The organism is Puerhibacterium puerhi (assembly GCF_009846865.1).
Taxonomy (GTDB): domain Bacteria; phylum Actinomycetota; class Actinomycetes; order Actinomycetales; family Cellulomonadaceae; genus Puerhibacterium; species Puerhibacterium puerhi.
Genome location: NZ_WUWN01000005.1, coordinates 55,529 through 112,342, shown reverse-complemented (window position 1 = coordinate 112,342; position 56,814 = coordinate 55,529). Strand labels below are relative to the sequence as shown.

48 protein-coding genes and 1 pseudogene (2 of these 49 only partly in view) are annotated in these 56,814 nt (G+C 75.9%); 28 read left to right on the top strand and 21 right to left on the bottom strand.

Features of this window, described 5'->3' with window-relative positions; all coding sequences use genetic code 11:
- Window positions 1-151, top strand: the 3' end of a protein-coding gene (dapF, locus tag GSF02_RS04955; RefSeq protein WP_159793309.1) for a diaminopimelate epimerase. It extends 809 nt beyond the left edge of the window; the window shows 151 of its 960 coding nt (coding positions 810-960); the start codon falls outside the window, past its left edge; its stop codon occupies window positions 149-151.
- A 29-nt stretch (window positions 152-180) separates the two neighbouring features.
- On the opposite strand, the gene GSF02_RS04950 is transcribed toward dapF, so the two are convergent.
- Window positions 181-828 carry a class I SAM-dependent methyltransferase gene (locus GSF02_RS04950; RefSeq protein WP_159793307.1) on the bottom strand — a complete coding sequence of 216 codons (648 nt, stop codon included), beginning with the start codon at window positions 826-828 and terminating at the stop codon, window positions 181-183.
- A gap of 129 nt (window positions 829-957) precedes the next feature.
- On the opposite strand from GSF02_RS04950, the gene hflX reads away from it, so the two are divergent.
- The 3 genes from hflX (at window position 958) to GSF02_RS04935 (ending at window position 5,796) form a co-directional block, all read left to right on the top strand.
- Window positions 958-2,502, top strand: a complete 1,545-nt coding sequence (hflX, locus tag GSF02_RS04945; protein WP_159793305.1) for a GTPase HflX — start codon at window positions 958-960, stop codon at window positions 2,500-2,502.
- A 169-nt stretch (window positions 2,503-2,671) separates the two neighbouring features.
- Window positions 2,672-4,750, top strand: a complete 2,079-nt coding sequence (locus GSF02_RS04940; RefSeq protein ID WP_159793303.1) for an ATP-dependent DNA helicase — start codon at window positions 2,672-2,674, stop codon at window positions 4,748-4,750.
- Between the two features lie 50 nt (window positions 4,751-4,800).
- On the top strand, window positions 4,801-5,796 hold the full coding sequence (locus GSF02_RS04935; protein WP_235915379.1) for an L-lactate dehydrogenase: 996 nt from the start codon (window positions 4,801-4,803) through the stop codon (window positions 5,794-5,796).
- Window positions 5,797-5,874: 78 nt separating this feature from the next.
- Here GSF02_RS04935 and lexA read toward each other — a convergent pair whose 3' ends face one another.
- A complete protein-coding gene (lexA, locus tag GSF02_RS04930) occupies window positions 5,875-6,660 on the bottom strand; it encodes a transcriptional repressor LexA (RefSeq protein ID WP_159793301.1) in 786 nt (261 codons plus the stop codon).
- Window positions 6,661-6,952: 292 nt separating this feature from the next.
- Between lexA and GSF02_RS04925 the strand changes: the two genes are divergently transcribed.
- Together GSF02_RS04925 and nrdR are read left to right on the top strand one after the other, a co-directional pair.
- A complete protein-coding gene (locus GSF02_RS04925; protein WP_159793299.1) occupies window positions 6,953-7,339 on the top strand; it encodes a LysM peptidoglycan-binding domain-containing protein in 387 nt (128 codons plus the stop codon).
- A gap of 34 nt (window positions 7,340-7,373) precedes the next feature.
- Window positions 7,374-7,925, top strand: coding sequence for a transcriptional regulator NrdR (gene nrdR / locus GSF02_RS04920; protein WP_201308795.1), 552 nt, complete (start codon window positions 7,374-7,376; stop codon window positions 7,923-7,925).
- 143 nt (window positions 7,926-8,068) lie between these two features.
- Here nrdR and serA read toward each other — a convergent pair whose 3' ends face one another.
- Window positions 8,069-9,310 (bottom strand): phosphoglycerate dehydrogenase, encoded by a 1,242-nt coding sequence (gene serA, locus GSF02_RS04915; RefSeq protein ID WP_159793297.1) that lies wholly within the window; start codon window positions 9,308-9,310, stop codon window positions 8,069-8,071.
- 43 nt (window positions 9,311-9,353) lie between these two features.
- Window positions 9,354-11,642, bottom strand: coding sequence for a HelD family protein (locus GSF02_RS04910; protein ID WP_159793295.1), 2,289 nt, complete (start codon window positions 11,640-11,642; stop codon window positions 9,354-9,356).
- 229 nt (window positions 11,643-11,871) lie between these two features.
- Here GSF02_RS04910 and GSF02_RS04905 point away from each other — a divergent pair, with 229 nt between their 5' ends.
- On the top strand, window positions 11,872-12,825 hold the full coding sequence (locus GSF02_RS04905) for a proteasome assembly chaperone family protein (protein ID WP_159793293.1): 954 nt from the start codon (window positions 11,872-11,874) through the stop codon (window positions 12,823-12,825).
- Between the two features lie 265 nt (window positions 12,826-13,090).
- Window positions 13,091-13,294 (top strand): cold-shock protein, encoded by a 204-nt coding sequence (locus GSF02_RS04900; protein ID WP_159793291.1) that lies wholly within the window; start codon window positions 13,091-13,093, stop codon window positions 13,292-13,294.
- Between the two features lie 177 nt (window positions 13,295-13,471).
- Here the strand turns inward: GSF02_RS04900 and GSF02_RS04895 are convergent, their stop codons facing one another.
- Entirely contained in the window at window positions 13,472-14,422 is a 951-nt protein-coding gene (locus GSF02_RS04895) for a spermidine synthase (protein ID WP_328798997.1), read from the bottom strand.
- A gap of 193 nt (window positions 14,423-14,615) precedes the next feature.
- Here GSF02_RS04895 and GSF02_RS04890 point away from each other — a divergent pair, with 193 nt between their 5' ends.
- From GSF02_RS04890 to GSF02_RS04880, 3 genes are read left to right on the top strand one after another with little or no spacing between them, the layout of a single operon-like run.
- Complete coding sequence (locus GSF02_RS04890) at window positions 14,616-15,104, top strand: SAV_6107 family HEPN domain-containing protein (RefSeq protein ID WP_159793287.1); 489 nt, start codon at window positions 14,616-14,618, stop codon at window positions 15,102-15,104.
- Window positions 15,101-16,372, top strand: coding sequence for a DNA polymerase IV (locus GSF02_RS04885; protein WP_159793285.1), 1,272 nt, complete (start codon window positions 15,101-15,103; stop codon window positions 16,370-16,372). Before GSF02_RS04890 ends, GSF02_RS04885 begins: the two co-directional genes overlap by 4 nt.
- 27 nt (window positions 16,373-16,399) lie before the next feature.
- A complete protein-coding gene (locus GSF02_RS04880; protein ID WP_159793283.1) occupies window positions 16,400-16,825 on the top strand; it encodes a DUF3040 domain-containing protein in 426 nt (141 codons plus the stop codon).
- A gap of 407 nt (window positions 16,826-17,232) precedes the next feature.
- Here the strand turns inward: GSF02_RS04880 and GSF02_RS04875 are convergent, their stop codons facing one another.
- The 3 genes from GSF02_RS04875 to GSF02_RS04865 are packed head-to-tail and all read right to left on the bottom strand — an operon-like array spanning window position 17,233 to window position 21,841.
- Complete coding sequence (locus GSF02_RS04875; RefSeq protein WP_159793280.1) at window positions 17,233-19,500, bottom strand: DUF3488 and transglutaminase-like domain-containing protein; 2,268 nt, start codon at window positions 19,498-19,500, stop codon at window positions 17,233-17,235.
- A complete protein-coding gene (locus GSF02_RS04870; protein WP_159793278.1) occupies window positions 19,497-20,801 on the bottom strand; it encodes a DUF58 domain-containing protein in 1,305 nt (434 codons plus the stop codon). The genes GSF02_RS04875 and GSF02_RS04870 overlap by 4 nt, the downstream gene beginning before the upstream one ends.
- A 2-nt stretch (window positions 20,802-20,803) precedes the next feature.
- Window positions 20,804-21,841, bottom strand: a complete 1,038-nt coding sequence (locus tag GSF02_RS04865) for an AAA family ATPase (RefSeq protein ID WP_408003857.1) — start codon at window positions 21,839-21,841, stop codon at window positions 20,804-20,806.
- A 531-nt stretch (window positions 21,842-22,372) separates the two neighbouring features.
- Here GSF02_RS04865 and mraZ point away from each other — a divergent pair.
- From mraZ to hrpA, 4 genes are all read left to right on the top strand, one after another.
- Window positions 22,373-22,822 (top strand): division/cell wall cluster transcriptional repressor MraZ, encoded by a 450-nt coding sequence (mraZ, locus tag GSF02_RS04860; protein WP_159793441.1) that lies wholly within the window; start codon window positions 22,373-22,375, stop codon window positions 22,820-22,822.
- Between the two features lie 267 nt (window positions 22,823-23,089).
- Window positions 23,090-24,172 (top strand): 16S rRNA (cytosine(1402)-N(4))-methyltransferase RsmH, encoded by a 1,083-nt coding sequence (rsmH, locus tag GSF02_RS04855; RefSeq protein ID WP_159793275.1) that lies wholly within the window; start codon window positions 23,090-23,092, stop codon window positions 24,170-24,172.
- A complete protein-coding gene (locus GSF02_RS04850; RefSeq protein WP_159793273.1) occupies window positions 24,169-24,594 on the top strand; it encodes a hypothetical protein in 426 nt (141 codons plus the stop codon). The genes rsmH and GSF02_RS04850 overlap by 4 nt, the downstream gene beginning before the upstream one ends.
- Before the next feature lie 74 nt (window positions 24,595-24,668).
- Window positions 24,669-29,279 (top strand): ATP-dependent RNA helicase HrpA, encoded by a 4,611-nt coding sequence (gene hrpA / locus GSF02_RS04845; protein WP_408003856.1) that lies wholly within the window; start codon window positions 24,669-24,671, stop codon window positions 29,277-29,279.
- A 21-nt stretch (window positions 29,280-29,300) separates the two neighbouring features.
- Here hrpA and GSF02_RS04840 read toward each other — a convergent pair whose 3' ends face one another.
- Window positions 29,301-30,632 carry a hypothetical protein gene (locus GSF02_RS04840; RefSeq protein WP_159793271.1) on the bottom strand — a complete coding sequence of 444 codons (1,332 nt, stop codon included), beginning with the start codon at window positions 30,630-30,632 and terminating at the stop codon, window positions 29,301-29,303.
- Between the two features lie 123 nt (window positions 30,633-30,755).
- Between GSF02_RS04840 and GSF02_RS04835 the strand changes: the two genes are divergently transcribed.
- Window positions 30,756-31,694 carry a phosphotransferase gene (locus GSF02_RS04835; RefSeq protein ID WP_235915373.1) on the top strand — a complete coding sequence of 313 codons (939 nt, stop codon included), beginning with the start codon at window positions 30,756-30,758 and terminating at the stop codon, window positions 31,692-31,694.
- A gap of 19 nt (window positions 31,695-31,713) precedes the next feature.
- Here the strand turns inward: GSF02_RS04835 and GSF02_RS18540 are convergent, their stop codons facing one another.
- Window positions 31,714-31,869, bottom strand: a complete 156-nt coding sequence (locus GSF02_RS18540; protein ID WP_201308794.1) for a hypothetical protein — start codon at window positions 31,867-31,869, stop codon at window positions 31,714-31,716.
- A gap of 58 nt (window positions 31,870-31,927) precedes the next feature.
- On the bottom strand, window positions 31,928-32,725 hold the full coding sequence (locus tag GSF02_RS04830; protein ID WP_235915372.1) for a class E sortase: 798 nt from the start codon (window positions 32,723-32,725) through the stop codon (window positions 31,928-31,930).
- Window positions 32,726-32,936: 211 nt separating this feature from the next.
- On the opposite strand from GSF02_RS04830, the gene GSF02_RS04825 reads away from it, so the two are divergent.
- Window positions 32,937-33,317 (top strand): PspC domain-containing protein, encoded by a 381-nt coding sequence (locus GSF02_RS04825; RefSeq protein ID WP_159793269.1) that lies wholly within the window; start codon window positions 32,937-32,939, stop codon window positions 33,315-33,317.
- A gap of 50 nt (window positions 33,318-33,367) precedes the next feature.
- Window positions 33,368-33,922: an O-acetyl-ADP-ribose deacetylase gene (locus tag GSF02_RS04820; RefSeq protein WP_159793267.1), complete on the top strand. Its 555-nt coding sequence runs from the start codon at window positions 33,368-33,370 to the stop codon at window positions 33,920-33,922.
- Between the two features lie 175 nt (window positions 33,923-34,097).
- Here the strand turns inward: GSF02_RS04820 and GSF02_RS04815 are convergent, their stop codons facing one another.
- Window positions 34,098-35,552: an APC family permease gene (locus GSF02_RS04815; protein WP_235915371.1), complete on the bottom strand. Its 1,455-nt coding sequence runs from the start codon at window positions 35,550-35,552 to the stop codon at window positions 34,098-34,100.
- A gap of 299 nt (window positions 35,553-35,851) precedes the next feature.
- Window positions 35,852-37,217, bottom strand: a pseudogene (locus tag GSF02_RS04810) (APC family permease).
- 186 nt (window positions 37,218-37,403) lie between these two features.
- Between GSF02_RS04810 and GSF02_RS04805 the strand changes: the two are divergent.
- Window positions 37,404-39,233, top strand: a complete 1,830-nt coding sequence (locus GSF02_RS04805; RefSeq protein ID WP_159793265.1) for a thiamine pyrophosphate-requiring protein — start codon at window positions 37,404-37,406, stop codon at window positions 39,231-39,233.
- A 62-nt stretch (window positions 39,234-39,295) separates the two neighbouring features.
- Here the strand turns inward: GSF02_RS04805 and GSF02_RS04800 are convergent, their stop codons facing one another.
- A complete protein-coding gene (locus GSF02_RS04800; protein ID WP_159793262.1) occupies window positions 39,296-40,147 on the bottom strand; it encodes an ABC transporter permease in 852 nt (283 codons plus the stop codon).
- On the bottom strand, window positions 40,144-41,148 hold the full coding sequence (locus GSF02_RS04795) for an ATP-binding cassette domain-containing protein (RefSeq protein ID WP_159793260.1): 1,005 nt from the start codon (window positions 41,146-41,148) through the stop codon (window positions 40,144-40,146). The genes GSF02_RS04800 and GSF02_RS04795 overlap by 4 nt, the downstream gene beginning before the upstream one ends.
- A gap of 209 nt (window positions 41,149-41,357) precedes the next feature.
- On the opposite strand from GSF02_RS04795, the gene GSF02_RS04790 reads away from it, so the two are divergent.
- The 4 genes from GSF02_RS04790 to GSF02_RS04775 all read left to right on the top strand — a co-directional run bounded on the left by GSF02_RS04790 (window position 41,358) and on the right by GSF02_RS04775 (window position 44,725).
- A complete protein-coding gene (locus tag GSF02_RS04790; RefSeq protein ID WP_235915370.1) occupies window positions 41,358-42,182 on the top strand; it encodes a TetR/AcrR family transcriptional regulator in 825 nt (274 codons plus the stop codon).
- Between the two features lie 262 nt (window positions 42,183-42,444).
- Window positions 42,445-43,041, top strand: a complete 597-nt coding sequence (locus GSF02_RS04785; protein WP_159793431.1) for a DNA-3-methyladenine glycosylase I — start codon at window positions 42,445-42,447, stop codon at window positions 43,039-43,041.
- 70 nt (window positions 43,042-43,111) lie between these two features.
- Entirely contained in the window at window positions 43,112-44,254 is a 1,143-nt protein-coding gene (locus GSF02_RS04780; RefSeq protein WP_159793256.1) for an App1 family protein, read from the top strand.
- 6 nt (window positions 44,255-44,260) lie between these two features.
- Window positions 44,261-44,725 carry a hypothetical protein gene (locus tag GSF02_RS04775; RefSeq protein ID WP_159793254.1) on the top strand — a complete coding sequence of 155 codons (465 nt, stop codon included), beginning with the start codon at window positions 44,261-44,263 and terminating at the stop codon, window positions 44,723-44,725.
- A gap of 19 nt (window positions 44,726-44,744) precedes the next feature.
- Here GSF02_RS04775 and GSF02_RS04770 read toward each other — a convergent pair whose 3' ends face one another.
- The 5 genes from GSF02_RS04770 to GSF02_RS04750 form a co-directional block, all read right to left on the bottom strand.
- The gene (locus GSF02_RS04770; RefSeq protein WP_159793252.1) at window positions 44,745-45,377 is read right to left on the bottom strand and encodes a hypothetical protein; all 633 of its coding nucleotides are present in this window, start codon (window positions 45,375-45,377) and stop codon (window positions 44,745-44,747) included.
- A gap of 196 nt (window positions 45,378-45,573) precedes the next feature.
- On the bottom strand, window positions 45,574-46,221 hold the full coding sequence (locus GSF02_RS04765) for a lysophospholipid acyltransferase family protein (RefSeq protein ID WP_159793250.1): 648 nt from the start codon (window positions 46,219-46,221) through the stop codon (window positions 45,574-45,576).
- 60 nt (window positions 46,222-46,281) lie between these two features.
- Window positions 46,282-47,295 (bottom strand): alpha/beta hydrolase, encoded by a 1,014-nt coding sequence (locus GSF02_RS04760; RefSeq protein ID WP_159793248.1) that lies wholly within the window; start codon window positions 47,293-47,295, stop codon window positions 46,282-46,284.
- A gap of 132 nt (window positions 47,296-47,427) precedes the next feature.
- Window positions 47,428-49,404: a glycoside hydrolase family 2 protein gene (locus GSF02_RS04755; RefSeq protein ID WP_159793246.1), complete on the bottom strand. Its 1,977-nt coding sequence runs from the start codon at window positions 49,402-49,404 to the stop codon at window positions 47,428-47,430.
- 169 nt (window positions 49,405-49,573) lie between these two features.
- Window positions 49,574-50,863 (bottom strand): LacI family DNA-binding transcriptional regulator, encoded by a 1,290-nt coding sequence (locus tag GSF02_RS04750; RefSeq protein ID WP_159793244.1) that lies wholly within the window; start codon window positions 50,861-50,863, stop codon window positions 49,574-49,576.
- Window positions 50,864-50,915: 52 nt separating this feature from the next.
- Between GSF02_RS04750 and GSF02_RS04745 the strand changes: the two genes are divergently transcribed.
- The 4 genes from GSF02_RS04745 (at window position 50,916) to GSF02_RS04730 (ending at window position 54,777) form a co-directional block, all read left to right on the top strand.
- Complete coding sequence (locus GSF02_RS04745; protein WP_159793242.1) at window positions 50,916-52,250, top strand: extracellular solute-binding protein; 1,335 nt, start codon at window positions 50,916-50,918, stop codon at window positions 52,248-52,250.
- A gap of 52 nt (window positions 52,251-52,302) precedes the next feature.
- Complete coding sequence (locus tag GSF02_RS04740) at window positions 52,303-53,250, top strand: carbohydrate ABC transporter permease (protein WP_159793240.1); 948 nt, start codon at window positions 52,303-52,305, stop codon at window positions 53,248-53,250.
- A gap of 1 nt (window position 53,251) precedes the next feature.
- The gene (locus GSF02_RS04735; protein WP_201308793.1) at window positions 53,252-54,211 is read left to right on the top strand and encodes a carbohydrate ABC transporter permease; all 960 of its coding nucleotides are present in this window, start codon (window positions 53,252-53,254) and stop codon (window positions 54,209-54,211) included.
- 113 nt (window positions 54,212-54,324) lie between these two features.
- Entirely contained in the window at window positions 54,325-54,777 is a 453-nt protein-coding gene (locus GSF02_RS04730; RefSeq protein WP_159793238.1) for an iron chaperone, read from the top strand.
- 76 nt (window positions 54,778-54,853) lie between these two features.
- Here GSF02_RS04730 and GSF02_RS04725 read toward each other — a convergent pair whose 3' ends face one another.
- A complete protein-coding gene (locus tag GSF02_RS04725; protein ID WP_159793236.1) occupies window positions 54,854-56,260 on the bottom strand; it encodes a PIN domain-containing protein in 1,407 nt (468 codons plus the stop codon).
- 307 nt (window positions 56,261-56,567) lie between these two features.
- Between GSF02_RS04725 and GSF02_RS04720 the strand changes: the two genes are divergently transcribed.
- On the top strand, window positions 56,568-56,814 hold the 5' portion of the coding sequence (locus tag GSF02_RS04720) for a methylenetetrahydrofolate reductase (protein ID WP_159793234.1). The gene runs 833 nt beyond the window's last position; only the first 247 of its 1,080 coding nucleotides appear in the window; it begins with the start codon at window positions 56,568-56,570; its stop codon lies beyond the right edge, outside the window.

The window sequence follows — 56,814 nt, the reverse complement described above, 5'->3', positions numbered from 1 at the left end:
CTGGGCCGCTGCCGGCGGCACGCCGGCCGTGGACACCTGGTTCGTGGAGGTGCCCGGCGGCCTGCTGCGGGTGCGTGCCCTGCCGGACGGGCACGTCGAGCTGGCGGGACCGGCCGAGCTCGTGTTCACCGGCGAGGTGACGCTCGCCTGACGGTGCCCCGAAGGTGGTCCGAGGGCGCCTCAGCGGGTGACGCGCAGGACCCGGTAGCCCTTGGCGCTCGCGGCCCGCGCGACGGTGACGCCGAGGGGCGCGCCGAGCTCGGCGTCCACCCAGCGGGCGAGCGAGTCGGCCCCCAGGTTGCGCTGCACCACGAGCCACGCGCCGCCCGCGGCGTCGTCGTCCGCCGCCGGCGCGAGCCGGGCCAGCCAGGTGCGCAGCATGCCGTGCAGCACCTCCTTGCCCACCCGGATCGGCGGGTTGGACCACACGGCGGCGAAGGTGACGTCCGCCGGGACCTCGTCGGGCAGGCACGCGCGCACGTTGCCCAGGCCGAGCCGCGCGGCGTTGCGCCGCACGAGGCCGAGCGCCCGCTCGTTGACGTCCACGGCCCAGACGGTGGCGTCCGGCGACTCCAGCGCCATCGTCAGCGCCAGCGGGCCCCAGCCGCAGCCGAGGTCCAGCAGGTCGCCCGTGGCGGGCGGCTGCGGTGCCTCTCGCAGCAGCACCTGGGTGCCCAGGTCGACCCGCCCGGGGGAGAACACGCCCGAGGCGACCTCCACCTCGACGTCGCGCCCGGCCAGCCGCACCGCCACCGTGCGCCGCTCCTCGGCCGAGGCCGGGCGGGCGGTGAAGTAGTGGTCGGGCTCGGGGGCGTCGGGCTGGTTCACGGGCGCGATCCTACGTGCGCCAGCGATTTTCGCGGGCCTCGGGCGGCCCGGCGTGGAATCCTGGGGAGGCACCGCGCGTTGTACCGATCGCGCCCACCGAAGCGGCGCACCCTATCGAGAGGCACATTCTTGACCTACACCCCGCAGGACCCCCAGGCTCCGACCACGGAGCAGCCCGACACCCGCGCCGCCACCGCCGATGCCCAGGCGATCGCGAACGACGTCGTGGCGCGGGTCCTCGCCCGGGCGGGGACCGCGCGCGCCGAGGGCGGCACGGTCCACACCGTGCACGACGGCGACCAGCTCGACCTCGAGGAGCGCACCGCCCTGCGGCGCGTCGGCGGCCTGTCGACCGAGCTGCAGGACGTCACCGAGGTCGAGTACCGCCAGCTGCGCCTGGAGCGCGTCGTCCTCGTCGGCGTCTACTCCGGCGGCGAGCGCGAGGCCGCCGAGGCCGAGGTCTCGCTCCGCGAGCTCGCGGCCCTCGCCGAGACGGCCGGCTCGCAGGTGCTCGACGGCGTGCTGCAGCGGCGTCAGAAGCCGGACCCCGGCACGTACCTGGGCTCCGGCAAGGCCGCCGAGCTGGCCGACGTCGTGGCCGCGGAGGGCGCGGACACCGTCGTGGCCGACGCCGAGCTGGCGCCCTCTCAGCGCCGCGCGCTCGAGGACATCGTCAAGGTCAAGGTCATCGACCGGACCGCGCTGATCCTCGACATCTTCGCCCAGCACGCCAAGTCCCGTGAGGGCAAGGCGCAGGTGGAGCTGGCGCAGCTCGAGTACCTCCTGCCGCGCCTGCGCGGCTGGGGCGAGTCGATGTCCCGCCAGGCCGGTGGCCAGGTGGGCGGCGCGGGCGCCGGCATGGGCTCGCGCGGCCCCGGTGAGACGAAGATCGAGCTGGACCGTCGTCGCATCCGCAACCGCATGGCGAAGCTTCGCCGCGAGATCGCAGCGATGAAGCCGGCGCGCGAGACCAAGCGGCTCGAGCGGCACCGCAACGCCGTCCCGTCGGTGGCGATCGCCGGGTACACCAACGCGGGCAAGTCGTCGCTGCTCAACGCGCTCACCGACGCCGGCGTGCTCGTGGAGAACGCCCTGTTCGCCACGCTCGACCCGACCGTCCGCCGGGCCCGCACCGACGACGGCCGCGTCTACACGCTCGCCGACACCGTCGGGTTCGTGCGGCACCTGCCGCACCAGCTGGTCGAGGCGTTCCGCTCCACGCTGGAGGAGGTCGGCGAGGCCGACCTGCTGCTGCACGTGGTCGACGCCGCGCACCCGGACCCCGAGGGGCAGATCGCTGCGGTGCGCGAGGTGCTCTCGGAGATCCCCGGCGTCCACGACGTGCCCGAGGTCGTCGTGCTCAACAAGGCCGACGTGGCCGACCCCGAGGTCGTCGGGCGCATCCAGCGCCGCGAGAAGCACACGGTGGTCGTCTCGGCGCACACCGGCGAGGGGATGGCCGAGCTCCGCGAGCTGATCGCCGACGCCCTGCCGCGGCCCGACGTCGAGATCGACCTCGTGGTCCCGTACTCGCGCGGTGACCTGGTGCACCGCGTGCACCAGGGCGGTGAGATCGACCACGAGGAGCACCTCGAGGCCGGCACGCTGCTGCGGGGCCGCGTGGACGAGGCGCTCGCGGCCGAGCTGCGGCGGGTGGCGGTCGCGGCCTCCTGACCTGGTCGCCGCCCGGTCGCCCGTCGCGGTGGCCGGTACGACCTGCGACGGCCCCCGCACCCGGTCCGCACCGGGTGCGGGGGCCGTCGTGCGTCCGTCGGGCGTCCGTCGGGACCGCGGCGTCCACAGGCGCGCCCGGCGGGTGGGACCGCCCCCGTAGGATCGACCGGTGAGCACGAGCGCGCGCGGGGCCGAGGTCGAGGACGCACCGGCAGGCGACGCACCGGTGCCGGACGTCGAGGAGCTGCTCGACCTGGCGGTCGGCCGGCTCGGCGGCGGGCGGCGCGACGGCCAGCACCGCATGGCCCTCGAGGTCGAGGCGTCGATCGGCTCCGGCAAGCACCTGCTGGTCCAGGCCGGCACGGGCACCGGCAAGTCGCTCGGCTACCTCGTCCCCGCGGTGCGGCACGCCGTCGTCGAGGGCGAGCGCGTCGTGGTCTCCACGGCCACCCTGGCGCTGCAGCGGCAGGTGATCACCCGCGACCTGCCGCTCGTCGCCGAGGCCGTCGCCCCGCGCCTGCCGCGGCCCCCGAAGGTGGCGCTCCTCAAGGGCTGGCACAACTACCTGTGCCTGCACAAGGTCGGCGGCGGCTACCCCGTCGAGGAGCAGGCGCTGTTCGACCTGCCCGGCGAGGCCGCGGGCGCCACCGACCACCCCGCGGCGTCGTCCGCCGCGCCCGGGCGCGGTGAGGGCCCCGCCACCCTGGCCGACCACGTGCGCCGGCTGCACGCCTGGGCGCAGGAGACCGACACCGGCGACCGGGACGACCTCGTGCCGGGCGTGCCCGACCGGGCCTGGCGGCAGGTGTCCGTCACCGCGCTGGAGTGCCTGGGCCAGCGCTGCCCGATGCTCGAGCAGTGCTTCCCCGAGCGGGCCCGTGCGGCGGCCCGCGACGCCGACGTCGTCGTGACGAACCACGCGATGCTCGGCATCGCCGTGTCCGGCAACCCCAACGTGCTGCCGGAGCACGACGTCGTCGTCGTGGACGAGGCGCACGAGCTCGCCGACCGCGTGACCGCGGCCGCGACCGTCGACCTGTCCCTGACGACCGTCGAGCACGCCGCGCGGCTGGCGCGCCGGCACGGCGGCACGGAGACGACCGGCCTGGACGCCGCCGCGCAGGCGCTCGGGTCGCTGCTGGCCACGGTGCCGGCGGAGCGGTTCCCGCAGGGCCTGCCCGACGACCTGCGCGCGGCGGTCGGGGCGGTGCGCGACGCGGCGCGCGAGCTGCTCAGCAGGCTCAAGCCCGAGGGCGGCGCGCAGAACCAGGCCCAGCCCGACCCGGGACTGAAGATGGCGCAGTCGGCCGTGCTGCAGCTGTTCGAGGTCGCCGAGCGGATGGCCGCCGAGGACACCAGCGCCGACGTGCTGTGGTGCTCGCGGCCCGACGACTCGGCGCCGTGGGGCGACGGGGTCTCGCGGCTGCACGCCGCCCCGCTCGGCGTCGCGGGCCTCATCCGCACCGGGCTGCTCGGCGAGGCCACCGGGGTGTTCACCTCGGCCACGCTCACCCTGGGCGGCCGGTTCGACGCGGTGGCCGGCTCGCTGGGCCTGGGGCGCGGGGCGGGCGACGACGGCGCCGTCGACTGGGCCGGCGTCGACGTCGGCAGCCCGTTCGACTACCCGCGCCAGGGCATCCTGTACGTCGCGCGCCACCTGCCCGCCCCGGGCCGTGAGCCGACGACCGACGCCCAGCTCGACGAGATCGCCGGGCTGATCGAGGCGGCGGGCGGCCGCACGCTCGGCCTGTTCTCCTCCCGGCGGGCCGCCGTGGCCGCGGCCGAGGCGATGCGCGAGCGGCTCGACGTGCCCGTGCTCGTCCAGGGCGACGACCAGCTCCCGAGCCTCGTGCGCCGGTTCGCCGAGAACCCGCGCACCTGCCTGTTCGGCACCCTGTCCCTGTGGCAGGGCGTCGACGTGCCCGGTCCGAGCTGCCAGCTGGTCCTCATCGACCGCATCCCGTTCCCGCGGCCCGACGACCCCGTGAGGTCCGCCCGGGCCCGGGCCGTGGAGCAGGCTGGCGGCAACGGCTTCATGCAGGTGTCCGCGACGCACGCGGCGCTGCTGCTGGCCCAGGGCGCGGGGCGCCTGGTGCGCAGCGCCGCGGACCGCGGCGTGGTGGCCGTGCTCGACCCACGCCTGGCCACCGCGCGGTACGGCACCTTCCTCGCGCGCTCGATGCCCGACTTCTGGCCGACCACCGACCCGGCCGTCGTCCGCGCTGCGCTGCGCAGGCTCGACACCTAGCCTGGGGGCGGCGCCGGGACCGCCGGCGCGGCGAGGAGGACGACGTGACCCTGCCCGACGACATCACGCCCGGGCTCCTGCCCGAGACCGTGCCCGGCCGCAGCGCCACCAAGCTCGCCGTCGTGGGCGCGGGCGCGGTGGGCTCCACGCTCGCGTACGCGGCGCTCATGCGCGGCACCGCGCGCTCCGTGGCCCTGCTGGACGTCAACCGGCAGAAGGTCGAGGCCGAGGTGCTCGACCTGCGGCACGGGGCGATGTTCATCCCGCCGGCCCAGATCGACGGCTCCGACGACGTCGAGGTGTGCCGGGGCGCGGACGTCGTGGTCGTCACCGCCGGCGCGCGGCAGAAGCCCGGGCAGACCCGCACCGACCTCGCGGAGGCCACGGTCGGGCTCGTCCGCGGCATCCTGCCGGGTCTGCTCGAGGTGGCCCCGGACGCCGTCTACATCATGGTCACCAACCCGGTCGACGTCGTCACCTACGCGGCTCAGCGGATCTCGGACCTGCCCGCGGGGCGGGTCTTCGGCTCGGGCACGGTGCTGGACTCCTCGCGCCTGCGTGCGGCCCTGGCGACGCACTGCGGGGTGGCGGTCGGCAACGTGCACGCGTACGTGGCGGGTGAGCACGGGGACTCGGAGATCGCGCTGTGGAGCTCGGCGACCATCGGCGGCGTGCCGCTGCTGGACTGGCAGCCCCTGCCGGGACGCGCACCGCTCGACGCCGAGACGCGCGAGCGGATCGCCCAGGACGTCGTGCAGTCGGCGTACCGGATCATCGCGGGCAAGGGAGCGACCAACTATGCCGTCGGGCTCGCCGCCACCCGCATCATCGAGGCGGTGCTCAAGGACGAGCAGCGCGTGCTGACCGTGTCGTCGCGGCTCGACGGGCACCACGGCATCGACGGCGTGTGCCTCTCCCTGCCGTCGGTGGTCGGGCGGGGCGGCGTGGCGCAGATCCTCGACGTCCCGCTGTCGGACGCCGAGGTCGCCGGGCTGCGGGCCAGCGCCGAGAGCATGCGGGCCGTGCAGCGACGGCTCGGCCTCTGACCTGCCGCCGCCCGGCGGCCGGCCCGCCGCTGACCTCGACGCCGGCTCGCGGCGGCGCGCCCAGCGGGGGCGTGCCCGTCAGAGGCTGCGCAGCACCGCCACGACGCGGCCGAGCACCTGGGCCTCGTCGCCGGGGATCGGGGCGTAGGCCGGGTTCTGCGGCAGCAGCCACAGGTGGCCGCGCTCGCGCTTGAAGGTCTTGACCGTCGCCTCGCCGTCGAGCATGGCTGCCACGACCTCGCCGTTCTCCGCCACCGGCTGGCGGCGCACCACCACCCAGTCGCCGTCGCAGATCGCGGCGTCGACCATCGAGTCGCCCTGGACCTTGAGCAGGAACAGCTCGCCGTCGCCCACGAGCTGGCGAGGCAGCGGGAACACGTCCTCGACGAGCTGCTCGGCGAGGATCGGGCCGCCGGCGGCGATCCGGCCCACGACGGGGACGTACGAGGGCGCGGAGACGAGCTCGTCGTCGGCGCCGGGCAGCTGCGCGACCAGCGGCGTGACCGTCGGCGCGGGGGCGGCGGGGCGAGCCTCGCCGCCGGCCTCGGCGGCGCCGTGCTCCTGGTCGGCGGGGTCGACGACCTCGATGGCGCGCGGCCGGTTCGGGTCGCGGCGCAGGTAGCCCTTGCGCTCGAGAGTCGTGAGCTGGTGCTTGACGGACGACGGGCTGGCCAGGCCGACCGCCTCGCCGATCTCGCGCATCGTCGGGGGGTAGCCGCGCGTCTCGACGGACGTGCGGATCGTCTCGAGGACGCGGCGCTGGCGCGGCGTGAGGCGGTCGGCGGCGCCCGCCGCGGGCAGCTCGCTCACCGTCGCGATGGCGGGGGCGGCGTCGCCGCCCGTGCCGGTCGTGCGACCCGTCATGACCTCTCCCGTCGTCGTGGCCGGCCCGCGTGGCCGCGCGCCCGCCCGCTGGTGCCGTACGGCCCTGGTGGCGCGCTCGTGCTGACCCGACCGTTCGTGCTGGTCGTACGCCCACTCTAGGCCAGCGCAGGCCTCGGATCAAACACGTGTTCGAGGCGAGTCTCGACAATGTCGGTGGGTCGTGCGATGCTACAGGCGTTCGAACGAACGGTTGTTCGAACGAACGGGCGTTCGACCAGGTCGCGCGCCCGCTCCGACCGTCAGCTCAGTCCTACGACTCCCGGAGGTCACCGTGGCCGCCACGATCGCCGCCCCTGCCGCCCGTCCCGTGCGCTCCCGGTCCGCCGCCGTGCGGGCGTCCGCCGCGCCCCGCGGCCTGCTCGGTCTCGGCGGCCTGCGCCTCACCGCCCGCGGGCGGGTCGTGGTGGCGCTCCTCGCGGCGCTGGCGTGCGCGCCGCTCGTCGGGTTCGGGGCGCAGGCCTTCGCGAGCAGCCCGGGCGTCCCGGTCGAGGTCCGCGTGCACACGGTCGCGCCGGGGGAGACCCTGTGGGGCTTCGCCCAGGAGATCGCCGGGCCGCGCGAGGACGTGCGCGACGTCGTGGCGCACCTGCGCGAGCTCAACGAGCTGGGCAGCGCGGCGCTGCAGGTCGGGCAGACGATCCTGGTGCCGGTCGACTGAGTCCTGGCGGGCGGCGCTCCGGTAGTCTGCCGGGATGCACTGCCCGTTCTGCCGCCACCCCGACTCGCGCGTGGTCGACTCGCGCACGGCCGACGACGGCGCCTCCATCCGTCGCCGTCGCCAGTGCCCGAACTGCGGGCGCCGCTTCACCACGATCGAGACCGCCAGCCTGTCGGTCGTCAAGCGGTCGGGCGCGACCGAGCCGTTCAGCCGCGACAAGATCGTCTCCGGGGTCCGCAAGGCCTGCCAGGGACGGCCGGTGAGCGAGGACGACCTCGCGCTGCTGGCCCAGAAGGTCGAGGAGACGCTGCGCCAGGCCGGCAGCGCCGAGATCGACGCCTACGAGATCGGGCTCGCGATCCTCGGGCCGCTGCGCGAGCTGGACGAGGTGGCGTACCTCCGGTTCGCCAGCGTCTACCAGGCGTTCGAGTCGCTCGAGGACTTCGAGAGCGCGATCACGTCGCTGCGGGCGGAGCGCGCCGAGCGCGAGCGCGCGCAGGCGGCCGACGGGGACGCGCCGGCCGCCGCCGACGGCGCGGCCGGCGACGCCGCCGAGGGGCTGCGCGAGGCCGAGGCGCGCGGCTGAAACCGGCGCGGGCCCGGCGAGGCGTCGCCCGGGTTCCCACGGACGCGGAAGAGCCCGGCCGGGTGCAGCCCGGCCGGGCTCTGTCGTGCGCGGTGACGCCGCTGTGCGGGGTGGCCGGCCGTCCGGGGCAGCCTCTCGCGGCCTCAGAGGCCGGCGGCCGGCCCGGGGACGTACTCCTCGCGCGGCAGCTCGTCGAGCACCCGCAGGCGGATCGTGCTCTCCATCGCCGCCAGCTTCACCGACGCGCCGCGCTCGGTGACGTCCGCGATGTCCGTGACCACGTAGCCGATCTCGCCGCGGGTGGCGAGCATCTGGCCCTCGATGTTGGCGCCGTGCTCCGCGAAGACCTGGTTGACCGCGGCCAGCACGCCCGGGACGTTGCGGTGCAGGTGCGCGATGCGACCCACGCCGGTGCGCCCCAGCTGCAGGTTCGGCAGGTTGACGCTGAGCATGGTCGAGCCGGTCTGCAGGTAGTCGCGCAGCTTGCCGGCGACGAACTCGCCGATCGCCTCCTGCGCCTCCTCGGTCGAGCCGCCGACGTGCGGCGTGAGGATGACGTTCGGCAGGCCCCGCAGCTCGGAGTCGAAGCTGTCGCCGCGCTTCTTGGGCTCGCTGGGGAACACGTCGACCGCGGCGCCGCCGAGGTGGCCGGACAGGATGTTCTCCCGCAGCGCCTCGACGTCGACGACGAAGCCGCGCGAGAGGTTGAGGAAGACCGCGCCCGGCTTCATGCGGGCGAACTCCTCGGCGCCGAACAGCCCGGCGTTCCCGGCGCGCCCGTCGACGTGGATCGTCACGGCGTCGGACCGCTCGAGCAGCTCCTCGAGCGTGGCGACGCGCTGGGCGTTGCCGAGCGCGAGCTTCTCGGAGACGTCGTAGAACAGCACGCGCATGCCGAGGTTCTCGGCCAGCACCGACAGCTGCGAGCCGATGTTGCCGTAGCCGATGATGCCGAGCGTGCGCCCGCGCACCTCGTGGGCGCCCTCCGCCGTCTTGTCCCAGACGCCGTCGTGCAGCGCCTTGTCGCGGACGGTGAGGCGGCGCGTCAGGGCGATGACCTCGGCGAGCGCGAGCTCCACCACCGACCGGGTGTTCGAGTAGGGGGCGTTGAAGACGCCGACGCCGTAGGACGACGCGGCCGCCAGGTCGATCTGGTTGGTGCCGATGGAGAACGTGCCGACGGCGAGCAGGCCCGGAGAGCTCTCCAGGACCTTGCGGGTCACCGTGGTCTTCGAGCGAATCCCGAGGACGTGGACGCCGTCGAGCGCCGCGATCAGCTCGGCCTCGTCGAGGGCCCCGGGTCGGGTCTCGACCTCGAAGCCCGAGGCGCGCAGGATCTCGGTGGCGACAGGGTGGACGTTCTCCAGCAGAAGGGCACGCAGCACGCCCTCATGGTGCGCCCTCGGCCCGCCGGGCGACAAACCCGTCTCAGCCCGCGAAGCCGTCGGGCAGGGGCCGGGCGTGCACCGCCACCAGGCGCTGGGTGGGTCGGGTCATGGCGACGTACAGGTCCGACCACCCACCGGCGCCCTCGGCGACCTCCGCTGGCTCGACCAGCACGACGGCGTCGAACTCCAGGCCCTTCGTCTCGCGCGGCGTCAGCACGGGCACCTGGGCGTCCTCGGGGCGCTGCGCGGCTAGCCGCGCGGCCTCCGCGTCGCCGAGCGCGCCCGGCAGGGCCCGAGCGACGGCGTCGCGCAGGCCGCCCGCGCGGCGGTCGGCGGCCACGACGGCGACGCGGCCGGCGCCGTCGGTGCCGACGAACTCGCGGGCGAGCGCAGCGACCTCGGCGATGACCGCGGACGCGATCGCCCCGGTCGCGGCGGCGGTGCCGGCGTCATCGGCGCTGCGCACCGGCACGGTGACCAGCGCGTCCGGCACCTCGCGCGCGGCGGTGAGCGGCGACACCGGCAGGCCCGCCGCCTTGGCGACGCGCTGGGCGGTGTCGGCCACCTCCGCGGGCGTGCGGTAGCTGACGGTGAGCTCCTCGAGGCGCCAGCCGTCGCGCAGCACGGGGGTCAGGGCTGCCGACCACGAGCGGGCGCCGGCGGCGGAGGAGGTCTGCGCGACGTCGCCGACGATCGTCAGCGACCGCGTCGGCACGCGGCGCACGAGCATGCGCCAGGCCATCAGCGACAGCTCCTGCGCCTCGTCGACCACGACGTGGCCGTAGGTCCAGGTGCGGTCGGCGGCGGCGCGCTCGGCGGTGGTGAGCACCGGGCCGCCGGACTCGAAGCGCGAGGCCAGGGTCTCGGCGTCGACGAGGCCGCCGCCCGCGCCGGTGGACTCGAGCACTGACCGGGCGTACTCGAGCTCCGCGGCGCGCTCGGCGGCGCGGGCGCGGGCCTCGGCCTTGGCCAGGCTGTCGTCCTCGCCCAGCAGCTCGGCGGCCTCGTCCAGCAGCGGCACGTCCGACTCGGTCCACGGCGCGCCGGGGTCGCGGCGCAGCAGGGCGCGCTCGTCCTCCGTGAGCTCCGGCGCCGCCTCGGCGAGCCGGTGCGGCTTGGCGAAGAGGTCGGCCACGAGCTTCTCGGGCGTGATGGGGAACCACGCGAGGTTGAGGGCGACCCGCACGTCGCGGTGGGCGCGCAGGTCCTCGAGCACCACCGCGCGGTCCTCGGGCGTGAGCTCGCCGCCCTCGAGGCGGGCGTACTGGTCGGCGAGCCGGGCCAGCATGTCCCGCACGAAGGTGGCACGGGCCTCGTTGTGCGGCTTGTGGGTGCGCCGGGCCCGCGCGATCGCCTCGCGCACGTCGCGCCGGCGGACCACGAGGTCGCGTCCGTCGAGGCGGAACCGGACGTCCCGCGCCGGGATGCGCTCGCGCGCCCGCACGGCGCGGCGGATCGCCTCCGCCCACAGCAGCCGGCCCTTGATCTCGGCCACGGGTCCCTCGTCGACGGCCGTCGCGCGGATCCCGGGCAGCAGCTCGGCCACGGTCGTCGAGACGACGCCGGTCTCGCCGAGCGAGGGCAGCACCTGGTCGATGTAGCGCAGGAACGAGCGCGACGGCCCCACCAGCAGCACGCCGGAGCGCTCCAGCACGCGGCGGTGGGCGTACAGCAGGTAGGCGGCGCGGTGCAGCGCGACCGCCGTCTTTCCCGTGCCGGGGCCGCCCTGGACGACCAGGGCCCCCGTGAGGTCGGAGCGGATGATGCGGTCCTGCTCGGCCTGGATGGTGGCGACGATGTCGCCCATGCGCCCGGTGCGGCGGGTGGCGAGCGCGGCCAGCAGGGCGCCCTCGCCGGACAGGGCCGCGGCGCCGTCGGGGTCGACGTGGTCGAGGTCGAGCAGCTCGTCCTCCAGGCCCACCACCCGCCGGCCGGCGGTGACCAGGTGCCGTCGGCGCCGGACGCCGGCGGGCGCGAGCGCGGTGGCCCGGTAGAACGCCTCGGCGGCCGGGGCCCGCCAGTCGGTGAGCAGCGAGCGCTGCTCGTCGTCGGCCAGCCCGATGCGCCCGACGTACCGCGCGGTGCCGTCCTCGAGGTCGAGGCGGCCGAACGCGAGCCGGTCCTCGACGGCGTCGAGCTGGGCGGCCCGGTCCTCGTAGAGCGTGGCGAACGCGTCGCGCTCCGACCGGTTCTGCGGCGACCCGGAGGGTCCCGCGCGTCGCACGTCGCCCAGGCGCCGCCGCGCCCTGCGCCGCAGCTCGTCCAGCCGGCCGTAGAGCGTGTCGACCACGTCCTGCTCGTGCGCCAGCTCGTCCTGCCTGCCCGCCACGTGACCTCCCCACGCTCGTGCGACCGTCGCGTCGGTCGGCCGACCATTATGTCGGACGCGACGGGTCGCGGTCAGCCGTCCCGTCCAGCGGGCACCGGGAAGGTTCTCCGGTCCCGCGAGGTTGTCACGACAGAGTCACCACGAGAGGCCACTCGGTGGGTCGCCGGACCGGCGGGGCGCGGGGTGGTCACCGAGCGGCGCAGGCTGCTCGTCGACGGAGGGAGTAGACGTGCTGGACCCGCAGAGCATCGTGCAGGTGGACGAGGCGGCCGTGGCGGCCCTCGAAGCCGGCACCGGAGCGTCGCCGGCGCACGCCGCGTCGGGGCGCCCCACGGGCCCGGTGATGCTGCACGCCCTGCGCGGGTTCGTCGACGCGGGGGCGACCGGCGAGATCGCCGCGGCCCACCTGGTGGACGAGCTGGAGACGACGCGGCTGGCGACCTTCGACGTCGACCAGCTGCTCGACTACCGCTCCAAGCGGGCGGTGATGACGTTCGACGCCGACCGCTGGACGGACTACGAGGAGCCGTTCCTGGCGCTGGACCACGTGCGCGACGCCGAGGGCACGGGGTTCCTGCTGCTGCACGGCGCCGAGCCCGACCTGCAGTGGGAGCGCGTCGTCGCGGCGGTCAAGGGCCTGGTCGAGCGGTTCGACGTGTCCCTGACCGTCGGCTTCCACGGCATCCCGATGGGCGTGCCGCACACGCGGCCGCTCACGCTCACCGCGCACGGCACCCGTGACGGCCTCACGGAGGACTACACGTCCTTCTTCGGCACGGTGAAGGTCCCGGGCTCGATGGCGGCCCTCCTCGAGTACCGCCTGGGCCAGGCGGGGCACGACGCCCTCGGCTACGTCGTCCACGTGCCGCACTACCTGGCGCAGTCGCGCTACACGCCGGCGGCCGTCGTCGCGCTGCAGCACGTGGAGCGCGCGACCGGCCTGGACCTGGCCACCGGGCGCCTGGCCGCCGCGGCCGCGGACGCGACCATCGAGGTCGAGAAGCAGCTGGAGGAGTCCCCGGAGGTCCGCGCCGTCGTGACGGCCCTGGAGGAGCAGTACGACCGCTTCTCCCGCTCGCTCGGCCGCCCCTCGCTCCTGGCCGAGGCGGCGCCGCTGCCGACGGCGGACGAGCTCGGCGCGGAGTTCGAGCGCTTCCTCGCCCAGCACGACGGCGAGGACTGAGGCGGCGGCCCGGGGCGCACAGCGCCCGGGCGGGCGGGGGCGGCGCGCAGCGCTGACCAGCGTCGGGGCCGCGCCGCGTGCCGTCGAACCTCGTCGTGACGACCTGGGGACGGACCATGGCGCTCGAACGTGGTCCGTGCCACACTGGCGCCGTTGCAGTGACGAACCTCGCAGTTTCGCGTGACCAGCACGGATCGGCGTCGGCGGCAGTGCAGCGACGAGCGGGGCCGCCCGGTCCGCTCGTGGACTGAGAAGAAGGATCAGCATGGCGCAGGGTTCTGTGAAGTGGTTCAACGCGGAGAAGGGCTACGGCTTCATCGCGCAGGACGACGGCGGTGCCGACGTCTTCGTGCACTACTCCGCGATCCAGACGCAGGGATACCGCAGCCTCGAGGAGGCGCAGCGGGTCGAGTTCGAGATCACGCAGGGGCCGAAGGGGCCGCAGGCGGAGCAGGTCGTCCCGCTCTGACGGGCCGCACGACGCCGGCGAGGGCCGCGACCACGGGGTCGCGGCCCTCGCTGCGTCTCCAGGGGGTGTGTCCGGGGGTTGCCGGGGAGGCCCCGGGCGTTCGCGGGTGCCGCCGGCTCGGGCCGGGTGGCCCGGGCGGGCGACCTGTGGGGGCCGGCGGCCCGGGGCCCGACGGCGTCAGCCCGCGGTCTGCGGCGCGCCCTCCCGGTCCCCGTCGGCAGGGTCGTCGGCCCGGCCGTGGACCGGATCGCCGGCCGGGGTGTCGCCCTCGGCCGGGTCCTCGTCCTCGAACGGGTCCTCGTCCTCGAACGGGGCGAACCCTCGGACGAAGCCGGCGAGCTCGTCGCCGGCGAGCACCTGGGCGGGCACGGGCAGGCTGCGCAGCGCGCGGGCCAGCGCCGGCAGCGTGAGGTCCGGCACGGGCAAGCCGTCGCCGGAGGGGCGCACGGCCGCGAGCACCACGTTGCCGTAGCGGCGGCCCTTGAAGATCGCCGGCTCGGTGACGGCGGCGAGGCGGCCGGCGGCCACGGTGTCGTGGTCCGGGCTGCCGGCGGGCCCGGCGAACGCGGCCGCGAGCGTCGCCAGCTCGCGACGGGCGGTGACCAGGGGCGGGCGGTCGACGCAGTTGGCGAGGTAGAGGCCGCCGGGCCGCAGCACCCGGGCGACCTCGCGGGCGAAGCCGGGGCCGACGAGGTGGGCGGGCGTGGTGTCGCCGGCGAAGACGTCGCGCACGACGACGTCGAAGGACGCGTCGGCCAGCGTGGTCACCGCGTGCCCTGCGTCGTCGGCGCGCAGCCGCAGCCGCGGGGAGCGCGGCAGGTCGAACCACCGGCGCACCAGCTCGAGCAGGCGGGCGTCGACGTCCACGCCGAGCTGGCGCGAGCCCGGCCGCTCGGCGTCCCAGCGGCGGGCGAGCGCGCAGCCCGCGGCGCCGAGGTGCAGCGCGCGCACGCCGCCCGCCGGGAGCAGCTCGCTGACGGCGTCCATCTGCTGCATGTACTCGAACGCGAGGAACCCGGGGTCGTCCAGGTCGAGGAACGAGCTGGGGACCCCGTTGACGAGCAGCGTCATGCGGGCGGCGTGGTCGGGGTCGGCCTCCACCTCGGCGGTGCCCGTGTCGATCGGCACGGGGCCGTGCGGCAGTGTCGGTGGCTCGGAGGACGATGGGCTGCGTCGCGAGGAGCGCGTGCTGCGGCGGGCCATGGGTCCAGTCTCACCGACGGGAGCCGTCCCGGCGGGCGTGCGCGCCACGGATTGACAGGCTTCGAACACGTGTTCGACACTGGAGGGGCGCGGGGAGCGCTCAGACGGGAGGTCTGCGATGACCCTGGAGCACACGGCACGCCGCACGGCGGCGGGCGGGTCGGAGACGGCCGCACGGACGGGGGCGGGGCCGCGGGCCGTGCCCGCCGAGGTGACCCGTCTGCTGAGCGTCGCCGACGCGGAGCTCGCCGAGGCGGCGGAGGCGTCGGACCCGGCCGACCGGTTCCTGCACGCGCACCTGGCCGCGCTGCGCAGCGCGGCGGCCGTCGTGGCGCTCCGGGGCCGCCCCGGTCCGCGCTCCGGGGCGAAGACCGTCTGGGAGATGCTCGCGCTGGTGGAGCCGCAGCTCGCGGCGTGGTCCGTCTACTTCGCCTCGGGGGCACGCCTGCGCGCCGCGGTCGACGCCGGCCACGGCGAGCAGGTGGCGCCGCAGCGGGCCGACGAGCTGGCGGCGTGCGCCGAGGACTTCCGCGACGAGGTCGCGATGGTGGTCGACCCCGACGCCGGGTTCTCGCGCCCGCTGCGCCTGACGTCGGCGGCCTCGTGAGCAGAGCCCCGCGGTCGGCGACCGCGAAGCGCGACTGGGGCGCCGACGAGAGCGGCACGTCGATCATGCACGTCGACATGGACGCCTTCTTCGCCTCGTGCGAGCTCGCGCGGCGGCCGGAGCTGCGCGGGCTGCCCGTCATCGTCGGCGGCCGGGAGCGCGGCGTGGTCCTCGCCGCGACCTACGAGGCGCGAGCCTTCGGCGTGCGGTCGGCGATGTCGATGGCCTCCGCGCTGCGGCTGTGCCCGCAGGCCGTGGTGGTGCCGCCGGACCACCGGCTCTACCAGGACGTGTCGCGCTCGATCATGGAGCTGCTCGGCCAGATCACCGCGCTGGTGGAGCAGGTGAGCGTGGACGAGGCCTTCCTCGACGTCAGCGGGGCGCGGCGGCGCCTGGGCCCGCCCACGGTCATCGGGGCGCGGCTGCGCGAGCTGGTGCACGCCCGGCACGGCGTCACGTGCTCCGTGGGGATCGCGCAGAACAAGTTCGTGGCGAAGCTCGCGTCCACCCACGCCAAGCCCGACGGGATGCTGCTGGTGCCCGCGGACGCGACGGTCGCGTTCCTGCGCACGCTGCCGGTCGGCGCGCTGTGGGGGGTGGGGGAGAAGACGGAGCAGGCCCTCGGCCGGTGGGGGATCACGTCCGTCGCGCAGCTCGCGGACACCGACGTCGCCACGCTGCAGGCGGCGGTGGGCAAGGTCGCCGGCGCGCACCTGCACGACCTCGCCTGGGGGCGCGACCCGCGTCCCGTCGTCCCGGGCCGCGACGAGCGCAGCATCGGCGCCGAGACGACCTTCGCGCAGGACCTGTGGGACCTGCGCGCGGTGGAGAAGCACGTCCTCGCGCTGGCGGACAAGGTGGCAGCACGGCTGCGCGGGCAGGGCCTCGTGGGGCGCACGGTGGCGGTCAAGGTCCGCACCAGCGACTTCCGCACGCTGACGCGCTCGCGCACCCTGAACGGTCCCACGGACGTCGGCAGGGAGATCTACCTCGTGTCCCGCGAGCTGCTGGCCGCCGCCGACCTGCGCGGCCTGCCGGTGCGCCTCGTCGGCGTGCGGATGGAGAACCTCTCGGCCCGCGCGGGCCTGGCCGAGCAGCCGACGCTCGAGGAGGCGGCCTCACCCCGTGGTGAGGCTCGTCGCGAGGCGGAGCTCGCGCTGGACGCGGTGCGTCAGCGCTTCGGCAGCAGCTCGATCAGCCTCGGCGCGCGAGCCGAACCCCGCCCGACTACCGAGCCTGACGCGGCGGGCCTATCCTGGACTCGGTAGTACTCCACCCACCGACCGGGGGTCTCGATGCCTCTTTCCGAGTACGAGCAGCGCGTGCTGGAACAGATGGAGCGCGCGCTGACCAGCGACGATCCCCGGCTCGCCACAACCTTCCAGCAGACGGGTCGTCGCCGTCCCGTCGTGCGCTACGTCGTTGCAGGCGTCGGCCTCGCGATCGGTCTGCTCGTGCTCGTCCTGGGTGCGGCGACCGGTCACACGGTCGTCGGCGTGATCGGCTTCGTCGTGATGTTCGCCGCAGTCGCCTGGGCCTTCGCCGCAGCGCCCCGCTCGAAGGGCCCGCAGGGGACGGTCCGCGCCGACGGCGGCGTCGACCGCCGTCCGCAGGGCAAGAAGGGCGGCGGCCGGGGTCCGCACCGCACCACCACGGCCAGCAAGGACGGGTTCATCGCCCGGCTCGAGGAACGCTGGGAGCGCCGGCGCAACCAGCGCTGAGCCTGCGCGACCGCACGCTCCACGTAGCCGTCCCCGCGTCCCGCCAGGGGCGCGGGGCGCTTGCGCTCTGCGCCGGCGTGGGCGCGGACGCGCCTTGCTCACCTACCGGGCGTCGGCCCTGACCCGGCTGATGTCCTGGCGCCGACCCTGCCGCTGGCCTGGCGCCGTGCGGGCCGTCGAGCGTCCCGGCGCGTCGCCTTCCGGCCCGCGGTGGGCGACATACCGGGACGGTGGCGGGCGGGCCCGCCGGGGGTGGGTGTCGAGCGTCCCGGCGCGTCGCCTTCCGGCCCCGCGGTCGGCGACGCGGTCGGCGACGCAGCGGGACGCTCGGGCTCGGCCGCCGAGCGGGGCGGCAGCCCGGGGCCCCCGCCCGACGCCCCCGGTCCCGGGCGTCGGGCGGTGAGCCCTCAGCCGGCCCCTGCCGCCGCGCGCTCGCGCGCCGGCCGCTCCGTCCCCGCGACTGCCGCGGTCACCGTGGCGACGAGGGCCTCGAGCTCCTCGGGGGCGAGGTCGGGCGCACGGCGCGCGTAGCGCGAGTCCTCCACCGCGCGCGCGAGCCGGTGCAGCGCGGCCTGCGCCTCGGAGCCGAGGGTGCGGCCGGTCCGGGACTCCAGCCCGGCGGCGACCGCCTCGGGCGCGGCGCGCGGCGTCGTCGCCGGCGGCAGCGTCACGCCCTGGCGCGCCAGCGCCACCAGCACCCGGTCCCAGGCGCGCTCCGGGTCGAGCCGCCGGTCGGCCCCCTCCCGTCGCCGCAGCCAGAGCCACACCGCCCCGGCGGCCGCCAGCAGCACCCCGACGGCGCCGGCCCAGGCGCCCCACGGGGTGCCCCGCTCGGCGGTGACCCCGGGGGAGGGCGCCGTGGACGGCGAGAGCGTCGGCAGCGGCGCGGCGGCCGAGGCGGCCGGACCGCGCGGGCGCTCCTGCTCCAGCGACGGCTGCTGGGGCGGCGTGCCCGTGGCCAGCGACGGGTCGGCGTACCGGGGGGCGGCGCCCGTCTGCACGGCGGGGGTGGGCTCGAACCGCACCCAGCCCGTGTCCTCGAACCACAGCTCGGGCCAGGCGTGCGAGTCCTGCCCGGTGACCTCCCACACGCCGTCGTCGTCGGTGCGCCCGGGCAGGAAGCCGACCGCCAGGCGCGCCGGGATGCCCAGCGCGCGGGCCATCACGACCATGGTCGTCGCGAACTGCACGCAGTAGCCCGTGCGCTGCTGCAGGAAGTCCCACACCGCGTCGCCCGTGCGGCCGCGCGGCACCTCCGTGTCGTAGGTGAACCGGGTGGTGTCGCGCAGGAAGGTCTGCAGCGCCACGGCCTGGTCGTAGCGCGTGGGCTCGGCGCCGGCGACCTCGGCGGCCGTGGCCGCCACGTCGGCCGCGTGCGCGGACTCCGGCACCGCGAGGAACGCGTCGTCGACGTCGTCGGCCGCGGGCGCCCCGCGCAGCCGCTCCGGCGTCAGCACCCGGGGTCGCACGCCGATCTCGTAGCGGTCGCCCTGCTGCGTCCGCGGGCCACCGACCAGCTCGTCGCGCGCGGGGTCGTAGCGCCACCCGTCGGCGGGGCTCACGACGTCCCGCGGCTCGATGGACACGGGCAGCTGGTCCTCGCGGAGCGTGCCGACGGTCACGTCGAGCTCCACCCGGTCACCGGTCAGGGGGGCGTCGGTCGGGGCGAGCACGTCGTCGGGTCCGAACGGGTCGCCCTCGCGCTGCGGGCCGCGGCCCCAGTCCCGGCCGTCGAACGCCGAGAGCGTCATGATCCGCAGCGGCCCGACGTCGTCGCCGGTGGAGCTCGTGTACCGCAGGACCACCTCGTCCGACCGGGCGGTGAGGCTGCGGTACATGTCGAGGTCCTCGGAGAGGCGCACGGTGCGCGCCGTGGTGGTGAAGGCGTCGGTCCACGACCCCGAGCCGCCGGGCAGCACGCCGGCACCCGTGCCGGCGAGCAGCGCCGCGACGGCGACGACGGCCGCGGTGGCGGTCGTGGACGCCGTGCGCCGGCGGCCGGCGCGGCGCACGGCCGAGGCCGCCGCCGAGGAGGTGCTGCGGCGTCCCGGCGCCGGCGCGCCGTCCAGGGCGAGCGTCAGCAGCAACGCTGCGACCGTGACGACGAACACGCCCCACGGCACCCGGCCCACCAGCACCAGGGGCGGGAACCAGAGCACCAGGACCGGGACCCCGCCCAGCAGCGGGTGGCGCAGCCCCGAGGCCAGCGCGTCGGCGACGAGCAGCACGACCACCGCGCCGCCGACGCAGAGCATCGCGATCGGCGCGCTGCCGACCACCGGAGCGACCTCGCCGCGCATGATCTCGCCGGCCTGGCCGAGCCGGTCCACCACCCTGCCGACGGCGTCGGGGCCGGGGACCCAGCGCGGCCCCTCGCCCGGGGCGCCGTACCGGGCCAGGAGGTACCAGGCGCCGACGAGCGCGGCGGCCAGCGTCGGCAGCACGGAGCCCACGCCGCCGTCGTCGGCAGCGCCGGACCGTCCGGCGCGGCGCGCGCCGATGGCCGCCCGGGTGCCGGCCGCCGCCGCCGCGACGAGCACGATCCCGACCAGGCCGGCGCCGACCCACGGCCCGGGCAGGACGACGGCGGTGAGGCCGAGCAGCGACGCGCCGGTCGCCAGGGTGACCAGGCCAGTGGCGGCCAGCAGGTGCGGGGTGCGGCGCGAGGCGGTCATCGGCGTGCCTCCGTCAGGTCGGCCCACGCCTGCTCGGCGGGCTCGCCCGGTCGCGCCGCGACGGCGCGCCAGCCGGCGGCGCGCAGCGCGGTGACGGTCTCGTCGCCGTCGGCGGCGTGCGCGGCCACGACGAGCGCGTGGCAGCCGCCCTCGCCCGCCAGGCCGGCGAGGTCCAGGGTGGTGGCGGGGGGCAGCGCGGGCAGCACGGCCAGCAGGGCCTCGCCGCCGGTGCGGATCGCGCGCAGCGCCCGGACGGTCGTCACGAGACCGCGGCGGGCCTCCTCGGCGTTCCCGGTGCCGGTCAGGTCCACCGTCGCGTCGAGCAGCGCCCCGCGGCCCGTGGCGGTGCCGGTGACGAACGGCACCGCGGCCGGCGGGGTCGTGGCCGTGCCGACGAGCCGCACCGGGTGGCCCGCGGCCAGGAACGCCAGCGCGACGGAGGCGGTGAGCTCGACCGCCCACTCGCCGTCGTGCTCGGTCAGCCCGGCGACCGAGCGCAGCGCGCCGGGGGCCGGCAGCAGCGCCCGGTCGAGCAGGACGCTCACCGGGCGCACGCCGGCCGCCTCGTCGCTGCGCACCATGAGCCGTCCGCGGCGGGCGGCGCTGGGCCAGTGCACCCGGCGCGGGTCGTCGCCCGCGACGTACTCGCGGACCACGGAGTCGTCGGGGGAGGAGAGCCGGCTGCCGGCGGCGGCGTGCTCGACGTCGCCCAGCAGCGCCGAGCGCAGCGGCAGCTCGGTCGTCCACGGCCACACGGCCACGGTGGTGGCCGCACCGAGCGGCTCGGTGGTGCGCACCAGGCCGAAGACGTCGGTGCGGGTGGTCAGCAGCGGGCCGAGCGTCCAGCGGCCGCGGCGGCGCGGGTGCAGGCCGTAGCGCACCTCGACGCGGTCGGCCCGCGCCGAGACGCGGGCACGGACGCCCTCGGGCCCCACCAGCTCGTGAGCGGCCTGCTCGGACAGGCGCAGCCGCGCCAGCCGCTCGTACGCGGCCGGGCTCGCCGACCGCGCGGCGACGACCAGGTGGGTGTCGCCGCGCTGCCCGCGCACCACCGGGTGCGGCTGCACCCGCCGGTCGACGGTCAGCGCGCCACGGCCCGACTCGAGGCCCCGCGCGGCGAGCGTGCCCACCGCGACCGCCACGGCGAGCAGCGCCGCGGCGCCGAGCGCCACGACGTCGGGCAGCGCGAGCAGCGCGCCCGCCACCGCCAGCAGCGCGCCCACGACCAGGAGGGTGGCCCCGCGGCGCGTCAGGCGTGCCCGGGCCAGGCGGCGCAGCGGCGCGACGGCGCGGCGCGGCATCGTCAGCCCCTGACGGCGGCCGGCACCGGCGTGCGCTGCACGATGTCGGCGACGACCTGCTCCGGGGTGGTGCCCGCGAGCCGCGACTCGGTGGACAGGATGAGCCGGTGCGCCACCACCGGGCCCACCACCCGCTGGACGTCGTCGGGCAGCACGTGGTCGCGCCCGTCCATCGCGGCGATCGCCTTGGCGACGCGCAGCAGCTGCAGCGACGCACGCGGCGAGGCGCCGAGGCGCAGCCCGGCGTGGTGGCGCGTGGCGCCGACGAGGTCGAGCACGTACTGCTTCACGGCGCCGGCGGCGTGCACGTGCCGCACCGCGTCCGCGAACCGCACGATCGCGGCGCCCGTGGTGACCGGCTGCAGGTGGTCCAGCGGCGTGGCCGCCTCCTGCCGGTCGAGCATGAGCATCTCGGCCTCGCGGTCGGGGTAGCCGACGGCCAGGCGGGCGGTGAACCGGTCGCGCTGCGCCTCGGGCAGCGGGTAGGTGCCCTCCATCTCGACCGGGTTCTGCGTCGCGACGACGAGGAACGGGCGCGGCAGCCGGTGCGTGGTGCCGTCGACGGTGGTCTGGCCCTCCTCCATGCACTCGAGGAGGGCCGACTGCGTCTTGGGGGAGGCGCGGTTGATCTCGTCGCCGATGACGATGTTGTTGAAGACCGGCCCCGGGCGGAACTCGAACTCGTGGGTGGCCGCGCGGAAGATGCTCACGCCGGTCAGGTCGCTCGGCAGCAGGTCGGGCGTGAACTGCACGCGGCCCACCCGGCAGTCGATGCTGCGCGCGAGCGCCTTGGCGAGCGTCGTCTTGCCCACGCCCGGCACGTCCTCGACGAGCAGGTGGCCCTCGGCGAGCAGGACCGCGACGGTGAGCTCGGCCAGGTGCGGGCGCCCGGTGACGACTGACTCCACCGCGGCCCGCACCCGGGACGTGGTCTCGACCAGCTCGTCGACGAGGCCCGGCAGGTCCCCGGCGGGCACGCCGCCCGAGCCGGGGCCGGCGGGCGCGGTGGTCGAGGTGTCCAGGACGGGTTCGGGCTGCACGGCGACCTCCGAGGACCACTGGCCCAGCTCGGCTTCTGCTGACTCGGTGCTTGCTGACTCGGTGCTGCTGACTGCTCGGGTGCGACTGCTCGGTGCTGCGTCAGGTGCTGCCGGCGGTCCGCGTCGTCGCGACCGTCGGTGTCGGCAGCCTACTGGCCCGGGGCCTCGCACGGGTCGCCGGCCGGGCGTGGTCGGGGTGGGTGATCTGGACGGCGCGCGCGGCCCGCCGGCGCACCTGCACCAGGCCCGGCAGCGCGCGCCCTCGCCGCCGGGCCGCCACCGCCCTCCACCCGGCCGACCGCGCCGCCGGGCCGCCACCGCCCTCCACCCCGCGTCCTCGCCGCCGTGCTGCCACTCGCCCTCCACCGCCCTCCACCCCGGCGCCGGGCCGATGACCTGCTCCGCCGCGGATCTTCACCCGCCCGGTGGAGCGCCACGCCGTGTTTTCCCAGGCCTGGTGGAGGGAAGTGGAGTACGGTGGAGCGAGCGGGAGCGCGAGGGGAGGTGCGAGCCGTGGCGGGAGCCGAGCCGATGCTGGGCACGGGTCTTCTGCTGGGCACGTACACCCCCAAGCTCGACGAGAAGGGCCGGCTGATCCTCCCCGCGAAGTTCCGGTCCCGGCTCGCCGACGGTCTCGTCATGACGCGAGGGCAGGAGAGGTGCCTGTTCCTGCTGCCGATGGACGAGTTCTCCCGCATGTACGAGCAGGTCCGGCAGGCTCCCGTGACCTCCCGTCAGGCGCGCGACTACCTGCGCGTGTTCCTGTCGGGCGCGAGCGACGAGGTGCCGGACAAGCAGGGCCGGGTCTCCATCCCGCCGGCCCTGCGCGCGTACGCCGGTCTCGACCGGGACGTCGCCGTGATCGGCGCCGGCACCCGCGTCGAGGTCTGGGACAAGACGGCCTGGGAGGGCTACCTCGCCGAGCAGGAGTCCGCGTACTCCGAGACGGCGGAGCAGATCTTCCCGGACCTGCAGTTCTGAGACGTCCGGCGGACCGACGGTCCGACGGCGTCTCGGGCGGCAGGTGCCGCACGGCGGTGCCACACAGCTGAACATCGCACGACCCCGAGGCCCCGCCCCGCGAGGCCTCCTCCCGCGAGAGGTCTGGCGTACTTCCCCGACGCCAGAAGGACGCGGAGGGAGACCTGGCCGGACGGGGCCTCGACGCAGCCGCACCGGCGGCCGCACCCGCAGGAAGCCCGAAGACCCGAAGCCCCGAAGACCCGCAGCACCGAGGAAGGAGCGCACGTGGCCGACGACGCCGCCGCCGCCGACCGGCACCTGCCCGTGCTGCTCCAGCGCTGCCTGGACCTCCTCGCGCCTGCGCTGGCGGAGCCCGGCAGCGTCCTCGTCGACTGCACCCTGGGCATGGGCGGCCACACCGAGGCGGTGCTCGAGCAGGTGCCCACCGCCCGGGTGATCGGCATCGACCGCGACCCGCAGGCCCTGCGCCTGGCCTCGGCGCGGCTGGCTCGCTTCGGCGAGCGGTTCACGCCCGTGCACGCCGTCTACGACGAGATCGGCGACGTCGTCGCCGACGCCGGGCTCGACGGCGTCCAGGGCGTGCTCATGGACCTCGGCGTCAGCTCGCTGCAGCTCGACGAGGCCGAGCGCGGGTTCGCCTACGCCCAGGACGCCCCGCTCGACATGCGGATGGACCAGACGACCGGCCTCACGGCGGCCGACGTGCTCAACACCTACGACGAGCGCGAGATCGCCCGCGTGCTGCGCGAGTACGGCGAGGAGCGGTTCGCCGCGCGCATCGCCCGGGCGATCGTGCGGCGCCGCGAGCAGCGGCCCTGGGAGCGCACGGGCGAGCTGGCCGAGCTCGTGCGCGCCTCCATCCCGGCGGCGACCCGCAAGACCGGCGGCAACCCGTCCAAGCGCACGTTCCAGGGCCTGCGGATCGAGGTCAACGGCGAGCTCGAGGTGCTCGAGCGCGCCGTGCCCGCCGCGATCGAGGCGCTCGCGGTGGGCGGCCGGATCGTCGTCGAGTCGTACCACTCGCTGGAGGACCGGATCGTCAAGCGCGCCATCCAGCGCGGCACGACGTCGTCGGCGCCGCCGGGGCTGCCCGTGGAGCCGGAGACCCACCGCCCGTACCTCGAGCCCCTGACGCGGGGCGCGGAGGAGGCCGACGCCGCGGAGCTGGAGCGCAACCCGCGCGCCGCCTCCGTCCGGCTTCGCGCGGCGGCGCGCCTGCGGCCGACGCCCGACCACCTGCGCCAGCCCGCGAGCCTCGGGCGGCGCGGCCGCGCCGCCCGCCCGAGCACCCGCACGAACCCGAGCACCCGCACGAACCCGAGCACGAACTCCGAGGAGCGTCGATGAGCGCACTGCGAGCCCCGGCAGCCGTCCCGTCCCGCCGCGTCGCCCCCGCGCCCCGCCGCGCGCCGCTGACCGCCCTGCCCGGCGGCCGGCAGCACCGGCGGCTCGAGGCCGTCCGCGCCCCGCTGCAGGCGCGGTCGAGCATGCCGTTCCTCGCCATCTGCGGGGCGCTGCTCGTCGTCGCCCTGCTCCTGGCGCTGATGCTCAACACCACCATGGCGCGCGGCTCGTACGAGCAGGCCGGGCTGCGCCGCGAGGTCGCCCGCGTCGCGCAGGACGTGCAGTCCAAGCAGGCCGAGCTGCGGGCCGCCGAGGCGTCGCTGCCCGACCGGGCGCGCGACCTCGGGATGGTGCCCGCCGAGGACCCGACGATCATCAGCGCGGCCACCGGCCAGGTGGTCGGCGGCGCGCCGGCGCAGCCGTGACCCGGCGCGAGGCTCCTGCGACACGCGCGGGCGCCTCGCGCTCCGGGCGGCCATCGGCAGCCCAGAATCGGGGCGTGGGGAACTCCGGCGGCGCGCGCGGCTCCTCGCCGCGCGCGGCGACACCGCGCACGAGCACGCCGCGCACGAGCACGCCGCGCACGAGCACGCCGCGCACGAGCACGCCGCGCACGAGCACGTCGCGCACGAGCACGCCGCGTCCCGGCTCCGGCGGCGCCGCTCCGGCCCGCGGCGGCCGCGGCCCGGCGGCCCAGGCGGCCCCGGAGAACGGCACGGCCGCCCCGTCGGAGCGGGGCGCCGACCAGCCCCGCGAGCGCGGCCCGCGCCGCGTCTCGCGCGCGCAGCTCGAGCGGCTCGCGGCGGCGCGCGCCGCCGTCGTCGTGCCGCCGATCGCCTACCCCGAGCAGCTGCCCGTCTCCGCGCGCCGCGACGACATCGCGCGCGCCATCGCCGAGAACCAGGTCGTCGTCGTCGCGGGCGAGACCGGCTCGGGCAAGACGACCCAGCTGCCGAAGATCCTGCTGGACCTGGGCCGCGGCCGGGCCGGGCAGATCGGGCACACCCAGCCGCGCCGGATCGCGGCGCGCAGCGTGGCCGAGCGCATCGCCGAGGAGCTGGGCACGCCGCTCGGCGAGATCGTCGGCTACCAGGTGCGGTTCACCGACGCCTCCAGCGAGCAGACGCTGGTCAAGGTCATGACCGACGGCATCCTGCTCGCGCAGATCCAGCGCGACCCGCAGCTGCTGGCCTACGACACGATCGTCATCGACGAGGCGCACGAGCGGTCGCTGAACATCGACTTCCTGCTCGGCTACCTGTCCCGGCTGCTGCCGCAGCGCCCCGACCTCAAGGTGATCATCACCTCCGCGACGATCGACTCCGAGCGGTTCGCGCAGCACTTCTCCCCGGCGCACCTGGCCGAGGTCGGCGGGGCGCCCGAGGACGTCGTGGCCGTGCTGCCGAAGGCCGCCCCGGTCGTCGAGGTCTCCGGGCGCACCTACCCCGTCGAGATCCGCTACCGCCCGCTGACCCCGGACGCCGACCCGGAGACGGGCCGCGTGCCGAAGGGCGCCGAGGACAAGGACCTGGTCACCGGCATCCTCGAGGCCTGCGACGAGCTGATGGCCGAGGGCCCCGGCGACATCCTGGTGTTCCTGTCCGGCGAGCGGGAGATCCACGACGCGCTCGACGGGCTCGAGGGCCACCTCGGCGAGCGGGTCCGCGACCCGAAGCGGCCCGACCACGTGGAGATCCTGCCGCTGTACTCGCGGCTGTCCGCCGCCGAGCAGCACCGCGTGTTCGCCGCCCACCCCGGCCGGCGGATCGTGCTGTCCACGAACGTGGCCGAGACGTCCCTGACCGTGCCGGGCATCCACTACGTCGTCGACACCGGCCTGGCGCGCATCTCGCGCTACTCCAAGGCCACCAAGGTGCAGCGCCTGCCGATCGAGCCGATCTCGCAGGCGTCGGCCAACCAGCGCTCCGGCCGCTCCGGCCGCGTCGCGAACGGTGTCGCGATCCGCCTGTACTCCCAGGAGGACTTCGAGAACCGGCCCGAGTACACCGAGCCGGAGATCCTGCGCACCTCGCTCGCGAGCGTGCTGCTGCAGATGATCTCCGTCGGCGTGGTCAAGGCGCCCGACGACGTCGCGAGGTTCCCGTTCGTGGAGCCCCCGGACACCCGCGCGGTGCGTGACGGCGTGCAGCTGCTGCGCGAGCTCGGCGCGCTGGAGACCCGCGAGGGCCGCACCCGGCTGACCGACGTCGGCCGCACCCTGGCGCAGCTGCCGATGGACCCGCGCCTGGCGCGCATGATCATCGAGGGCTCCCGGCTCGGCGTGGCGCGCGAGGTGGCAATCATCGCCGCCGTCATGAGCATCCAGGACCCGCGCGAGCGCCCCGCCGAGGTGCGCCAGCAGGCCGACCAGCTGCACGCCCGGTTCACCGACCCGACGTCGGACTTCCTGAGCTACCTCAACCTGTGGGAGTACGTGCGCGGCCGGCAGCACGAGCTGTCCGGCTCGGCGTTCCGCCGGCTGTGCAAGGCCGAGCACCTCAACTTCCTGCGCGTGCGCGAGTGGCAGGACGTCGTGGCCCAGCTGCGCGAGATGAGCAAGCCGCTGGGCATCGACATGTCGTACCGCCCGCGGTCGAACGCTGGACAGCTGGTCGAGGCGCCGGCCGAGGAGGGCGCCCAGCCGCGCGCCGGCGAGCTGCGCCGCGAGTGGGACGGCGAGACCGTGCACCGTGCGCTGCTGGCGGGCCTGCTCAGCCAGATCGGCATGCAGGACACCGGCGAGGTCAAGGCCTCCGCCGTCGCCCACCTCAAGGGCGAGGCCCGCGAGCGCGCGCTGCGCCGGGCCGCCAAGCAGGCGCGCAACGAGTACCTCGGCGCCCGCGGCGCGCGGTTCGCGATCTTCCCCGGCTCGCCGCTGAGCAAGAAGCCGCCGGCGTGGGTCATGGCGGGCGAGCTCGTGGAGACCTCCCGGCTGTGGGCCCGCGACGTCGCCCGCATCCAGCCGGAGTGGGCCGAGGAGCTGGCCGGCGAGCTGGTCAAGCGCACCTACTCCGACCCGCACTGGTCCACCAAGCAGGGCGCCGCGATCGCCACCGAGAAGGTGCTGCTGTACGGCATCCCGATCGTGGCCGACCGGCCCGTGCTGTACGCCAAGGTCGACCCCGAGGCGGCGCGCGAGATGTTCCTGCGCCACGCCCTGGTGCAGGGCGAGTGGACCACCCACCACGCGTTCTTCGCCGAGAACCGCCGGCTGCTCGAGGAGGCCGAGCAGGTCGAGGCCCGCTCGCGCCGGCGCGGGCTCGTGGCGTCCGAGGACGACCTGTTCGCCTTCTACGACGAGCGCGTCCCCGCCTCGGTGGTCAGCGCCCGGCACTTCGACCGGTGGTGGTCGCGCGCCCGGCGCGAGACCCCCGACCTGCTGACGTTCCGCCTCGAGGACCTGGTCGACGTCGAGGCCGTGGACCCCCACGAGTTCCCCGAGACCTGGACGCAGGGCGAGCTCACGCTGCCGCTGACCTACCAGTTCCAGCCCGGCACCGACGCCGACGGCGTCACCGTGCACGTGCCGCTGTCCGTGCTGCCGCGGCTGTCGCCGGCCGGCTTCGACTGGATGGTGCCCGGCCTGCTCGAGGAGCTGTGCGTCGCCACGATCCGCTCGCTGCCCAAGGCGGTGCGCGTGCAGCTGGTCCCGGCGCCGGACGTCGGCGCGGCCGTGGCCGCGTGGCTGCGCGAGAACACCCCGTCGTGGGAGGACATGACCCGCGCCGGCGACATGGCCGAGCCGTTCCACGCGGCGTTCTCCCGCGCCGTGCGGGCGCTGCGCGACGTCGTGGTGCCGGACGAGGTGTGGGACGCCGAGCGCGTCGAGCGGCTGCCGGCACACCTGCGCATGACCTTCCGCGTCGTGGACGCGTCGGGTTCCGCCGGCGACGCCCGGGGCGGCCGGGGCGGACACGGGCGGGGTGCCGCCCGCGGACCCGTGGCGCTGGACGAGTCCAAGGACCTGCTGTCGCTGCAGCGGCGCCTGGCCCCGCAGGCCGAGGCCGCGGTGCGCGCCGCGGTCAAGGGCGCCGTGGGCCGGGCGCTCGAGGAGGCGCGCGCCGCGCAGGGCGCTGCGGACGCTCCGGTGCCCGACGCCGCCGCCGAGCGTGCGGCGCCGGTGCGGGCGGCGGGCCGGGCCACCACCGCGGCCGGCCCCGCGATCGCCGAGCAGACCGGCCTGACCACCTGGCCGGCCGGCCTGCCCGACGGCGCGCTGCCCGACGCCGTCTCCACCGACCTCGGCGGCGGGGTGGTCGTGCGCGGCTACCCCGCCCTGGTCGAGGAGCCCGGGCCGAGGCACGAGCCCACGGTGGCGCTGCGCGTCCTGGCGGACGCCGCCGAGCGCGACAGCGCGCACGCCCGCGGCGTGCGCCGGCTGCTGCTGACCGAGACCGCCCTGCAGCCGGGCCGCGTCACCTCGCGGTGGACCGGCACGCAGGCGCTCACGCTGGCCGCGAGCCCGTACCGGAACACCGACGACCTCGTCGCGGACCTCCAGCTCGCCGCCGTCATCGCGCTGACCAGCGGGGACACCGACCTCGCGCCCGGTACGCCGCCCGGGCCCGACGCCGTACAGATCCGCACCGCCGAGCTGTACGGCGAGGCGAAGGCCTTCGTGCGCCGCCACCTGGAGGACGAGGTCCACCGGGTCGCCGGGCACGTCGTGGCCGCGCTGGCCGCCTGGCGCACGCTCGAGGCCGAGGTCCGGGGCACCTCGTCGCTGGCCCTGCTCAACACGCTCACCGACGTCCGGGACCACGCCGCGACGCTGGTCCACCCCGGGTTCGTCAGCGCCACCCCGCCCCGCCGGCTGCCGCACCTGGTGCGCTACCTGCGCGCGGCGTCGTACCGGCTGGAGAAGGCCCAGGCCAACCCGGCCCGCGACGCGGAGCTCGCCTGGCGGGTGCGCGACGTCGAGGAGGCCTACGCCAAGGCGCGCGCCGCCTACGCCGCGGGGCCGGCCGACCCGGCGCGGGCCGCGGAGCTGGCAGAGGTGCGCTGGCAGGTCGAGGAGCTGCGGGTGTCGCTGTTCGCCCAGCAGCTCGGCACGGACGGCGCGGTCAGCGAGAAGCGGATCCGCAAGGTGCTCAGCCCGAACGGCTGGTGACGCGCGCCGGGGCGCCTGCGCTCAGAGCACGCGCAGCCCGGCGGCCACGGCGGCGCCCCGCAGGTCCCGCACCGCGGCGCACTCCAGCGGCACCTGCGACCCGTCGTCGAGCACCAACCAGTGCCGGCGCGTCGCCACCAGGTGCGGCACGCCGCTGACCAGCGCCACGGCCGCGAGGCGCTGCTCGCCGCCGTCGGCACGCGCGACGCGCACCGCGCCGCGGGGTCCCTCGCCGCCAGGTCCCGTGCCGCCGGGTCCCTCGCCGCCGAGCACCAGGCGCGCGGGGCCGGGCGGCACGGCGGTCGGCCCGAGCGGCGGCACGTCGTCGGGCAGCAGCCGCACGCCCACGCCGGGCCCGCCGGAGCGGGCGCGCAGCACGCGCACGCCGAACGACCCCAGCAGCACCGCCACCGGCACCGCGACGAGCCCGACGCCGACCACCACGTGGACGGTCGTGATCGTGCCCGACGTCAGCCGGCCCAGGTAGAGCAGGAGCCCGACGAGGGCCAGCGGCAGCAGCGCCAGGTCGGCCCGGCGCCACGGCGGGCGCTGCGCCTGCGGCTGCGCCAGGCCGTGGAGCACGCGCCAGCCCGTCCACCGGGCGACGTCGTCCCGCTGGAGCGCCGCGACGGCGGTGCTGCGCGCGAGGCGGTACCCGGCCCGCGCCGTGCCGCCGAGCGCCGCGAGCACGAGCGGCAGCGCGGCCGCGCCCACGGCGAGCCGCGCGCCGGGCGAGGGCTGCCCGAGCGCGCCGGCCAGCAGGACGACCCCCGCGGTGAGTGCCAGCGGGTGCAGCACGCCGCGCAGGGCGTCCAGCGCACCGGCGACCCCGCCCACCGACCGGACCCCGGGGTACGGGTTCAGCCCCTCCGGCGCCTCGCGCCGGCGGTACGGGTGCTGCGTCTCGGGGTCGGGGTGACCCGGCGCGTGCCGGTCGGCCGGGAGGGCGAGCACGCGCGGGTCGCGCAGCGCCGTCGCCCACGCCCACCGCAGCCGCCGGGCGCGGACCCAGTCGCGCCGGTACCAGGCCCACCACGCCAGCGTCGCGAGCACGACGACGACGCCGAGCGCGAGCGCCGCGACGTCGCTGCCCTGCCAGCGGCCGCCGTCGACCAGCACCGCGAGCGCCGGCCCCACCCCCGCCCCCAGCCCGAAGGAGCACAGCGCGACCAGCAGCAGCCCGGCGAGCAGGCGCAGGACGCCGCTGTCGCGGCGCTCGGCGAGGCCGAGGCTCCCGGCGGCGAGGTGGTACCAGTCGCCGAACGTCGCCGGCAGGGGCACCTCGTGCGGGAAGAGCGGCAGCGGCGCCCGGCCGCGTCGGGGCGCGGCGGTCCGGACCGTCGTCGGGGTCACGGCGGCATTGTGCCCTGCGGCAACCGCCCTGGGAACCAGCGCCCACGGCGCCGCGCCGTCCGCGCGGACCCCGCGGCGCCAAATCCCTGGCCCGACCGCCGCCCGCCGCCTAGCGTGCGGCCCGTGCCACCGCACCTTCCCCCGCCCGCCCGTCTGCACGACGACGAGGTCGTCGTCACGGCCGACGACGTCCGCCGGCTCCTGGCCGCGCAGCTGCCGCACCTGGCGCACCTGCCGGTCACGGCGGTCGCCGAGTCGGGCACCGACCACCGGCTGTTCCGGCTCGGTGACGCCCTCGTCGCCCGGATGCCCAAGGTGGCGTGGGCGGCGGCCCAGGCCGAGTCCGACGCCCGCTGGCTGCCGGTCCTGGCCCCGCACCTGCCGCTCGACGTGCCCGCACCCGTGGCGCTCGGCGACCCCGACGACGCCTACCCGTTCCGGTGGTCGGTCGCGCCGTGGCTGCCCGGCCGCGCCGTCGGCGACCCGCTCGCCGGGGAGCCGCTCGGGTTCGACGCCGCCGCCGGCGCCGCGGCGCTCGGGGCGTTCGTGCGGGCGCTGCGCGCCGCCGACCCGGCCGGCGGCCCCGTCAAGGAGGGCACCGCGCGCGGGGTGCCGCTGGCCCGGCTCGACGCCGACGTGCGCGCGGCAGTCGCGGCGTCGGGCGACCGGGTCGACGGCCCGGCCGTGCTGCGTGCCTGGGAGCGTGCGCTCGCCGCTGCGCCGTCGTCCGCGCGCGGCTGGATCCACGGCGACCTCATGCCCGGCAACCTGCTGGCCCGCGGCGGGCGCCTGAGCGCCGTCGTCGACTGGGGCGCGCTCGGCGTCGGGGACCCGGCCGCGGACCTGGCCCCCGCGTGGTGGCTGTTCGACGGCGCGGCGCGCCGGCAGTTCCGAGCGGCCGCGACCGAGGGGCTGGCGGACGCGGACGCCGCGTGGGAGCGGGCGCGCGGGTGGGTGCTGGTGCAGGGCGTGATCGCCCTGCCCTACTACTGGGACCGGTGGCCGGCGTTCGCGCGGGCCTCGCAGCGCCGGGTCGCCGCGGTGCTGGCCGACCCCGCCTGACGCGCCGCGGGCTCGAGCGTCAGCCCAGGCTCGGGTCGAGGACGTCGAAGCGGTCGGCCACCCACGGGAACACCCACAGGAACAGGACCGCGACGACGGCGGCGAGCAGCACCAGCGTCTGCAGCAGGCGCCAGAAGAGGTTGCCGGGCAGGTGGCGGAAGATCCAGGCGTACATCAGAGGGCTCCAGGCGTCGGCGGGCGCGTCACAGGACCGGGGATCACGGGACCGGGGCTCACAGGACCGCGGGGTCGGCGAGCACGCTCTCGGGCATGCCGTCGGCGCGGTCCATCCACCCCACGAAGTTGGCGTAGGTGATCCAGCGGTGGGAGTTGCCGTACTCGCCGAGGGTGGGCGAGTGGCACGTGGTCAGCGTGAGCAGGCGCTCGGTGGGCGCGACACCCGGCTGGTTCGGCACGGGCGCCACCACCTCCACCTGGGTGGGCAGCACCACCTCGTGGCTGGTCACCTCGTAGACGTACCAGGTGCTGCGGGTCTCCACGACCACCTGGTCGCCCGGCTCGAGCTCGTTGACGTAGCGGAACGAGTTGCCGTGGCTGCGGCGGTGCCCTGCGAGGGCGAAGTTGCCGACCTCGCCGACCTGCTGGGACTCGGTGTAGTGGCCGGCGGCGGCCTTGTCGAGCACCGACTTGGTGGTGCCCTCCAGGATCGGCATCGCGTTGTCCGTGCGCCCGTACCACCTCGGCACGATCAGGACGCCGAACATCTCCCCGGGCGCGACCGCCTCGGGGACCGGCGGCTCGTCGGTGCGCAGCTCGGCCGCGACGCGCGGCGCCTCCGGCAGCGTCTGCTGGAAGTCGGACATGAGGCCCTCGGCCTCGCCCCGGGCCTGCACGCTGGTCCACCACAGCTGCCACACGACGAAGAGCGCGAGCACCAGGCCGGCGGTGATGAGCAGCTCGCCGAGGACGCCGACGCCGCCCAGCGCCACCCGGCTCGCGCGGGACCCGCGACCACCGCGGGTGTGGCGAGCCCCCTGGCCCGCCTGAGGCACGGTCGTCGTCCCGGCCACCCTGACCCCCTTCTCGTGGCGGCGCACCTCGCGCCGACATGGCACACCCTAGGACCCTCACCCGGACGCGCCGGCCGGCCGGGACCCCGCGCACCGACTGTTCACCCCGGCGGCCACCCGGAGGCCACCCGGAGGCCACCGGACGAAGGTCAGGGTCGCCTCCGGGCGGCACCCGATACCGAGCGCGTGCCCGCCGGGGCAGGCTCGAGACATGAACTCCACCGACCCGTACCCCACCCCCGGCCCGGGCCCCTCCGGAGCCCCGTACCCCGGCCCTCCCCACGCCGGCCAGCCGTACCCGCCGCAGCAGCCGGCCGGGCGCCGCACCTTCTACCGGCCCGCCCGCGGGCGGATGCTCGGCGGCGTGTGCGCCGGCATCGCCGACTACTTCGGCTGGGACCGCACCGTCGTCCGGCTGCTGACCGTCGCGTCGCTGCTGCTGCCCGGCCCGCAGCTGCTGGCCTACGTCGTGCTGTGGGTGCTCGTGCCCGACGAGCACAAGGCCGCTGCCCGCGCCGCCCAGCAGGCCGGCTACACCGGGCCGTACCCCGCGCCGTCGCCCGGCCCGTCGCCGACGCCGCCGGCGGCGTGAGCCGCCCCCGAGCCCGTGCCGGCGCGCGGCCCCGGCGACACACTGGACCGGTGCGCATCACCACGGAGCTCGGGGACATCACCCAGGTCGAGGCGGACGCCATCGTCAACGCGGCGAACTCGTCGCTGCTCGGCGGGGGCGGGGTGGACGGCGCCATCCACGCCGCCGCGGGTCCCGGGCTCCTCGAGGCGTGCCAGGAGCTGCGCCGCACCCGGCTGCCGGGCGGGCTGCCGGTGGGCGACGCCGTCGCGACCCCGGGGTTCGCGCTGCCGGCGCGCTGGGTGATCCACACCGTGGGCCCGAACCGGCACGCCGGGCAGACCGACCCCGCGCTCCTCGGGTCCTGCTTCGCCCGGTCGCTCGACGTCGCGGCGGGCCTGGGCGCCCGGTCGGTCGCGTTCCCCGCCGTCAGCGCCGGCGTCTACGGGTGGGAACCGCAGGACGTCGCCACCATCGCCGTGGAGTCGGTGCGCGGCTGGGCGCCGCCGCGGTCCGACGGCGCCCCGGCCGACCTGGACGGCGCGCCGGGCGACGTCGAGCACGTGCGGTTCGTGCTGTTCAGCGCGCGCCTGCTCGAGGCGTTCGACGCCGCCCTGGCGAGCTGAGCCGCCCCCCTGTCGGGCGCTGTCGCGCGCACGCGAGGTCTGTTCGGTGATTCGTTGGCTGTTCGGCGATCCGGATCACCGAACAGCCAACGAATCACCGAACAGACGCCGGCCCTGCTCCGCGCCGGTCCGGCTCCACGCCGCCCCGCTCCGTGCCGGCCCGCTCCCCCGGCCGTCAGGCGTCGACGTCCTCCAGACGCTCGACGTCCTCGAACCGCGTGGCCTCGTGCCGCACGAACCGGTTGTACGCCCAGGTCGCGACCGCGAGCACGACGCCGACGGCGAGCAGCGCGCCGGCGATCGTGTACTGCTGCTGCTGCGCCTCGCTGCGGGCCCACGGCCCGGCCAGGAACGCGCAGGTGATCGCCCCGAGCACGGCCAGCGGCAACCAGGTGCGGAAGTGACGGTGCTCCACGCTCCTGCGCCGCAGCACGATCAGCGCCACGTTGACGACGGCGAACACCACGAGCAGCAGCAGCGACGTCGTGCCGCCGAGCAGGCTCACGGCGCTGGCGCCGTCGGCGGTCCCGGACTCGCGCACCACCCAGGTGATGAGGCCGAACGCGAGCAGCGTGGTGACGACGATCGCGACCCACGGCGTGCGGCGCGCCCGGTGGACCTTGCCGAAGACCGGCGGCAGCACGCGCTGGTGGGCCATGCCGTACAGCAGGCGCGAGGCCATGAGCATGTTGATCAGCGCGGTGTTCGCGACGGCGAAGATGGCGATGAACGGGAAGATCGTGTCGAACGGCAGGCCCGGCGCGCCCGCGGCCACGACCTGGGTCAGCGCGGACGGCTTGCTCGGGTCGGTGAGGTCGCCCACCGGCACGAGGGCGACGGCGGTGACGGCCACGAGCACGTAGATGACGCCGGTGACGGACAGGCCGGCGATCATCACGCGCGGGAAGTCGCGCACCGGGTCCTTGGTCTCCTCGGCCATGTTGACCGCGTCCTCGAAGCCGACCATCGCGAAGAACGCCAGCGTGGTCGCGGCGGTGACGGCCATGAACACGCCCTTGTCGTCGGCCGACTCGAACACGACCACGCGCGAGAAGTCGGCGCGCCCCTGCAGCACGCCCCACAGGCCCACGACGATCACCAGCAGCAGGCCGGACAGCTCCACGCAGGTGAGCACCACGTTGGCCTTGACGCTCTCGGCCACGCCGCGCAGGTTCACCAGCGCGACGAGCGCCATGAAGCCGAGCGCCATCCACAGCTGCGCGGCGCTGCCGTCGGCGATCCCCAGCCCGAACGCGTCGCTGACGAACCCGGCCACCGCGTTGGACGCCGTCGACGCCGAGGTGATGCCGGAGCACATCACCATGAACGCCACGAGGAACGTCACGACGTGGATGCCGAACGCCTTGTGCGCGTACAGGGCGGCGCCGGCCGCGCTCGGGTACTTGGTGACGAGCTCCAGGTAGGAGAACGCCGTGATGCCGGCGACGGCGAAGGCCACGAGGAACGGGGCCCACGCCGCGCCGCCGACCTCGCCGGCCACCTGGCCCGTGAGCGCGTACACGCCCGTGCCGAGGATGTCGCCGACGACGAACAGCAGCAGGAGCTTGCGGCCCATCACCCGCTTGAGCGGGGGCTGCGTGGTCGGCGTCTGCTCGACCGCCTGAGTCATGGGTCCCTCCTCACGAGCGGCGCACGGGGCGCGGGGCAGCGGTCGTCGCGACGCGACAGGGTCGCGCCGCGCACCGTGCGTCGGCACGCTGACGGCGCGCCCGCTGGGCGCGCCGTCAGGTATGGAATGCAGGTATGGAACCTGCTGGCGGGCAGGTCTGTCGAATCGTGGGCGGCAGGACGGCGGCGACCAGGCACGACGCCGCAGCACCCGATGCCACGACGCCGCACCACCGCCGCAGCGTCGTCGTCCGACGTCGTCGTCCGACGCCGCCGGTCAGGGCCGGCGCCGCCGCGCCCTCACCGGCGCCGCGGCGTCGGGCCCTCGGGGCGGTGCTCGTCGAGCGTCGAGACGTCCTCGAACTGCAGCTTCCGGTGCCGCACGGTGCGGTTGTACACCCAGGTCAGGCCGGACAGCAGCAGCCCGACGGCGAGCAGCGCGCCGGCGATCAGGTACTGCGGCTGCTGCTCCTCGCTGCGCGCCCACGGCCCGGTCAGGAACGCGCAGGTGAGCGCGCCGAGCACGGCCAACGGCGTCCAGGTGCGGAAGTGCGCGTGCCCGACGTGGTCGCGCCGCAGCACCAGCAGCGCCACGTTGACGACGGCGAACACCACGAGCAGCAGCAGCGACGTCGTGCCGCCGAGCAGCGCGACGGCGCTGGCGCCGGTCTCGGTGCCGGACTCCCGCACGACCCACAAGATCAGGCCGAACGCGATGGCCGTGGTGACGAGGATCGACACCCACGGGGTGCGGCGGGTGCGGTGCACGGCGCCGAAGGCGCTCGGCAGCACACCCTGGTTCGCCAGGCCGTAGAGCAGCCGCGAGGCCATGAGCATGTTGATGAGGGCCGAGTTGGCCACGGCGAACATGCCGATGAACGGGAAGATCGTGTCGAACGGCAGCCCGGGTGAGGCCGGCGAGCATCATCCGCGGGAAGTCGCGCACCGGGTCGTGGCACTCCTCGGCCATGTTCACCGAGTCCTCGAAGCCGACCATCGCGAAGAACGCCAGCGTGGTGGCGGCGGTGACGGCCAGGAAGACGCTCTTGTCGTCCGACGACTCGAAGACGACCACCCGGGAGAAGTCGGCGCGGCCCTGCGTCACCGCCCACAGGCCCACGAAGATCACCAGCAGCAGGCCGGACAGCTCGACGAGCGTGAGCACCACGTTGGCCTTGACGCTCTCCCCGACCCCGCGCAGGTTCACCAGCGCGACCAGGGCCATGAACCCCAGCGCGATCGCCATCAGGCCGGGGCCGCCGGGCTCGAGCCCGAGCGAGAACCCGTCCGAGAGGAACCCGGCGAACGCGTTCGCCGCCGTCGAGGCCGAGGTGATGCCCGACGACATCACCATGAACGCCACGACGAACGTGATCACGTGGATGCCGAACGCCTTGTGCGTGTACAGCGCGGCGCCCGCGGCCTGCGGGTACTTGGTGACCAGCTCGAGGTAGCTCAGCGCGGTGATGGTGGCTACCACGAACGCGAGCAGGAACGGCGCCCACGCGGCGCCCCCGACCTCGCCGGCCACCTGGCCGGTCAGCGCGTAGACGCCGGTGCCGAGGATGTCCCCGACGATGAACAGCAGGAGCAGCTTCGGCCCCATGACCCGCCGCAGGCCGCCCTCGGACGCCTCGGCCCTCTCGTTCTCCGCGACCTGGCTCATCGGTCACCGCCTCCTGCCCGTCCCCGCACGGCACCGCTGCGTGCCGCACTGCCCTGTGCCGCCTCGCGCCTCCCCCTCGCTGCGAATGTCTCACGGTGGGTGACGCACGGCACGCGGAGCGCCCAGGGTGCCTGCGGGACGGGCTCCTCGCAGCATGGCCGGGGACGGACCGACCGAGGGAGGGCCATGAGCAGCACGCAGGAGACCACCGAGACGGCCGGCACCCGGTCGGCGGGCACGGTCGCCGACGGGATCGTCGGGCGGCTCGTCGACTGGGGCGTGGAGCGGGTGTTCGGGTACGCGGGCGACGGCATCGACCCGTTGCTGGCGGCGCTGCGCCGGCGCGAGGACGACCTCGAGCTGGTCACCGCCCGCCACGAGGAGATGGCGGCGTTCATGGCCACGGGCCACGCCAAGTACTCCGGCCAGGTCGGCGTCTGCCTCTCGACGCAGGGACCGGGTGCGATCCACCTGCTCAACGGCCTGTACGACGCCAAGCTGGACCGCCAGCCGGTCGTGGCGATCGTCGGGCAGGTGGTGACGACGGCGCTCGGGTCGGGCTACCTGCAGGAGGTGGACCTGTCCACGCTGTTCAAGGACGTGTGCGCGCAGTACGTGCAGACCGTCATGACGCCCGAGCAGCTGCCCCACGTGCTCGACGACGCCTTCCGCACCGCGCTGGCCACCTCCAGCCCGGTGTGCGTCATCGTGCCGCACGACGTGCAGAAGGCCGACCTGCCCGAGCTCGGCCAGGAGCACGGCGTCGTCGTGTCCTCCACCGCGATCTCCCGGCCGCGGTCCGTGCCGCACGACGCCGACCTGCGCCGTGCCGCGGACGTGCTCGCCGCCGGCGAGCGTGTCGCCGTGCTCGTGGGCCAGGGCGCCCGCGGGGCGACCGAGCACGTGCGCGCCGTCGTCGAGCGCCTCGGGGCCGGCCTGACGACGTCGCTGCTGGGCAAGCCGCTGCTGGACGAGTCGCTGCCGTACCACTGCGGGGTCATGGGGCACCTGGGCACCACCGCGTCGGCCGATCTCATGGCCGGGTGCGACACCCTGCTGATCGTCGGCAGCAACGACCCGTGGACCGAGTTCTACCCCGCGCCCGGCCAGGCCCGGGCCGTGCAGGTCGACCTCACCGGCCGCAACGTCGGCGCCAAGTACCCGGTCGAGGCGCCGCTGGTCGGTGACGCCGCCGAGACGCTCGAGGCGCTGCTGCCGCTGCTGCCGGAGCAGGCCGGCTGGCGCGAGCAGGTCGAGGGCTTCGTGCGCGGCTGGCAGGACGTCGCCCGGCAGCGGGTCGAGCAGCGCACCGCGGCGCTCAACCCGCAGCTGGTGGTGCACGAGCTGTCCGCGCACCTGCCCGCCGACGCGCAGGTGGCCGTCGACGTCGGCTCGGTGACCTACTGGTACGGCCGGTTCCTGCGGCTCCCGGCCGGGGTGCCCGCCCACCTGTGCAGCACGCTGGCCTCGATGGGCTCGGCCATGCCGTACGGGCTGGCCGCCAAGCTGCTGCACCCCGACCGGCCGGTCGTGGCGCTCGCGGGCGACGGCGCGATGCAGATGAACGGCATCAACGAGCTCGTCACGGTGGCAGCCCGGTGGCGCGACTGGGCCGACCCGCGGTTCGTGGTGCTCGTGCTCAACAACCGCGACCTGGCCGAGGTCTCCTGGGAGCAGCGGGAGATGGAGGGCGACCCCCGCTTCCCCACCTCGCAGCACGTGCCCGACTTCCCCTACGCCGGGTACGCCGAGCTCCTGGGCCTGCGCGGGATCCGGGTGGAGCGGCCGGAACAGGTGGCGGACGCCTGGCGCGAGGCGCTCGCGGCCGACCGGCCGGTGGTGGTCGAGGCGGTGGTCGACCGGGACACGCCGCTGCTGGCGCCGCGGATGCCGGGGTCGAAGGTGGACCAGATGGTCCACGGCCTGGCGCAGGAGGCCGACGGCGCCGCGGCCACGGGCCTGCTGCGCGAGCAGCGGGGGCACGAGGGGGCCGAAGAGGTGGCCGGCGAGGGCTGAGCCGCACCGTCCGGCGGCCTCCGCGCCCGGCGGCGGGCCGGGCGCGGAGGCGGGCCGGTGTCTCACCGCCGCCGGCGGAACCCCCACGCGGCGGCCACGGCGAACACCAGCGCGAGCCCCACGCACCAGGCCACGGCCAGCAGCGCCGTCGCGCCGACGTCGGTCCCCGGCGCCGCGCCGACCAGCAGCGAGCGCACCGCCTCGATGACGGGCGTGACCGGCTGGTGCTCGGCGAACCCGCGCAGCCACGTGGGCATGGTGTCCACCGGCACGAAGGCGCTGGAGACGTACGGCAGGAACATCACGAAGAACGTGAAGCCGTTCGCGGCGTCCGGGGACCGCACCAGCACGCCGACGAACGCGGCCGACCAGCTGATCGCGTGGACGAACAGCAGCAGGAGCCCCACCGCGCCGAGCCAGTCGAGCAGCGAGGCGTCGGGCCGGAACCCGATCGCCACCGCGACACCGAAGACGATGGCGGTCGTGAGGAGGTTCTTCACGAGGCTGGCCGCGACGTGGCCGGTGAGCATCGTCCACGGCGCCATCGGCATCGACCGCAGCCGGTCGACCATGCCGCCGGACATGTCGTGCTCGACGGCCATCGCGGTGCTGGCGGCGCCGAACCCGGCGCACAGCAGGATGATGCCCGGCGTGGCGTAGGTGACGTACGCGCCGCCCACGTCCATGGCCCCGCCGAACACGTAGGTGAACAGCAGCAGGATCGCCACGGGCAGCACGGCGGCCGTGATGACCGAGTCCAGGTCGCGGCGCGCGAGCCGCAGCGCGCGGCCCGACATGGTGACGACGTCGGCGAGCGCGTCGCCGGCCCGGCCCAGGGCCGACGCCGGGGCGTTCGCGCGCACGCCGGCCCGGGACGTCGGCGGCGACGCGGGGGACGGGGCGAGGGCGGTCATGCCGCCACCTCCTTCGCCGTGAGGTCGGCGGACTGGCCGGCGGACTGGCCGGCGGGCCGGCCGGCGGCGCCGGTGCGGTGGCCGGTCAGGGCCAGGAACGCGTCGTCGAGCGTGGGCTGGCGCACGGTCCACGCCGTGGGGACGACGCCGGTGGCCGCGGCGGCGTCGAGCACCGCGCGGGCGTGGGCGAGCGAGCCGTCGGTGGGCGCCAGGACCCGCGCGCCCTCGGCCGCAGGCAGCCCGAGCGCGCCGCGCACGCGGTCGGCGTCGGCGGCCGTGGCGAGGTCGAGCTCGACGCTCGCCTCCCCCACCTGCCGCTTGAGCGCCGCCGGCGTGCCCTCGGCGGCCACCCGGCCGCCGTCGACGAGCGCGACCCGGTCGGCGAGGCGGTCCGCCTCCTCGAGGTACTGCGTGGTGAGGAACAGGCTGGTGCCCGCGGCGACGACGTCGCGCACCACCTCCCAGACGGCCTGGCGCGAGCGCGGGTCGAGCCCGGTGGTGGGCTCGTCGAGGAACAGCACCTGCGGCCGGGTGAGGAGCCCGGCGGCGAGGTCGAGCCGGCGTCGGGTGCCGCCGGAGCAGGTGGCGGCCCGGCGGTCGGCCACGCCGGCGAGGTCGAACGCGGCGAGCAGCTCGTCGACCCGGCCGCGCACGGCCCGCCGGGGCAGGTGCGCGAGGCGGCCCATCATCGTGAGGTTCTCCCGGACGCTCTGCTTGAGGTCGAGCGCGACCTGCTGCCCGGTGAGGCTGATGAGCGGGCGCACGCGGGCGGCGTCGCGGACGACGTCGTGGCCGGCCACGGTGGCCCGCCCGCCGTCGGGGCGCAGCAGCGTGGTGAGGATCCGGACGGTGGTGGTCTTGCCGGCCCCGTTGGGGCCGAGGAGGGCGAGGACCTCGCCGCGGTGCAGCGCGAGGTCTACGCCGTCGAGCACGCGGACGCGGCGGCGCGGCGGACCGAAGTCCTTGCGCAGCCCCTCCGCCAGGACGAGCGCGTCGGTCATGGTGGCTCCCGGGTCGATGGATGTCTCGGGTCTAAACTGTTTATGCCGTCTACACTGTTTACGGTAGAGACGGTTTTGCGGCGGCGTCAAGGGTCTCCGGGCAAGGGTTCCGGGCAAGGGTCTCCGGGCAGGGTCTCCGGGCGCCGCCCGGGGTGCCGCGGTCGGCTGGGCGGTCGGGGCGCCGGCGGGGAGCGGGCAGGATGGGCGTCATGAGCGAAGCCGGAACCGACGCCGTCGTCCCGCCCGAGCTGCAGCGGCTGTGGCGCCGGCAGCCCGCCGGGCGCCGCGGCCCCAGGCCGGCGCTGAGCGTGGACCGGATCGTGCAGACGGCAGTGGAGATCGCCGACGCCGAAGGCCTCGCGGCCGTCTCCATGGCCCGCGTCGCCGACGCCCTCGGCTTCACGCCGATGGCGCTGTACCGCCACGTCTCCGGCAAGGACGAGCTGCTGGCGCTCATGGCCGACGCCGTGCCCGGCCCGCCGCCGCCCATCCCCGCCGACCTCGGCTGGCGCGACGCGCTGGAGCTGTGGACCCGCTCGCAGATCGAGCTGGCGATGACGCGGCCGTGGTACCTCGACCTGCCGCTGAGCAGCGTGACGCCCGGCCCCCAGCGCGCGGCCTGGCTCGAGGCCGCCTTCTACGCGATGCGCGACCTCGCCCTGCCCGCCGACGAGAAGATGGCGATCGCCGGGCTGCTCGCCCAGCACGTGCTCGGCGAGACGCGGGTGCAGGTGGAGAGCCGGCGCACGGCGGTGCAGCGGGTCCGCCGGGCGGCAGGGCTCGGCGACGACGTGCCGGACTCGGAGCTCGACCCCGAAGCCCTGGCGGCGGCGCACCCGTACGCCGACTTCGAGCTGATCCTCACCCGCCTGGCCTCGCCCGAGGAGTACCCGTACCTCGCCGGGGCGCTGGCCTCCTGGGAGCCCTCGCCGGGCGGCGAGCCCAGCAGCGACGACGAGATCGCCTTCGGCGTCGGCGTGGTCCTCGACGGCATCGAGGCGTGGGTGGCCCGGCGCGGGGCCGGCACGGCCTGACCTCGGCCGGACGGCGCGGGCGGATCGGCCGCGTGGAGCGGGCGGACCACCCCGGGTGGCGCGGTCGGGCCGGCCGCCGCGCGAGCGCGCTGCGGCTCGGGCCGTACCTCCGACGGTGGCGGCCCCACCGCCGTCCACAGGCGCCCCGCGGCACGTGCCGGGTGTGGGCGGTCGGCGGCAGGCTGGGGGCATGACGACGAACGACGCGGCGCCCCACCGCACGGCGCCCGACGACGCGACGCCCGAGGGCGCGGCCGCGGACATGCCGGAGCCCGCGGAGGCTCGCGCGGGCGTCCTCGCCGGCGCGCCGGCCCGGTGCTTCGGCGACGGCGACCCGCTCTACGAGGCCTACCACGACACCGAGTGGGGCCGGCCGGTGCACGGCGAGGCGGCGCTGCTGGAGCGGATCGCCCTCGAGGGCTTCCAGTCGGGGCTCGCCTGGATCACGGTGCTTCGCAAGCGTCCCGCGTTCCGGGAGCTGTTCCACGGCTTCGAGCCCGAGCGGGTCGCAGCCATGACGGAGGCGGACGTCGAGCAGCTGATGGGCGACGCCCGGATCATCCGCAACCGCGCCAAGATCGAGGCGACGATCGCGAACGCCCGCGCCGTCGTGGCGCTGCACGAGGACGGCACGACTCTCGACGAGCTGTTCTGGTCCTTCGCCCCGCCGCCCCGCGCGGCGAACCCCGCCCCGGGCGAGGTGCCGGCCACGACGCCGGAGTCCGTGGCGATGGCCAAGGCGCTGAAGAAGCGCGGCTTCCGGTTCTTCGGCCCGACGACGGCGTACGCGGCGATGCAGGCCTGCGGCCTCGTGGACGACCACCTGGCGACGTGCCCCGTGGTCCTCGAACGGGCCTGAGCGGCGGGGCGGCGGGGCAGTCGTGCACGCCTGACCAGCGACGACGGCCACTCGGTGCGAGGGTGGTCCCATGGCTCGCACCACGCGCCGCGAGACTCAGCGGCCGCACCTGACCGCCGTCGTCGAGGACGCCGTCCTGCGCGTCCTCGGCCCGTTCCTGCGCCGCACCTTCGGCTGGGTCCCGCAGGTGGAGGCGTACACCGGCTACGGGACGCCGGAGCGCGTGCGGGTGCTCGCCCGCGTCGTGCTCGCGCCGCGGCGCGGGCCGCTCGCCCCGCCGGAGCCGGACCGCCGGGGGTTCCGCGCCTACCTCGCCGTGCCGGCCCCGCAGGAGCGGATCGTCGTGACCGTCGAGGGCGTGCGCGTCGACGTCGTCGCCGACCGCGCCGGGTACGTGGACGTCGAGGTGGACCTGCCGCCCGGTCGCCCGCTGCCGGCCGGCTGGCAGCGGGCGGAGCTCGCCCCCGCGGCCGACGCCCCGGCCGGCCGGCCGGCGGGCCCCGTGACGACGGCGGCGCTGCGGGTCGTGGACGACGAGCCGACGCTGGGCGTGATCAGCGACATCGACGACACCACGATGGTGACGATGGTGCCGCGGCTGCTGCTCGCGGCGTGGAACTCGCTGGTCCGCCCGGCGGCCGCGCGCACGCCCGTGCACGGCATGGCGCACCTGTACGCCCGCGTCGCCGCGGCGCACCCCGACGCCCCGTTCGTCTACGTCTCCACCGGCGCGTGGAACACAGCGCGCACGTTGCGCCGGTTCCTCGCCCGCCACGGCTTCCCGCCCGGCCCGCTGCTGCTCACCGACTTCGGTCCGACCCAGACGGGCTGGTTCCGCAGCGGGCCCGAGCACAAGGACGCCGAGATCGACCGGCTCATGGCCACGTTCCCGCAGGTCACGTGGCTGCTGGTCGGGGACGACGGGCAGCACGACCCCGACATCTACGCCCGGGCCGCCGAGCGCTGGCCGGGGCGGGTCGCCGCCGTGGCGATCCGCACGCTGTCGCAGGCCCAGCGGGTGCTCGCCGTCGGCGCCGGTCCGGCCGGCAGCCGCACGACCGCACCGCCGGAGCACCTGCCGCGCGCGGCCGACGGCGTGCCCACGGTGGTCGCGCCCGACGGGATGGCCCTCGCCCGCCGCCTCGCCGAGGTGCCCGGCGTGCTCACCGCACCGCCCCAGGGCCGTCTCGGTGAGAAGTCTCGGGGAGAATGAGCGGCGATGAGCACCTTCAGCTACCCCAGCGACACCTTCCCCGCGTTCCCCGGCGTCACGCTCGAGTGCCCGCAGGGCTGGGTGCCGCAGCCCGTGCCGGGCGCACAGCTCGCCGTCGCGCGACCCACCGGGGGCCTCGTGGCCAACGTGGTGGTCGTGATCTCCCGCCTCCTGCCCGGCCAGTCGCTCGAGGGCGCCACCGACGAGTCGATCTCCCGGTTCAGCGCGCTGCCCGGGGCGACGCTCGAGCGTACCGAGGTCAAGGTGTCCGGGCTGCTGGGCCAGCGGATCGAGGCCTCGTGGACCGACCCGCGGGCCGGGGCCGTGACGCAGGCGGTGCACCTCGCCGTCGTCGAGCACGACGGCGTCGCCGACCTGGTGCAGATCACCGGCACCTGTGGCGGGCCGCAGGCGGCGAAGACCCTCGCGGCCATCCGCGACATCCAGGACAGCGTGCAGATCGCCGCCTGACCGGCGGGCCCCGCGGGCGTCAGTCCTGCGGGGCGGTGCCGAGCGCGGCCAGGTCCGCCAGCCGCGCGCGCCAGAACTGCTTGAGCGTCGCGGCCTCCTCCGCCGTCGGGATGCCGCGGTGCGTGGCGGACATCCGCAGCCGGCCGGTGGGCGCCCCCTCGGCGTCGCGCGGCTGGTAGAAGTCGAAGACCACGCTGCCCGGCTTGTCGGCGGGCGCCCCGACGGCGCCGACCGGCCACGCGATCCGCACCGAGCGGCCGTCGACACCGCCGACCACCTCGACCCGCTCCCCCGCCGACACCTCCGGCAGCGCCGGGTCCAGCCAGCGCGCCCGCGCGCCGGCGTCGGCGAGCAGCGGGTACCAGTCCGCCACGGTGCCGGGCAGCGTCTTGGACGGCGCGGCCTCGAACGCGCCGCCGCGCCGCTGACCCGGGGCGCGCAGGCCGCGCTCCTGCTCGTAGGCCACGGTGACGGACTGCGCCCACCACCCGTCGACACCGTGGGCGTCCACGAGCCACGCGGCGATCTGCTTGTGCTGCCAGGCGACGGCGCCGGCGTCGTCGAGGAGCGTGAACCACTCGGGCCGGGGACGTCCGGTCGCCGCGACGACGCTGTCCTCGCCGACCGCCTCGGTGCTGCGTCGGGTGCTCATGCGGTCAGCGTACGAGCCGCCACGGCGCCGCACCCCGCCACGCACCCCCCGACCGCGTTGTCAGAAGCAGCGCAGGCTATAGCGCACCCTCGTACTGACAACCCGAACACCGACCGTGTTGTCAGAAGCAGCGCAGGCTATAGCGCACCCTCGTACTGACAACCCGCGGAGGGAGGGAGGGGGAAGGTGCGGACGGTCAGGACGAGAGCTCCTGGCCGCTCATGCGGTGGATCGAGGCCATGACCTGGTCGGTGAGCTCGCGGCGCACCTGCGCCGGCCGGGCCCCCGTGGTGAGCTGGCGCGACGGGTCGATCGGCGCGCCGAAGTGCACCTGCACCCCGCGGTACGGCCGGGGCAGCCGCTTGCCCACCGGCTGCACCTTGTCGGTGCCGCGCAGGGCCACCGGCACCACGGGCGCCTGGCCGGCCAGCGCCAGCCAGGCCACGCCGGTGTGCCCCTGGTGCAGCTTGCCGTCGCGGGAGCGGGTGCCCTCCGGATAGATCCCGAACGCCCCGCCACGGCGCAGCACCACCAGGGCGTCCTCGAGGGAGCGCTGCCCGGCGCGCGGGTCCTCCCGGTCCACCGGCACGTGGCCCATCGTGGTGAAGAACCAGCGCGAGATGCGGCCCTTGATGCCCTTGCCCGTGAAGTACTCCGCCTTGGCGATGAACGTGACCTGCCGGGGCACCACCAGCGGGATGATCACCGAGTCGATGAACGACAGGTGGTTGCTCGCCAGGATCACCGGTCCGCGGCGCGGGACGTTGTGCAGTCCGGTCACCTGCGGCCGCAGCAGCACGTACGCCACGAGCGACAGCACCAGGCGGAGAAGACGGTAGGTCACCGGGCCATTGTGCACCGCCCGACCTCAGCGCGGTACGTCGTCGCCGGTCAGCGCCCCGCCTCAGGAGCCCACCGGACGTCCCGCCGCGCTCGCGGTGCCCGGCACCGACGGCCCTGGCAGAGGCGTCAGCGCGAGGCTCAGGAAGGCCGTCAGCCGGTCGAGCGCCGGCCCGGAGGCGGCGCACCATCCCGGGAACGCCATGATGCCGTGCGGACTGTCGACGTAGTGCGCGTGCTCCACGTGCACCCCGGCCGCCCGCAGCGCCGCGGCGTAGCGCTCGCCGTCCTCGCGCAGGTAGTCGTGGTCGGCGGTGAGCACGAAGGCGGGCGGCAGCCCGGCGTGGTCGGGAGCCAGCTGCGGCGAGACCAGCGGGTCGGTGGGGTCGCCGTGCTCGCCGAGGTACGCCGCGACCATGTCGGGGGCGTCGGCGGACCGTCCGAAGGGCCAGCGCGCCGACGGGTGCATCATCGGGGCCTCGGGGCGCAGGTCGAACGCGCCCTGGAGCAGGCCCTGGGCGCGGATGCGCGGACCACCCCGCTCGCGCGCCATGAGGGTGACCGTGGCCGCGAGGTTCGCCCCGGCGCTCTCCCCGACGACGGCGAGGCGCCCCGCGTCGCCCCCGAGCTCCGCCGCATGGGACGCGACCCAGGCCACGACGGCGTAGCAGTCCTCCCCCGCGGCAGGCGCCGGGTGCTCCGGGGCCAGCCGGTAGCCGGGGGAGACGACGACCGCGCGCAGGCGCGCCGCCAGGTGGCTGGAGAGCCACGCCGTCGTGACGGCGTCGCCGAAGACGAACCCGCCACCGGGCAGCGTGACGAGGAGCGGCAGGCGTTCCCCGGCGTGCCACCCCGAGGGCCGGTACCTCCGCGCAGGGATCGCGCCCGCCGGCCCGGGCACGGCGATCTCGTCGACGCCCACCGTCCGCTCGGGGCGGCCGCTGAGCACCTCGCCCAGCCACCGCGGGCCGGCGCGCGAGCGCAGCCGCCGCCGCTTCGCGTCCGACATCGTGGCGAACGGGCCCACCGCCCTGTCCACCACCGCGCCCAGGGCGCGCACCCGCCAGGTCAGCGCCATGACGCACTCCCTCCGCGGGGCTCCGGCCGCCACCTCGGTAGCCGGAGTCCCACGGTGAGGATGCGTCCGGGGCGCCACCCCGGCCAGGTCCGATTCCGGTGATCCTCGGCCCGACGGCCGCGCCGGGTGCCGTCAGGAGGCCGAGGCCGACGCGGCAGCCGTCCCGCCCCTGCCGGTGGCGGCTTCCTCGGCGGCGTCCGGCGTCGTGCCCGGCGCGCTCGGGCGCGGGCCGGCGCCGGCCACGCGGCCGGCCTTCTCGAACGCGGCGGCCCGCTCCTGCACGGCGCGCACCCGGGCGACGTCGAGCTTCTCGGAGCGGTCGAACCGGTAGATGCCGTTCTGCTCCTGGAACACGTCGGTGAGCTGGGTGTAGCAGTAGCCGAACATCAGCGGGTCGTCGAGCAGCACGTCGGTCAGCCCGGCGAAGCGCTCGTGGAACTCCTCCTCGTCGGCCACGCGCTGCCCGTAGCCCCACGACTCCGCCTCGTCGTCGCCAGCGGCCTGCGCGGCGGCCTCCGGGTTCCACCAGATGCCGCCGTACTCGCTGACGAAGTACGGCTGGCCGCGGTACGGCAGGGACATGCGCGTGCCGTCCTCCCGGGTGTTCTCGTACGGGTGTCCGTCGGCCAGGCCGCCGACCATCAGGGCGAAGACCTGCGGGTCCTGCTCGTACAGGTGCGAGTCCCACACGTCGGTCTCGTCGACGCGGTGGGAGTAGCCGCTCGCGTCGATCACCGGGCGCGACGGGTCGGCCTGCTTGGTGGCCAGGAACATCCCGCGCGTGACGTCGTCGAGCACAGTGATCCGGTCGTGCCAGTCCTGGTGAGTCTCGTTGAGGGGGCACCAGCCGACGATCGACGGGTGCGACCGGTCGCGCTCGAGCACCTCGAGCCACTGCGTGACGAACGACGCCGTCGGCTTCTGGTTGTGCCCGGGGCCGCCCTGTCCGCTGACGCCCCAGTCGCCGAACTCGCCCCAGACGAGGTAGCCGAGCCGGTCGGCGTGGAACAGGTAGCGCTCCTCGAACACCTTCTGGTGCAGGCGCGCACCGTTGAACCCGGCGGCCAGGCCCAGCTCGATGTCCCGCACCAGCGCCGCGTCGTCGGGCGCCGTCATCAGCGACTCGGGCCAGTAGCCCTGGTCCAGCACGAGGCGCTGGAACACCGGCTCGCCGTTGAGCAGGAACGACGTGCCGTCGATCGCGACCGAGCGCAGGCCGGCGTACGACCGCACGGCGTCGACGACGGCGCCGTCGGCGTCGCGCAGCTCGACCACGACGTCGTAGAGGAACGGGTCGGCGGGCGACCAGGTGCGCTGCCGCTCGGCGGGCAGCACGACGCGCAGCGACGGCGCGAGGTCCAGGTCGGCGCGCGCCTGCGCGACGGCGACCTCGCCGTCGTCGTCGCTCACCACGGCGCGCACCGTCCAGCCGGGCCGGTTGGCGGACAGCGGCACGACGACGTCGAGCGCGCCGGCGGCCAGCTGCGGGGTGATCTGCGGGCGGCGCAGGTGCACGGCCGGCACCGGCTCGAGCCACACGGTCTGCCAGATGCCGGTGGTGCGGGTGTAGTTGCAGTGCGTGTTGGCGTACCAGGTCGCCTGCTTGCCGCGGGCCTGCAGGGCCTCGCGCGGGTCGCGCGCCCGCACGACGACGGTCACGGTGTCGCCGGGGGCGGCCAGCCCGTGCAGGTCGGCGGTGAACGGCGTGAACCCGCCGCGGTGGCGGGTCACCTCGACGCCGTCGACCCACACGGTCGCGTCGTGGTCGACCGCGCCCAGGTGCAGCAGCACGTGCACGTCGTCGCCGACCGCCGCCCAGTCGGCCGGCACGGTGACCTCGCGGCGGTACCAGACGGCCTCGAGGAAGTCGGTGTTGCCGATCCCCGACAGCTCGGACTCCGGTGCGAACGGCACGGTGATCTCGCCGCTCAGCGGCCGCTCCACCAGCCCGCGCTCCAGGCCCGAGTCGCCCTGGTCGAGCTCGAACTGCCAGGTGCCGTTGAGGTTGAGCCAGCGCTCGCGCACCATCTGCGGGCGGGGGTACTCGGGGCGGGGGACGGAGGTGGGCGTCGGGGCGCTCGGCGGGTCGAGCAGGTCCAGTCGAGTCATGGGTGCGGCTCCGTTGCTTCGTCGCGTCGCCAGGGCGCCCGGAGGCGGCCGCGGCGTCGTCCGGCGGTCGTGTGGCTCCTCGATCGAAACACCCCCGGCGACAGATTGCAACGTTGAATCACGGGAGCACCGCGGCACGCGCGGGCGCGCCGCCCGGGCGCCACGGCGGTCAGCGCTCGACGGCGGTGCTCTCCCGCACCAGCAGGCGGTGGGGCACGACGACGTCGGCGGGCTCCCCGGCGCGGCCCTCGACCTGGTCGACCAGGCTGGCCACCGCCCGCGCGGCGAGGCCGTCGACGTCCGGGGCCACGGTGGTCAGGGTGGGGTTGGCGTAGCGCCCGTCCTCGATGTTGTCCCAGCCCACGACGCCGACGTCGCCCGGCACCCGGACGCCGTTGCGCCGCAGGGCGTGCATCGCCCCGAGCGCGAGCTGGTCGTTGGCGCACAGCAGCCCGTCGACGCCGTCCACGCGGGCCAGCACCGACTCCACCACCCGCGCGCCCTCGGAGCGGGTGTACGCCGCGACCGGCAGCTCCCAGGCCGGGTCCGCCACGAGGCCCTGCGCGCGCAGCTCCTCGCGGTAGCCGCGCAGCCGCAGCACGCCCGAGCGCTCCGGCGCGTCCGGCTCGACGCCGACGAAGGCGATCCGCCGCCGGCCCGTGCTCACGAGGTGGCGCACCGCCTCCCGCGCGGCGCGCACGTTGTCGATGCTCACGTGCTCGGTGCGCACCTGCGCGTGCCCGGCGCCCACCGCGCGCTCCCCCAGCAGCACCATCGGCGTGCGGCCGCGCAGCGCGTCCGCCTCCGACAGGCTCAGCTCGAGCGGGGAGAAGAGGATTCCGTCGATGAGCCGCTCGTCGTAGCCGCGCGCCACGGTCATCTCGGTGGCCCGCTCGCCGCCGGTCTCGTCGATGAGCACGCGGTAGCCGCGTGCCCGGGCGGCGCGGATGGTGGCGTGCGCGAGCCACGAGAAGTACGGGTGGTCGATCTCCGGCACCGCCAGCGCCAGGATGTGGGTGCGGCCGCGGCGCAGCTGGCGCCCCGCGAGGCTCGGCCGGTAGCCGAGCCGCTCGATCGCCTCTTCCACACGCCTGCGGGTGGCCTCGCCGACCCGGCCGGTGCCGTTGACGACGTTCGAGACCGTCTTCCACGACACCCCGGCCTCCGCCGCCACGTCCTTGAGGCCCGGCGCCTTCGGCCGGGGCTGCGCCCCGGTCGCGGACCCCGCCCGCGCCGCGGGCTGCGCCCGGCGGGCGGGCGGCGACCCGGGGGCGGACGATGGGGTGGACGACGCGTCCGGCGTCGTCGGCGCCGCACCGCCCGAAGCCCCGGGCGACTCCGTACCGCTCACCGCTCCACCTCTTCCTCCCCGGCCGGGTTCCGCGCACGCAGGGCGCACGCAGGGCCCGGCCACCCGCCGTCGGTCGTTCCGCTTGACGCGGGCCGGCCGATAGTCCATCTTGGTTCAACGTTAGAACGCAACGTTGCACCACTCCCTACGGAGGTCGACGATGACCTTGCTCACCGGGCCCGGGCCGCAGATGAGCCGCCGGACCCTCCTGCGCAGCGCCCTCGTCGGCGCCGGGGCCGTCGCCCTCGGCGCGACGGCCGGCTGCGCCACCGACGCGGCCGCCGGGGGCCGCACGCAGGTCCGCATCTGGGACCTGTTCTCCGGTGCCGACGGCGAGCGCATGCAGAAGATGCAGGCCGAGGCCATGAAGGCGAACCCCGACGTGGCGATCGAGTCGGTCACCCTCGCGTGGGGCTCGGCGTACTACACCAAGCTGGCCATGGCGTCGTCGGGCGGGCGCCCGCCGGAGGCCGCCGTCACGCACCTGTCGCGCCTGGCCGGCTACGCCCCCGGCGGCCTGCTCGAGCCGTTCGACATGGACGTGCTCGCCGACCTGGGCATCACCCAGGAGAGCTTCGCCCCCGCCGTGTGGGAGCGGGCGTCCTACCAGGGCGAGCTGTACGCGCTGCCGCTGGACACCCATCCCTTCATCACCTTCTACAACCCGCAGGTGGTCGCGGACGCGGGGCTGGCGGGTCCGGACGGGCTGATGCGCTCCCCCGGCTCCGTCGACGAGCTGCTCGCGGCGGGCAAGGCCATGGCCGAGGTCACCGGTGAGACGGGCCTGGCGTACGGCTACGTGCTCGACACAGCCCAGGCCTGGCGGCTGTTCTGGGGCCTGTACGCCCAGACCGGCGCCGGCTACGAGCTCGTGCCCGGGCGCAGCGCCCAGATCGACGAGCAGAAGGCCACCGAGGTCGTCGAGGTGATCCAGGCGATCCTCGACGGCACGGTCGCACCGCGCAGCCAGGACTACCCCGGGGCCATCGCCAGCTTCGTCACCGGCCGCAGCGGCATGATCATCTCCGGCGAGTGGGAGCTGCCCGCCTTCCAGGAGGCGATCCCCGACGTCGGTGGCATGCCGTTCCCGACGATCCTGGGCACCCCGGCCAACTACGCCGACTCCCACGCCTTCGTGCTGCCCCGTCAGGCGCACCCCGACCGGGCACGTCGGGACGCCACGTACCGCGTGCTGGCGCACATCGTGCGCGAGGGCAGCCTCACGTGGGCGGGCGCGGGGCACATCCCGGCCTACCAGCCGGTCCTGTCGGAGCCCGACTACCAGAAGCTGAGCCCGCAGAAGGACTACGCGGCCGCCGGCGAGATCGTGGTGCTCGACCCGCCGGTGTGGTTCGCGGGCGCGGGCGGCGACTTCCAGGCGCGCATGAGCGACGCCATGACCCCTGCCATGCAGGGCCGCGCCGACGCCGCGAGCGCCGTACGGCAGATGCTGCGCGAGATGAACCGGTTCCTGTCCACCCCCAACCCCGCCTGAGCGGGACCGATCCGTCCGACCCGGCATCGCCGGGGAGCGAAGGAGGACGACGATGTCCGTCACGAGCGCCGTCGACGACGTCCGCCCGGCCCGGTCGAGGCCGGCCCGTGGCGCCACGCGCGCCCGGAGCGGCTCCGGCCTGCGGGCGCGGGACCGGTCCGGCTACCTGTTCGTGCTGCCGTTCCTGGTCTTCGCCGGCCTCTTCCTGGCCTGGCCGATCGTCTCGGGGCTGTGGATGAGCCTCACCGACCGCAGCCTGACGGGCTCCGGCGGCGGGTTCATCGGCTTCGCGAACTACGCGGAGGCGTTCACCGACCCGCAGGTGTGGCAGACCCTGTGGCAGACCTTCCTGTTCACGGTGATCTCCACCGTCCCGCTGGTGCTCGTCGGCCTGGTGATGGCGCTGCTCGTGCACACCGGCCTGCCGGGGCAGTGGCTGTGGCGCACGGCGTTCTTCGCGTCCTACCTGCTGCCGGTCGCCGTCGTCACCGCGCTGTTCCTGTGGCTGTTCCAGCCCGACATCGGGCTGTTCAACACCTGGCTCGGCAACCTCGGCCTGGCGCCGGTGGGCTGGCTCTCCGAGGAGGGCGTGGCCATGGTGTCCGTCGCCCTGGTGACGGTGTGGTGGACGGTGGGCTTCAACTTCCTGCTCTACCTCGCGGCCCTCCAGTCGATCCCCGGCACGCTCTACGAGGCCGCGACGATCGACGGCGCCGGCGCCTGGCGCCGGCTGTTCTCCATCACTCTGCCCCAGCTCGGCAACGTCACGGGCGTCGTGCTCGTGCTGCAGGTGCTCGCCTCGCTGAAGGTCTTCGACCAGATCTACCTGCTCACCGCGGGCGGCCCCAACGGCTCCACGCGGTCGATCCTCGAGTACATCTACGACACCGGCTTCACCAACTACCGGCTCGGCTACGCCTCGGCGATCTCCTACGTCTTCTTCGCCGTGATCCTCGTGCTGACCCTCGTGCGGCTGCGGCCGACGCGGAAGGAGAGCTGACATGGCCATCACCGACGTCAACCGGCCCGTCCCCGTCGCCGCGGGCGCCGCGGCGGCCCCCGGCCGGCGCGGCGCGCTGCGGGCCGCGCGCGTCGCCCGGGCGGCGGACGACCGCGCCATGACCCGCCTGACGCTCGGCACGAGCCGCTGGGCCCGCGTGCTGACGATCGTGGTCCTCGTGCTCTTCGCCGCCGCCTGGCTGCTGCCGCTCGCCTGGGGCGTCGCCACCTCGTTCAAGACGGAGACCGACGCGGCGGCCGGCGCCACCTGGCTGCCGGCGTCGGGCTGGACGCTGGACTCCTACGCCGCCGTGCTGGGCCGAGGCGACGTTTTGCGCTGGACGCTCAACACGACGATCGTGGCCGTCGTCGTCACCGCCGTCACGGTGCTGATCTCGGCCATGGCGGCCTATGCGTTCTCGCGCACCCTGTTCCGCGGGCGCAAGGTGCTCATGTCGCTGACGGTGGCCTCGATCCTGGTGCCGCCGCAGATCCTCATCGTGCCGCTCTTCCAGCAGATGCAGTCCTTCGGCCTCGTGGACACGCTCGCGGCGGTGATCTTGCCCCAGGTCGTGGCACCGGTGATGGTGTTCATCCTCAAGCGGTTCTTCGACGCCATCCCGGAGGAGCTGCTGGACGCCGCCCGGATCGACGGCGCCGGGGCGTGGATGCTGTTCTGGCGGATCGTCATGCCGCTGTCGCGCAGCATCCTCGTGGCCGTGGGGATCTTCGTGTTCATCGGCGCGTGGAACAACTTCCTGTGGCCGTTCATCGTCACCAACGACCCGGCCCTGATGACGCTGCCGGTCGGCCTCGCCACCGTGAAGAGCGCGTACGGCGTGCAGTACGCGCAGACCATGGCCTCCGCGATCCTCGGCGCGCTGCCGCTGCTGATCGTCTTCATGATCTTCCAGCGCCGCATCGTCCAGGGCGTGGCCACCACCGGCATGGGCGGCCAGTGAGCCGTCGGGCCGACCGGTCAGGAATCGAGAAGCACCCGCAGGTCGGCGTTCCGTAGCGTCGTGGTCAGGACGCCGCGACGGTCGCGGCCCGAGCGCCCAGGAGGGGGACCAGCATGAGCACGGACACGCAGGCCACGACGTACGAGGGCTTCACCGCCGAGGAGCGGGCCGCGATGAAGGACCGCGCCCGGGAGGCCAAGAAGCGCAGCCGGCGCGCGGGCGCCCCGGACCCCGCCGAGGCCGAGCGCGAGGTGCTCGAGAAGATCGCCTCGTTCCCCGACGCCGACCGGGCGCTGGCCGAGGGCGTGCACGCCGTCGTCATGGCGGCAGTGCCCGAGCTGCGGCCGCGGCTCTGGTACGGGATGCCCGCCTACGCGATCGACGGCGTGATGGTCTGCCACTTCCAGCACGCCGGGAAGTTCAAGGCGCGCTACGCCACGCTCGGCTTCAGCGACCGGGCCAAGCTCGACGACGGCGCCCTCTGGCCGACGTCGTACGCCCTGACGGAGCTGACGCCGGAGGTCGCCGAGCGCATCACCGCGCTGGTGCGCCAGGCGGTGCGCTGACCCCGACGCGGACGCCGGCGCAGACGCCGACGGGCCCGGCCGCTCCTCGCGGCCGGGCCCGTCGGCGTGCGGCGGCTCAGCCCGCGGCGACCAGGTAGTCCTCGGCATCGTCGTCCCACTCGAGCGCGACGGCGCCGGAGGCCGCCGCGGCCTTGCAGAACTGCAGGAACCCGCGGTACCCGAGCGCCTTCTCCGAGAAGTCCGGCCGGCGCTTGCGCAGGCGGTTCTTGAGCCCGGAGAGCGCCACGGGGCCGCCGGCCTCCTCGACCACCGAGCGCACGAGCCGGAACGCCTGGTCGGTGTCGCCCTGCTCGGGCAGGGACACCTCGGGGTCGCCGTTGGCGGGGCCGGGCGCGAGCTCGAGGAACCCGCGGTCGGCGAGGAACCGCACGAACTCGCCGAACGTGCGGAAGCCGTAGTCGGCCTCGCTGAAGGTGGGGTCGCGGCGCAGCAGCGTGCGCTTGAGCATCGACGCGGTGACGGCGCCGCTGGTGGAGGCCTGCAGGTCCGCGAGCGTGCGGGCCACCTGCACCTCCATCGGCACCTCCTCGCCGTCCTCGGCGTGCTCCTCGGTGGGCTCCTCGGCGCCCTCCTGGACCGAGGCCAGCTCGTCGAGCGTCCCGACAGCCGGCTCTGCGCCGGCCGTCGGGGTGGCCGCGGCGGTGGGCTCGGGGGCCGGCTCGACGGCGGGCTCGGGCTCCGCCGACGGCGCGGCCGTCCCCGCGGGCGCCGGGGCCGCCTCGCCGATCGCCTCGGTCACGGCGGCCGCCGCGCGGCCGCGACGCGACGTCGTCGCCTCCTCCGGCGCGGCCTCGGCCTTGGTGCGGCCCCGGCCGCCGCGACGACGGCCCGACGGCGCCTCCTCGGCCGGCTGCTCGGCAGCGGGCGCGGCGGCCGGCTCGGCGGCGGGCTCGGCGGCGGGCGACTCGGCCTTCGCGGGCCGACGGCGGCGGTTGCCCGCACTCGCCGCCCGGGCGGGGCGCGGCGCCTCGTCGGCGTCGGGCACGTCCACGCCCTCGAGGCGGTCGTAGAAGAGGAACTCGTCGCACGCGGGGGGCAGCAGGCGCGACGTCGACTTCTCGACGCCGACGCCGATGACGCGCTTGTTGAGCTCGCGCAGCTTGTGCACGAGCGGCGAGAAGTCCGAGTCGCCGGTGCACATGACGAACGTCGAGATGTAGTCGCGCTCGAAGGCCATCTCGATGGTGTCGACCACCATCTTGATGTCGGCGGCGTTCTTGCGGGAGGCGCCCATGCGCTGAGGCATCTCGATGAGCTCGACCTGGTGGCGCGTCAGGGCGCGGCGGTCCTCGTCGAAGTACGACCAGTCCGCGTACGCGCGGCGCACCACCACCCGGCCGCGCACGGCGAGGGCGTCGGCGATGGGCTTGAAGTCGAACTGCATGCCGCCCAGGTGCTCGCGGGCGCCGAGCGCAAGGTTCTCGTAGTCGATGAAGACGGCCAGGCGCTCTTCGGTGTCCATGCCCGCCACCGTACGTGGTGCGCCGCCGCAGCGCGGCGCACCACGGGCCCGGGGTGGGGCCCGAGGGTGGGCCCGGAGGTGGGCGACGCGCCGGCACCACGCCCCGGGTCCCGTCATCGGGCTCCTTCACCGGGCCCCGCGCCCGGCACCGTCGCGCACCCCGGCGGCAGGCCCTAGGATCGGGCGCACCATCAGGGCGGCCCGGCACTGCCACGGCCGCCGACGACGCCGCAGCGACCCGCCCGACGGAGCGCCCCCGCGCAGCCCGACGGCGACGGCGCTGCGTCCACGTGCGACGGAGTGTCCGATGGCCGACGACGCAGTCCCCGCCCGTCCCGCCCCGCCGCGCCCCGCCGCGACCGAGTCCTCGGCGCAGCCCCCGGCGTCGGACACGGCGCAGGCCGCGCGACGGCGGCCGCCCCGACCCACCCTGTCCTTCGAGCTCATGCCGCCGCGCCGCCCCGAGGTGGCCCCGCGGTTCTGGGAGACGGCGCGCCGGCTGGTCGCGGTGCACCCGGACTTCGTGTCGGTGACGTACGGCGCCGGCGGGGGCG

Bases quoted from the DNA above. Each gene is read 5' to 3' on its own strand.
- GSF02_RS04770 (WP_159793252.1), bottom strand. From the start codon at position 45,377: ATGAGCACCCGACGCAGCACCGAGGCGGTCGGCGAGGACAGCGTCGTC.
- GSF02_RS04900 (WP_159793291.1), top strand. From the start codon at position 13,091: ATGGCGCAGGGTTCTGTGAAGTGGTTCAACGCGGAGAAGGGCTACGGC.
- GSF02_RS04780 (WP_159793256.1), top strand. From the start codon at position 43,112: ATGGCTCGCACCACGCGCCGCGAGACTCAGCGGCCGCACCTGACCGCC.
- GSF02_RS04750 (WP_159793244.1), bottom strand. From the start codon at position 50,863: ATGGACTATCGGCCGGCCCGCGTCAAGCGGAACGACCGACGGCGGGTG.
- GSF02_RS04815 (WP_235915371.1), bottom strand. From the start codon at position 35,552: ATGACTCAGGCGGTCGAGCAGACGCCGACCACGCAGCCCCCGCTCAAG.
- GSF02_RS04870 (WP_159793278.1), bottom strand. From the start codon at position 20,801: ATGCCGCGCCGCGCCGTCGCGCCGCTGCGCCGCCTGGCCCGGGCACGC.
- nrdR (WP_201308795.1), top strand. From the start codon at position 7,374: ATGCACTGCCCGTTCTGCCGCCACCCCGACTCGCGCGTGGTCGACTCG.
- GSF02_RS18540 (WP_201308794.1), bottom strand. From the start codon at position 31,869: ATGTACGCCTGGATCTTCCGCCACCTGCCCGGCAACCTCTTCTGGCGC.
- GSF02_RS04725 (WP_159793236.1), bottom strand. From the start codon at position 56,260: ATGGACACCGAAGAGCGCCTGGCCGTCTTCATCGACTACGAGAACCTT.
- GSF02_RS04775 (WP_159793254.1), top strand. From the start codon at position 44,261: ATGAGCACCTTCAGCTACCCCAGCGACACCTTCCCCGCGTTCCCCGGC.
- GSF02_RS04745 (WP_159793242.1), top strand. From the start codon at position 50,916: ATGACCTTGCTCACCGGGCCCGGGCCGCAGATGAGCCGCCGGACCCTC.
- GSF02_RS04790 (WP_235915370.1), top strand. From the start codon at position 41,358: ATGAGCGAAGCCGGAACCGACGCCGTCGTCCCGCCCGAGCTGCAGCGG.
- lexA (WP_159793301.1), bottom strand. From the start codon at position 6,660: ATGACGGGTCGCACGACCGGCACGGGCGGCGACGCCGCCCCCGCCATC.
- GSF02_RS04890 (WP_159793287.1), top strand. From the start codon at position 14,616: ATGACCCTGGAGCACACGGCACGCCGCACGGCGGCGGGCGGGTCGGAG.
- GSF02_RS04760 (WP_159793248.1), bottom strand. From the start codon at position 47,295: ATGGCGCTGACCTGGCGGGTGCGCGCCCTGGGCGCGGTGGTGGACAGG.
- GSF02_RS04740 (WP_159793240.1), top strand. From the start codon at position 52,303: ATGTCCGTCACGAGCGCCGTCGACGACGTCCGCCCGGCCCGGTCGAGG.
- GSF02_RS04875 (WP_159793280.1), bottom strand. From the start codon at position 19,500: ATGACCGCCTCGCGCCGCACCCCGCACCTGCTGGCCGCCACTGGCCTG.
- GSF02_RS04755 (WP_159793246.1), bottom strand. From the start codon at position 49,404: ATGACTCGACTGGACCTGCTCGACCCGCCGAGCGCCCCGACGCCCACC.
- mraZ (WP_159793441.1), top strand. From the start codon at position 22,373: ATGCTGGGCACGGGTCTTCTGCTGGGCACGTACACCCCCAAGCTCGAC.
- GSF02_RS04825 (WP_159793269.1), top strand. From the start codon at position 32,937: ATGAACTCCACCGACCCGTACCCCACCCCCGGCCCGGGCCCCTCCGGA.
- GSF02_RS04850 (WP_159793273.1), top strand. From the start codon at position 24,169: ATGAGCGCACTGCGAGCCCCGGCAGCCGTCCCGTCCCGCCGCGTCGCC.
- GSF02_RS04795 (WP_159793260.1), bottom strand. From the start codon at position 41,148: ATGACCGACGCGCTCGTCCTGGCGGAGGGGCTGCGCAAGGACTTCGGT.
- GSF02_RS04880 (WP_159793283.1), top strand. From the start codon at position 16,400: ATGCCTCTTTCCGAGTACGAGCAGCGCGTGCTGGAACAGATGGAGCGC.
- GSF02_RS04735 (WP_201308793.1), top strand. From the start codon at position 53,252: ATGGCCATCACCGACGTCAACCGGCCCGTCCCCGTCGCCGCGGGCGCC.
- GSF02_RS04785 (WP_159793431.1), top strand. From the start codon at position 42,445: ATGCCGGAGCCCGCGGAGGCTCGCGCGGGCGTCCTCGCCGGCGCGCCG.
- GSF02_RS04730 (WP_159793238.1), top strand. From the start codon at position 54,325: ATGAGCACGGACACGCAGGCCACGACGTACGAGGGCTTCACCGCCGAG.
- GSF02_RS04805 (WP_159793265.1), top strand. From the start codon at position 37,404: ATGAGCAGCACGCAGGAGACCACCGAGACGGCCGGCACCCGGTCGGCG.
- GSF02_RS04800 (WP_159793262.1), bottom strand. From the start codon at position 40,147: ATGACCGCCCTCGCCCCGTCCCCCGCGTCGCCGCCGACGTCCCGGGCC.